This window comes from Halomonas borealis (assembly GCF_004798905.1).
In the GTDB taxonomy this organism is placed as follows: Bacteria; Pseudomonadota; Gammaproteobacteria; order Pseudomonadales; family Halomonadaceae; genus Halomonas; species Halomonas borealis.
In genome coordinates this window covers 1-56682 of record NZ_SDMO01000016.1, presented here as the reverse complement: position 1 = coordinate 56682, position 56682 = coordinate 1, and the positions used below count along the sequence as shown (strand labels likewise).

General features: G+C 66.9%; 53 protein-coding genes, 2 tRNA genes and 1 other RNA gene (1 of these 56 only partly in view). 24 read left to right on the top strand and 32 right to left on the bottom strand.

Annotated elements, in window-relative coordinates; genetic code table 11:
• Together metX and metW are read left to right on the top strand one after the other, a co-directional pair.
• On the top strand, positions 1-1122 hold the 3' portion of the coding sequence (gene metX / locus ETC07_RS13840; RefSeq protein WP_136249108.1) for a homoserine O-succinyltransferase MetX. The gene continues 36 nt to the left of window position 1, outside the view; the window shows 1122 of its 1158 coding nt (coding positions 37-1158); its start codon lies off the left edge, out of view; the stop codon is at positions 1120-1122.
• Entirely contained in the window at positions 1122-1715 is a 594-nt protein-coding gene (metW, locus tag ETC07_RS13835; protein ID WP_136249120.1) for a methionine biosynthesis protein MetW, read from the top strand. Before metX ends, metW begins: the two co-directional genes overlap by 1 nt.
• A 29-nt stretch (positions 1716-1744) precedes the next feature.
• Here metW and sfsA read toward each other — a convergent pair whose 3' ends face one another.
• The gene (sfsA, locus tag ETC07_RS13830) at positions 1745-2473 is read right to left on the bottom strand and encodes a DNA/RNA nuclease SfsA (RefSeq protein WP_136249107.1); all 729 of its coding nucleotides are present in this window, start codon (positions 2471-2473) and stop codon (positions 1745-1747) included.
• Between the two features lie 85 nt (positions 2474-2558).
• Entirely contained in the window at positions 2559-3728 is a 1170-nt protein-coding gene (locus ETC07_RS13825; RefSeq protein WP_136249106.1) for an aminotransferase class I/II-fold pyridoxal phosphate-dependent enzyme, read from the bottom strand.
• A gap of 219 nt (positions 3729-3947) precedes the next feature.
• Here ETC07_RS13825 and dksA point away from each other — a divergent pair, with 219 nt between their 5' ends.
• The 11 genes from dksA to ETC07_RS13770 all read left to right on the top strand — a co-directional run bounded on the left by dksA (position 3948) and on the right by ETC07_RS13770 (position 16077).
• On the top strand, positions 3948-4385 hold the full coding sequence (gene dksA, locus ETC07_RS13820; protein ID WP_136249105.1) for an RNA polymerase-binding protein DksA: 438 nt from the start codon (positions 3948-3950) through the stop codon (positions 4383-4385).
• A gap of 76 nt (positions 4386-4461) precedes the next feature.
• Entirely contained in the window at positions 4462-5355 is an 894-nt protein-coding gene (gluQRS, locus tag ETC07_RS13815) for a tRNA glutamyl-Q(34) synthetase GluQRS (protein ID WP_136249104.1), read from the top strand.
• A 9-nt stretch (positions 5356-5364) separates the two neighbouring features.
• Positions 5365-5559 (top strand): hypothetical protein, encoded by a 195-nt coding sequence (locus ETC07_RS13810; protein WP_136249103.1) that lies wholly within the window; start codon positions 5365-5367, stop codon positions 5557-5559.
• The gene (locus ETC07_RS13805) at positions 5556-8507 is read left to right on the top strand and encodes an ATP-binding protein (RefSeq protein WP_136249102.1); all 2952 of its coding nucleotides are present in this window, start codon (positions 5556-5558) and stop codon (positions 8505-8507) included. The genes ETC07_RS13810 and ETC07_RS13805 overlap by 4 nt, the downstream gene beginning before the upstream one ends.
• Complete coding sequence (locus ETC07_RS13800; protein WP_136249101.1) at positions 8485-9888, top strand: sigma-54-dependent transcriptional regulator; 1404 nt, start codon at positions 8485-8487, stop codon at positions 9886-9888. Before ETC07_RS13805 ends, ETC07_RS13800 begins: the two co-directional genes overlap by 23 nt.
• 828 nt (positions 9889-10716) lie before the next feature.
• Complete coding sequence (pcnB, locus tag ETC07_RS13795; protein ID WP_136249100.1) at positions 10717-12117, top strand: polynucleotide adenylyltransferase PcnB; 1401 nt, start codon at positions 10717-10719, stop codon at positions 12115-12117.
• Positions 12114-12617, top strand: coding sequence for a 2-amino-4-hydroxy-6-hydroxymethyldihydropteridine diphosphokinase (folK, locus tag ETC07_RS13790; RefSeq protein WP_136249099.1), 504 nt, complete (start codon positions 12114-12116; stop codon positions 12615-12617). The genes pcnB and folK overlap by 4 nt, the downstream gene beginning before the upstream one ends.
• A 108-nt stretch (positions 12618-12725) precedes the next feature.
• Positions 12726-13517: a 3-methyl-2-oxobutanoate hydroxymethyltransferase gene (panB, locus tag ETC07_RS13785; protein ID WP_136249098.1), complete on the top strand. Its 792-nt coding sequence runs from the start codon at positions 12726-12728 to the stop codon at positions 13515-13517.
• Positions 13517-14365 (top strand): pantoate--beta-alanine ligase, encoded by an 849-nt coding sequence (gene panC / locus ETC07_RS13780; protein ID WP_136249097.1) that lies wholly within the window; start codon positions 13517-13519, stop codon positions 14363-14365. Before panB ends, panC begins: the two co-directional genes overlap by 1 nt.
• A 36-nt stretch (positions 14366-14401) precedes the next feature.
• Positions 14402-14782, top strand: coding sequence for an aspartate 1-decarboxylase (gene panD / locus ETC07_RS13775; RefSeq protein WP_136249096.1), 381 nt, complete (start codon positions 14402-14404; stop codon positions 14780-14782).
• A gap of 119 nt (positions 14783-14901) precedes the next feature.
• Positions 14902-16077, top strand: a complete 1176-nt coding sequence (locus ETC07_RS13770; RefSeq protein WP_136249095.1) for an acetyl-CoA C-acetyltransferase — start codon at positions 14902-14904, stop codon at positions 16075-16077.
• Between the two features lie 109 nt (positions 16078-16186).
• On the opposite strand, the gene ETC07_RS13765 is transcribed toward ETC07_RS13770, so the two are convergent.
• The 16 genes from ETC07_RS13765 to rlmE all read right to left on the bottom strand — a co-directional run bounded on the left by ETC07_RS13765 (position 16187) and on the right by rlmE (position 33092).
• Positions 16187-17395, bottom strand: a complete 1209-nt coding sequence (locus ETC07_RS13765) for an MFS transporter (RefSeq protein WP_136249094.1) — start codon at positions 17393-17395, stop codon at positions 16187-16189.
• 92 nt (positions 17396-17487) lie between these two features.
• Positions 17488-19629 carry a polyribonucleotide nucleotidyltransferase gene (pnp, locus tag ETC07_RS13760; protein WP_205742556.1) on the bottom strand — a complete coding sequence of 714 codons (2142 nt, stop codon included), beginning with the start codon at positions 19627-19629 and terminating at the stop codon, positions 17488-17490.
• Between the two features lie 350 nt (positions 19630-19979).
• Positions 19980-20249 carry a 30S ribosomal protein S15 gene (gene rpsO, locus ETC07_RS13755; protein WP_136249092.1) on the bottom strand — a complete coding sequence of 90 codons (270 nt, stop codon included), beginning with the start codon at positions 20247-20249 and terminating at the stop codon, positions 19980-19982.
• 90 nt (positions 20250-20339) lie between these two features.
• Positions 20340-21266 carry a tRNA pseudouridine(55) synthase TruB gene (truB, locus tag ETC07_RS13750; protein WP_136249091.1) on the bottom strand — a complete coding sequence of 309 codons (927 nt, stop codon included), beginning with the start codon at positions 21264-21266 and terminating at the stop codon, positions 20340-20342.
• On the bottom strand, positions 21266-21685 hold the full coding sequence (gene rbfA / locus ETC07_RS13745) for a 30S ribosome-binding factor RbfA (protein ID WP_136249090.1): 420 nt from the start codon (positions 21683-21685) through the stop codon (positions 21266-21268). Before rbfA ends, truB begins: the two co-directional genes overlap by 1 nt.
• A gap of 16 nt (positions 21686-21701) precedes the next feature.
• Positions 21702-24218 (bottom strand): translation initiation factor IF-2, encoded by a 2517-nt coding sequence (gene infB / locus ETC07_RS13740; RefSeq protein WP_136249089.1) that lies wholly within the window; start codon positions 24216-24218, stop codon positions 21702-21704.
• A 27-nt stretch (positions 24219-24245) separates the two neighbouring features.
• On the bottom strand, positions 24246-25739 hold the full coding sequence (nusA, locus tag ETC07_RS13735; RefSeq protein ID WP_136249088.1) for a transcription termination factor NusA: 1494 nt from the start codon (positions 25737-25739) through the stop codon (positions 24246-24248).
• Positions 25740-25779: 40 nt separating this feature from the next.
• Positions 25780-26241 carry a ribosome maturation factor RimP gene (rimP, locus tag ETC07_RS13730; RefSeq protein WP_136249087.1) on the bottom strand — a complete coding sequence of 154 codons (462 nt, stop codon included), beginning with the start codon at positions 26239-26241 and terminating at the stop codon, positions 25780-25782.
• 222 nt (positions 26242-26463) lie between these two features.
• A tRNA-Met gene (locus ETC07_RS13725) sits at positions 26464-26540 on the bottom strand.
• 124 nt (positions 26541-26664) lie between these two features.
• Positions 26665-26751: transfer RNA gene (locus ETC07_RS13720), tRNA-Leu, on the bottom strand.
• A 24-nt stretch (positions 26752-26775) separates the two neighbouring features.
• On the bottom strand, positions 26776-27144 hold the full coding sequence (gene secG / locus ETC07_RS13715; RefSeq protein WP_136249086.1) for a preprotein translocase subunit SecG: 369 nt from the start codon (positions 27142-27144) through the stop codon (positions 26776-26778).
• A gap of 4 nt (positions 27145-27148) precedes the next feature.
• On the bottom strand, positions 27149-27898 hold the full coding sequence (gene tpiA / locus ETC07_RS13710; protein WP_136249085.1) for a triose-phosphate isomerase: 750 nt from the start codon (positions 27896-27898) through the stop codon (positions 27149-27151).
• A 68-nt stretch (positions 27899-27966) separates the two neighbouring features.
• Positions 27967-29316: a phosphoglucosamine mutase gene (gene glmM, locus ETC07_RS13705; RefSeq protein WP_136249084.1), complete on the bottom strand. Its 1350-nt coding sequence runs from the start codon at positions 29314-29316 to the stop codon at positions 27967-27969.
• Positions 29309-30172 carry a dihydropteroate synthase gene (gene folP, locus ETC07_RS13700; RefSeq protein WP_136249083.1) on the bottom strand — a complete coding sequence of 288 codons (864 nt, stop codon included), beginning with the start codon at positions 30170-30172 and terminating at the stop codon, positions 29309-29311. Before folP ends, glmM begins: the two co-directional genes overlap by 8 nt.
• A gap of 97 nt (positions 30173-30269) precedes the next feature.
• Positions 30270-32243 carry an ATP-dependent zinc metalloprotease FtsH gene (ftsH, locus tag ETC07_RS13695; protein ID WP_136249082.1) on the bottom strand — a complete coding sequence of 658 codons (1974 nt, stop codon included), beginning with the start codon at positions 32241-32243 and terminating at the stop codon, positions 30270-30272.
• Positions 32244-32429: 186 nt separating this feature from the next.
• Positions 32430-33092 (bottom strand): 23S rRNA (uridine(2552)-2'-O)-methyltransferase RlmE, encoded by a 663-nt coding sequence (gene rlmE / locus ETC07_RS13690; protein WP_136249081.1) that lies wholly within the window; start codon positions 33090-33092, stop codon positions 32430-32432.
• A 177-nt stretch (positions 33093-33269) separates the two neighbouring features.
• Here rlmE and yhbY point away from each other — a divergent pair, with 177 nt between their 5' ends.
• Complete coding sequence (yhbY, locus tag ETC07_RS13685; RefSeq protein WP_136249080.1) at positions 33270-33596, top strand: ribosome assembly RNA-binding protein YhbY; 327 nt, start codon at positions 33270-33272, stop codon at positions 33594-33596.
• A 170-nt stretch (positions 33597-33766) separates the two neighbouring features.
• Here yhbY and greA read toward each other — a convergent pair whose 3' ends face one another.
• The 9 genes from greA to grpE form a co-directional block, all read right to left on the bottom strand.
• Positions 33767-34243 carry a transcription elongation factor GreA gene (gene greA / locus ETC07_RS13680; protein WP_136249079.1) on the bottom strand — a complete coding sequence of 159 codons (477 nt, stop codon included), beginning with the start codon at positions 34241-34243 and terminating at the stop codon, positions 33767-33769.
• Positions 34240-37470: a carbamoyl-phosphate synthase large subunit gene (gene carB, locus ETC07_RS13675; protein ID WP_136249078.1), complete on the bottom strand. Its 3231-nt coding sequence runs from the start codon at positions 37468-37470 to the stop codon at positions 34240-34242. Before carB ends, greA begins: the two co-directional genes overlap by 4 nt.
• A 59-nt stretch (positions 37471-37529) precedes the next feature.
• Positions 37530-38687 carry a glutamine-hydrolyzing carbamoyl-phosphate synthase small subunit gene (gene carA / locus ETC07_RS13670; RefSeq protein ID WP_136249077.1) on the bottom strand — a complete coding sequence of 386 codons (1158 nt, stop codon included), beginning with the start codon at positions 38685-38687 and terminating at the stop codon, positions 37530-37532.
• A gap of 258 nt (positions 38688-38945) precedes the next feature.
• Entirely contained in the window at positions 38946-39752 is an 807-nt protein-coding gene (dapB, locus tag ETC07_RS13665; protein ID WP_136249076.1) for a 4-hydroxy-tetrahydrodipicolinate reductase, read from the bottom strand.
• Between the two features lie 71 nt (positions 39753-39823).
• On the bottom strand, positions 39824-40735 hold the full coding sequence (locus ETC07_RS13660) for a DMT family transporter (protein ID WP_240724669.1): 912 nt from the start codon (positions 40733-40735) through the stop codon (positions 39824-39826).
• Complete coding sequence (locus ETC07_RS13655; protein ID WP_136249075.1) at positions 40735-41016, bottom strand: DUF2218 domain-containing protein; 282 nt, start codon at positions 41014-41016, stop codon at positions 40735-40737. The genes ETC07_RS13660 and ETC07_RS13655 overlap by 1 nt, the downstream gene beginning before the upstream one ends.
• A 193-nt stretch (positions 41017-41209) precedes the next feature.
• Positions 41210-42355 carry a molecular chaperone DnaJ gene (gene dnaJ / locus ETC07_RS13650; RefSeq protein ID WP_136249074.1) on the bottom strand — a complete coding sequence of 382 codons (1146 nt, stop codon included), beginning with the start codon at positions 42353-42355 and terminating at the stop codon, positions 41210-41212.
• Between the two features lie 91 nt (positions 42356-42446).
• Positions 42447-44375 (bottom strand): molecular chaperone DnaK, encoded by a 1929-nt coding sequence (gene dnaK, locus ETC07_RS13645; RefSeq protein ID WP_136249073.1) that lies wholly within the window; start codon positions 44373-44375, stop codon positions 42447-42449.
• Positions 44376-44498: 123 nt separating this feature from the next.
• Positions 44499-45122, bottom strand: a complete 624-nt coding sequence (grpE, locus tag ETC07_RS13640) for a nucleotide exchange factor GrpE (protein ID WP_136249072.1) — start codon at positions 45120-45122, stop codon at positions 44499-44501.
• Positions 45123-45354: 232 nt separating this feature from the next.
• On the opposite strand from grpE, the gene recN reads away from it, so the two are divergent.
• On the top strand, positions 45355-47028 hold the full coding sequence (gene recN, locus ETC07_RS13635; protein WP_136249071.1) for a DNA repair protein RecN: 1674 nt from the start codon (positions 45355-45357) through the stop codon (positions 47026-47028).
• A 90-nt stretch (positions 47029-47118) separates the two neighbouring features.
• On the opposite strand, the gene fur is transcribed toward recN, so the two are convergent.
• A complete protein-coding gene (gene fur, locus ETC07_RS13630) occupies positions 47119-47565 on the bottom strand; it encodes a ferric iron uptake transcriptional regulator (protein WP_136249070.1) in 447 nt (148 codons plus the stop codon).
• 72 nt (positions 47566-47637) lie between these two features.
• Between fur and ETC07_RS13625 the strand changes: the two genes are divergently transcribed.
• On the top strand, positions 47638-48060 hold the full coding sequence (locus tag ETC07_RS13625; protein WP_136249069.1) for an outer membrane protein assembly factor BamE: 423 nt from the start codon (positions 47638-47640) through the stop codon (positions 48058-48060).
• A 12-nt stretch (positions 48061-48072) separates the two neighbouring features.
• On the opposite strand, the gene ETC07_RS13620 is transcribed toward ETC07_RS13625, so the two are convergent.
• Positions 48073-48372 carry an RnfH family protein gene (locus ETC07_RS13620; protein ID WP_240724667.1) on the bottom strand — a complete coding sequence of 100 codons (300 nt, stop codon included), beginning with the start codon at positions 48370-48372 and terminating at the stop codon, positions 48073-48075.
• A gap of 1 nt (position 48373) precedes the next feature.
• On the bottom strand, positions 48374-48817 hold the full coding sequence (locus ETC07_RS13615) for a type II toxin-antitoxin system RatA family toxin (protein ID WP_136249067.1): 444 nt from the start codon (positions 48815-48817) through the stop codon (positions 48374-48376).
• Positions 48818-48946: 129 nt separating this feature from the next.
• Between ETC07_RS13615 and smpB the strand changes: the two genes are divergently transcribed.
• Both smpB and ssrA read left to right on the top strand, forming a co-directional pair.
• Positions 48947-49438 (top strand): SsrA-binding protein SmpB, encoded by a 492-nt coding sequence (gene smpB / locus ETC07_RS13610; RefSeq protein WP_136249066.1) that lies wholly within the window; start codon positions 48947-48949, stop codon positions 49436-49438.
• Positions 49439-49480: 42 nt separating this feature from the next.
• Positions 49481-49859, top strand: a transfer-messenger RNA (tmRNA) gene (gene ssrA, locus ETC07_RS13605).
• Between the two features lie 40 nt (positions 49860-49899).
• On the opposite strand, the gene ETC07_RS13600 is transcribed toward ssrA, so the two are convergent.
• Positions 49900-50253: a DUF952 domain-containing protein gene (locus ETC07_RS13600; protein ID WP_136249065.1), complete on the bottom strand. Its 354-nt coding sequence runs from the start codon at positions 50251-50253 to the stop codon at positions 49900-49902.
• Between the two features lie 29 nt (positions 50254-50282).
• Here ETC07_RS13600 and ETC07_RS13595 point away from each other — a divergent pair, with 29 nt between their 5' ends.
• From ETC07_RS13595 to ETC07_RS13575, 5 genes are all read left to right on the top strand, one after another.
• Positions 50283-51269, top strand: a complete 987-nt coding sequence (locus ETC07_RS13595; RefSeq protein ID WP_240724665.1) for a LysR family transcriptional regulator — start codon at positions 50283-50285, stop codon at positions 51267-51269.
• A 110-nt stretch (positions 51270-51379) separates the two neighbouring features.
• A complete protein-coding gene (dctP, locus tag ETC07_RS13590; protein WP_136249064.1) occupies positions 51380-52423 on the top strand; it encodes a TRAP transporter substrate-binding protein DctP in 1044 nt (347 codons plus the stop codon).
• A 54-nt stretch (positions 52424-52477) separates the two neighbouring features.
• Positions 52478-52969 (top strand): TRAP transporter small permease, encoded by a 492-nt coding sequence (locus tag ETC07_RS13585; protein WP_136249063.1) that lies wholly within the window; start codon positions 52478-52480, stop codon positions 52967-52969.
• Entirely contained in the window at positions 52969-54246 is a 1278-nt protein-coding gene (locus tag ETC07_RS13580; RefSeq protein WP_136249117.1) for a TRAP transporter large permease, read from the top strand. Before ETC07_RS13585 ends, ETC07_RS13580 begins: the two co-directional genes overlap by 1 nt.
• Positions 54247-54250: 4 nt before the next feature.
• Complete coding sequence (locus ETC07_RS13575; RefSeq protein WP_205742555.1) at positions 54251-55015, top strand: M15 family metallopeptidase; 765 nt, start codon at positions 54251-54253, stop codon at positions 55013-55015.
• A 168-nt stretch (positions 55016-55183) separates the two neighbouring features.
• Here ETC07_RS13575 and gap read toward each other — a convergent pair whose 3' ends face one another.
• A complete protein-coding gene (gap, locus tag ETC07_RS13570) occupies positions 55184-56197 on the bottom strand; it encodes a type I glyceraldehyde-3-phosphate dehydrogenase (protein WP_136249062.1) in 1014 nt (337 codons plus the stop codon).
• Positions 56198-56556: 359 nt separating this feature from the next.
• On the opposite strand from gap, the gene ETC07_RS13565 reads away from it, so the two are divergent.
• Positions 56557-56682, top strand: a 126-nt coding sequence (locus tag ETC07_RS13565; RefSeq protein WP_136249061.1) for a pyruvate kinase, incomplete at its 3' end; no start/stop codon positions are given.

Sequence of the window (56682 nt, the reverse complement as noted above, 5' to 3'; positions counted from 1 at the left end):
ACGCCGCAGACGGCGCACTTCGACGACCCCCTGGACCTGGCCTGCGGCAGAGCGCTGCCGGTCTATGACCTCGTCTACGAGACCTACGGCACGCTCAACGCCGAGGGCACCAACGCCGTGCTGGTCTGCCATGCCCTCTCCGGGCATCACCACGCCGCCGGCTATCACTCGCCGGACGATCGCAAGCCGGGCTGGTGGGACGCCCACATCGGGCCCGGCAAGTCGATCGATACCGAGCGCTTCTTCGTCGTCTCGCTGAACAACCTCGGGGGCTGTCACGGCAGCACCGGGCCGATCAGCGAGAACCCCGCGACCGGTACCGCCTGGGGGCCCGACTTCCCGATGCTCACGGTGGTCGACTGGGTGCATAGCCAGGCCCGGCTGGCCGACCGGCTGGGCATCGAGTGCTTCGCCGCGGTGGTCGGCGGCAGCCTCGGAGGCATGCAGGTGCTGCAGTGGACGCTGACCTATCCCGAGCGCATCGCCCATGCCGCGGTGATCGCCGCCACGCCCAAGCTGTCGGCGCAGAACATCGGCTTCAACGAGGTGGCCCGCCAGGCGATCCGCTCCGACACCGAGTTCTTCGACGGCCACTACGCCGAGCGAGATGCCCTGCCCCGACGTGGGCTGAAGCTCGCCCGCATGGTGGGGCACATCACCTACCTGTCGGAAGACGCCATGGGCAGCAAGTTCGGCCGCGACCTGCGCAGCGACGACTTCAACTTCGGCTATGGCGTGGAGTTCCAGGTCGAGTCCTACCTGCGCCACCAGGGCGACACCTTCTCGACCTCCTTCGATGCCAACACCTACCTGCTGATGACCAAGGCGCTGGACTACTTCGACCCGGCGGCCGCCCACGACGGCGACCTGGCGGCGGCCCTGGCCCCGGCCGACTGCCCCTTCCTGGTGGTCAGCTTCTCCAGCGACTGGCGTTTCCCGCCCACGCGTTCCAGGGAGCTGGCCAATGCCCTGCTGCGCGCCGGCAAGGCGGTCAGCTACGTCAACATCGACTCGCCCCATGGCCACGATGCCTTCCTGCTGCCCGAGCCCCGCTATCGGGCGGTGTTCGCCGCCTTCATGGAGCGCGTGGCCCGCGACCAGCGACTGGAGGAACGCTCATGATGCGCGCCGACCTGCAACGGATCCACGACTGGGTCCCCGAGGACGCACGGGTGCTCGACCTGGGCTGCGGCGACGGCGCCCTGCTGGCCGCCCTGGCCGAGAGCAAGAACGTCACCGGCTACGGCCTGGAGATCGACCCCGAGGGCATCACCGCCTGCCTGGCGCGTGGCGTCAACGTGCTCGAACAGAACCTCGATGCGGGGCTCGCCAACTTCGAGGACGACGCCTGCGACCTGGTGGTGATGACCCAGGCCCTCCAGGCACTGCGCCGCCCGGACCGCATGCTCGACGAGATGCTGCGGGTGGCCGGCGAGTGCATCATCACCTTCCCCAACTTCGCCTACTGGCGCCACCGGGCCTACCTCGGCCTGCGCGGCTACATGCCGGTCTCCAAGTCGCTTCCCCACGCCTGGTACGACACCCCCAACATCCACCTGTCGACCTTCAACGACTTCGAGCGACTGTGCCGCGACAAGGGGCTGATCATCGTCGACCGCGCGGTGGGCGTCGGCAGCCGAGGGGGCAACTGGGCCTCTCGGCGCTGGCCCAACCTGTTCGGCGAGATCGCGATCTTCCGCGTCACCCGGCGCTAGGCTTTGCCCGACAAGTCGGCGGGGCGCCGCTAGAGCACCACCGGCAGCGCCTCGCCCAGCCCCACGGCGACCGGCCGGCCCGCCTCCCGCCGGAAGCGACAGGCACGGGCCAGTATCTCCACGCCCTCGCCGGCCACTCGACGCAGCGCCTCGGCATAGCCCGGGTCCAGGTGGCCGGCCGGCGCCACCGAGCGGATGCCCTCGTGGGCCACGCAGAACAGCAGCACCGCGCGATGCCCTTCGGCGGCGAGCGCCGCCAGGGTCTCGAGATGTCGGCGCCCCCGTTCGCTGACCGCATCCGGGAAGTAGCCGTGGCCGTCATCCTCGCGCAGCGTCACCTGCTTGACCTCCACATACGTGCTCGCACCGGCCGCGCCGTCCAGCCGGAAGTCCAGGCGCGCGCGCTCCACCTTGGCCTCGCGCTTCAGCGCGCCGGCCCCGGCCAGCTCCTCGACGCCATCGGCCCGCAGCGCCTCCTCGACGATGCGGTTGGCACGCCCGGTATGCACCGACGCCAGGGCGACGCCGCCCTCCGCCTGGGGCAGCTCGATCAATTCCCAAGTCCAGGCCAGCTTGCGCCGGGGATCGTCGCTTGCCGACAGCCAGACCCGGCTGCCCGGCACGTTGACCGCACGCATCGAGCCGGTGTTGGGGCAGTGGGCGACGACCTCGCGGCCATCCTCGAGGCGCACATCGGCCAGAAAGCGCTTGTAGCGACGCAGCAGGGTGCCGGGCACCAGCGGTTCGGGATAGTCCATCAGGCGTCCTCTTGCCGGGCCAGAACTCGAGAGTACCCACGCCACAGCCGCCGGTTCAGGCCGTACTTTGGCTCGGCATGCTCCATCAGGCGCCCTCCTGCCGGGCCAGGAAGCGTTCCAGCCGCACGACGGCCTCCTCGAGCCGTGCGACGCCGGTGGTGAAGGCGATGCGCACGTGATGCTCGCCGCCGGTGAGGGCGAAGTCGGTGCCCGGGGTGATGGCGACGTTCTCCTCCTCGAGCAGGCGGCGGCAGAAGGCCTCGCTGTCGCGGGTATAGCGAGACACATCCAGCCACAGGTAGAAGGCCCCCTGGGGCGGCAGGTCGGGCGCCAGCCCCAGCCGTTCGAGGCCCGCCAGAAGCGCCTCGCGGCGCCGCGCCAGCTCGCGACGGCGGTCCTCGAGGAGCTCGCGACACTCGGGCTCGAAGGCCGCCAGGGCGGCGTGCTGGGCCAGGGTCGGCGCCGACAGGAAGACGTTCTGGGCCAGCCGGGTCAGCGGCTCCACCGCCGCCGGCGGGGCCACCAGCCAGCCCAGTCGCCAGCCGGTCATGCCGAAGTACTTGGAGAAGCTGTTGACCACGAAAGCCTCCGGCGCCAGCGCCGCGGCGGAAAGCGGAGCGATGTCATAGCACAGCCCCTGGTAGATCTCGTCGACCAGCAGCCGGCCGCCACGCCCGGCGACCGTCTCGGCCACCGCCGAGAGCCCCGCGGCATCGAGCATGTGCCCGGAAGGGTTGGAGGGCGTGGCCAGCATCGCCAGCCGGGTATCGTCGCGCCAGTGCTCGGCGATGGTCTCGGCATCGAGCTGCCAGCCGCTGGCCGGCCCCACCGGCACCGCATCGACCTCGGCGCCAGCCAGCGCCATGAAGTGGCGATTGCAGGGATAGGTGGGATCGGCCATCAGCACCCGGTCGCCGCCCTCGACCAGCAGCTGGCTGGCCAGCAGCAATGCGCCGGAGGCCCCGGGGGTGACGATGATCCGCGCGGGGTCGACGTCGGCCCCGAAGTGGCGCGCATAATGGCCGGCGATCGCCTCGCGCAGGACCGGCAGGCCCGCCGCCGGCGTATAGCGGGTCAGCCCCTCGGCCAGGGCCCGCTGCCCGGCGGCGACGATCGGCTCGGGCGTGGGGAAGTCGGGCTCGCCCACCTCCAGGTGGATGACATCGTGGCCCTCGGCCTCACGGGCCTGGGCGATCTCCAGCAGGCGCATCACACGGAAGGGCGCGACGGCGTCGAGTCGCGAGCTCCAGTTCATGGCTATCTCCTCTGCACAACACCCCATGGCAGGCCGCCTCGCGAGCCGCCAGGGTCACCGCTCACATGTTACGACTTTTGGGGTATCGACGCAGTCCGAGGCACCGGGGGATTGCAAAGGCGGCGTTTTTTCGCTAAACAAGCATCCCTTTGGCGTGAGATACCTTAGAGCAGCTCACCGGGTATTGATCAGCAGTCACACAAGACACGAGGTAGCCCCATGCCCGTAGCAGAACAGAAGATGGAAGCGCCCAAGAAATTCACCCCGTACGAGCCGGCCGCGGGTGAAGAGTACATGAACGAGAAGCAGCTCGAGCACTTCCGACAGATCCTGCTGGGCTGGAAGCAGGAGCTCATGGAAGAAGTCGATCGCACGGTACGCCATCTGCAGGAGGAGGCGAACAACTACGCCGACCCCGCGGATCGCGCCACCCAGGAGGAAGGCTTCAGCCTCGAGCTGCGCACCCGCGATCGCGAGCGCAAGCTGCTCAAGAAGATCAACGAGACCATCGAGAAGATCGACGAGGACGACTACGGCTTCTGCGACACCTGCGGCGTCGAGATCGGCATCCGTCGCCTCGAGGCGCGTCCCACCGCGACCCTGTGCGTCGACTGCAAGACCCTCGCCGAGCTCAAGGAGAAGCAGCTGGGCGGTTGATGCCCGGCCGCCATCGCTCCCGCGACGGGCACCGCCGGTGCCCGTCCTCTGCTCCTCGTTCCTTCCGGAGCCGCCCATGAGCCTCTATCGTGGCCGCTTCGCCCCGACCCCCTCGGGTCCGCTGCATCTCGGCTCGCTGGTGGCCGCGCTGGCCAGCTTCCTCGACGCTCGCCATGCTCGGGGCCACTGGGGGCTGCGCATCGAGGACGTCGACCCGCCGCGCTGCCCGCCCGGCGCCGCCGACACCATCCGCCGCCAGCTCGACGCCTTCGGCCTGCACTGGGACGGCCCCGTCATCCGGCAAAGCGACCACCACGACGCCTATGCCGCCGCCCTGGAGCGCCTCGCGACGCGCGGCCTGGCCTACCCGTGCAGCTGTTCACGCAAGCAATGGCGCGATCACGCCGTCTACCCTGGCTGGTGTCGCGACGGCGTCGTCGAGCCGCACAAGCCCCAGGCCTGGCGGTTGCGCAGCGACCTGGGGCTGCGCCCGGTCGCCTGGGAGGACCGCCAGCTCGGCCACCAGGCCTTCGACCCGGCGACGCTCGGCGATGTGGTGCTCAAGCGCAAGGACGGCCTCTGGGCCTATCAGCTCGCCGTGGTCGTCGACGATGCCGACCAGGGCATCAACCAGGTGGTACGCGGCGCCGACTTGCTCGACAACACCCCCTGGCAGCGCCAGCTGCAGCACGCCCTGGGGTTGGCCGAGCCGCGCTACCTGCATCTGCCGCTGGTGCTCGGTGACGATGGCCAGAAGCTCTCCAAGCAGAACCGGGCCCCGGCGCTGCCGGACACCGAGCCCGCGGCCCGTCCGCTGCTGCACCAGGCCCTGACGCTGCTCGACCAGGCGCCGCCGGCCGAGCTGGCCCAGGCCCCGGTGGAGGAGCAATTGGCCCGAGCCATCGCGTGCTGGACCCCGGGCCGGCTGCGCGCCGCCCCCGGGCGCCGCCTGACAGGCGCCACCGACTGAGGAGACACCGTGTACGTCTATCGCATCGTGCTGTTCCTGGTGTTCGGCGGTTACCTGTTCTCGCCGCTGCTGATGAGCGGCTGGGGCAGCCCCGGGGCCGCCTGGTACCGCCCCTTCCTGATCTGGGGCGTGTTGATCGCCCTGACCGTCTGGCTGGAACGCAAGCGCCGCCTCGATGAACAACACCGGGGGGGCGGCGAATGAGCCCCCTCGTCTTGCTGACCCTGGGCGTCGGCTACCTGTTGGTCCTCGCGCTGTGCGCCCTGGCGGTGGAGCGCGGCGGGCTGCCGACCCGCCTCGCCCGCCACCCGGCGACCCATACCCTGGCGCTGGGCGTCTACGCCAGCGCCTGGGCCATCCACGGCACCCTCGAGCAGGCCGAGCGCAGCGGCTATGGCTACCTGGCCTACTTCCTGGGGGCCGCCGGCGCCTTCCTGCTGGCGCCGATGCTGCTGGTGCCCATCCAGCGCATGGCTCATACCTACCAACTGGCCTCGCTGGCCGACCTGTTCGCCTTCCGTTTCCGCTCGCGCTGGGTGGGCACCCTGGTCACCCTGGTCAGCCTGCTGGCGGTGCTGCCGTTACTGGCGCTGCAGGTGCAGACCCTGGGCAACGCCCTCCGGCTGCTGTCCGGCAGTGGCGCAGCGGAGTGGCTGGCGCTGGTCTTCAGCGCCCTGATCGCGCTGTTCGCGATCCTGTTCGGCGCGCGCCATACCCATCTCCACGCTCGCCAGGATGGGTTGATGGCGGCGATCGCCCTGGAGTCGGTGGTCAAGCTCGGGGCCATGCTGGCGCTGGGGGCCTTCGCCCTGTTCGGCATCTTCGACGGCCCCGGCGACCTGCAGGCCTGGCTCGACGGCCCGGGCCACCTCGCCCAGGCCGAGACGCACCCGCTGGCCCCGGCCCAGTGGCGGACCCTGCTGATGCTGTTCTTCGCCGCGGTCTTCTTGATGCCGCACATGTTCCACATCACCTTCGCCGAACCCCTCGGCCGCCGCACCCTCTTGCGCGCCGGCTGGGTCATGCCGCTGTTCCTGCTGCTGATGGCACTGCCGGTGCCGCTGATCCTGTGGGGCGCCCAGCGGCTGGGCGTCGACGCCTCGCTCACCGGCGGCGCCTACCTGGCCTTCGGCCTGTCGTCCTCATGGTGGGTCGGCGCCCTGGCCTTCATCGCCGGCCTGACCGCGGCCAGCGGCACCATGATCGTCATCGCCCTGGCCCTGTCGGGGATGATCCTCAATCACCTGGTGCTGGTGGCGCATCCGCCCATCGCCCAGCCCGACCTCTACCGCTGGCTACGCTGGCTGCGCCAGGGACTGATCGCCGCGGTGATCGGCGGCGGCTGGCTGTTCTACCGCACCGTGGGCGTGCACCACGACCTCACGACCCTGGCGATGGCCTCCTTCGTCGGCATGGCCCAGTGCCTGCCAGGCATGCTGGCGCTGCTCTACTGGCCCGGCGCCAATCGCCGCGGCATGGTCACCGGCCTCGCGGTGGGCGTGGCGATCTGGCTGGCCGGGCTGTGGCCGTCGCTGCTCGGCGGCACCCCGGTGCTGCCGGCCCTGCCGGGGCTGGAGGCCCTGGCCGGCGAGCCCGACTGGTACCGGGTGACCCTGGTCTCGCTGGCCGCCAACGTGCTCAGCTTCATCCTGGTGTCGCTGGCCACCCGCACCTCGGCCGGCGAGCGGGCCGCCGCCGAGGCCTGTTCGGTGGATGCCGTGGTGCGCCCCATGCGCCTGCCCCTGGTGGCCGGCAACGGCCGGGAGATCCAGCACCATCTGGCCCGGGCACTGGGCGAGGAGGTCGCCGAGCGGGAGGTCGAACGCGCCCTGGTCGCCCTGCAGATGTCGCCGCTCGATGGTCGCCCCTACGCCCTGCGCCGGCTGCGCGATCGCATCCAGGCCAATCTCTCCGGGCTGATGGGGCCCTCGGTGGCCCAGGACATCGTCGACCGCTTCCTGCCCTACCGGCAGGACGGCCCCGGCGCCAACGAGGACATCCACTTCGTCGAGAACCGCCTGGAGGACTATCGTCCGCGGCTCAACGGCCTGGCCCGCGAGATCGACGGCCTGCGTCGCTACCATCGCCGCACCCTGATCCGCCTGCCGGTCGGGCTGTGCGCCTTCGGCGAAGACGGCGAACTGCTGATGTGGAACGATGCCCTGGCCGAGCTCTCCGGCATCCCCGGCGACACCGTCATCGGCGCCCACCGCGACACCCTGCCGGCGCCCTGGAACGAGCTGCTGGGCCGCATCCTCGCCGAGCCGGGCAGCCAGCTCTACAAGCAACCGGTGACGCTCAACGACGGCCAGCGCTTCCTGAGCCTGCACAAGGCCGAGCGCCACGGCGAACACGAGACGCATGGCGGCAACGTCATCCTGGTAGAGGACCACAGCGAGATGAAGTGGCTGGAGGACGAACTGGTGCACGCCGCCCGCCTGGCCTCCATCGGCCAGTTGGCGGCCGGTGTGGCCCACGAGATCGGCAACCCGATCACCGGTATCTCCTCGCTGGCCCAGAACCTGCGCTACGACAACGACGACCCCGAGCTGCAGGAGGCCGCCGAGCAGATCCAGCAGCTCACCGACCGGGTCTCGCGGATCGTCGGCTCGCTGGTCGGCTTCGCCCACGGCGGTCGCCACGTCACCGGCACGGCGTTCCAGCCGATCTCGATGGCCGAGGTCACCGACGAGGCCCTGAACTTGATCCATCTCGCCCGCTCGGGGGAGGATGTTCGTTTCGAGAACCGTTGCTCGCCGACGCTGCGGGTCGTCGGCGATGCCCAACGCCTGCAGCAGGTAATGATCAACCTGCTCGGCAACGCCCGGGACGCCAGCCACCCCGGCGGACGGGTCGTCGCCGCCACCGAGGCCGACGGCGAGCGGCTACGGGTCACGGTCACCGACGAGGGGAACGGCATCGACGAGCGCGTACGCGACCATCTCTTCGAACCCTTCACCACCACCAAGCCCCCCGGCGAGGGCACGGGACTCGGCATGGCGCTGGTCTACAGCATCGTCGCCGAGCACGATGGCCAGATCGACATCGAGTCCCCGCCCACCGGGCAGCCCCATGGCACGCGCATCCTGCTGTGGCTGCCCCTCCATCGAGAGGATGCTGAGAGTACCGATGAGCCGGATCCTGATCGTTGAAGACGAAGCCATCATCCGCAGCGCCCTGAAGCGCCTGCTGGAGCGGCATGACCACCGAGTCAGCGAGGCCGGCTCGGTGGACGCGGCGCTGGCCCTCGACCCCCAGGGCTTCGACCTGGTGATCAGCGACCTGCGCCTGCCCGGCGACCCCGGCACCGAGCTGATCGCCCGGGCCGCGCCGGTACCGGTGCTGATCATGACCAGCTACGCCAGCATGCGCTCGGCGGTCGAGGCGTTGAAGCTCGGCGCCGTGGACTACGTGGCCAAGCCCTTCGATCACGACGAGCTGCTCGAGACGGTGTCCCGAGTCCTCCACCAACGCGCACTACAACAAGGCGAGCCCCCCGACATCACCGCCCCCGGCGGCGAGCGCCAGCCGATGATCGGCAGCTGCCCCGCCATGCAGGCGGTCTATACCCGCATCCGCAAGACCGCACCGGCCGACGTCACCGTGCTGATCCAGGGCGAATCCGGCACCGGCAAGGAACTGGTGGCCCGGGCCCTGCACCAGCAGAGCCAACGCGCCACCGCCCCGCTGGTGTGCGTGAACTGCGCGGCCATCCCCGAGACACTGATCGAGTCCGAACTGTTCGGCCACGAGAAGGGGGCCTTCACCGGCGCCAGCGCCGCCCGCACCGGCCTGGTCGAGGCCGCCGACGGTGGCACCCTGTTCCTCGACGAGATCGGCGAGCTGCCGATGGATGCCCAGGCGCGCCTGCTGCGGGTCCTCCAGGAAGGCGAGATTCGCAAGATCGGCTCGGTGGAGACCCGCCACGTCGACGTGCGGCTGATCGCCGCCACCCATCGCGACCTGCACGCCCTGTCGCGGACCGGCGGCTTCCGCCTCGACCTCTACTACCGGCTCAACGTCATGCAGATCGACCTGCCGCCGCTGCGCGACCGGGAGGACGACATCCTGGAGATCGCCGATGTGCTGCTGGAGAAGGCCTGCCGGCGCCACAAACGCGCAGGGCTCAAGCTGTCGCGGGCCGCGCTGCGGGTGATCCGCGACTGCCCTTGGCCCGGTAACGTCCGCGAGCTGGAGAACGCCCTGGAGCGCGGCGTGATCCTCGCCGAGGGACACCTCATCCACCCTGACGACCTGGGGCTCGGCCTCGCCCCGCAAGCCGACCCGCCGCACACCGCGCCCCCCGAGCCCGACGGCGAGGCTCCCTCGGCCGACGACGCCGGACGCTCGGACGACGAGGAAGAGGATCTGTCCCTGGAAGACTACTTCCAACATTTCGTGCTCGAACATCAGGACCAGATGAGCGAGACGGAACTCGCCCAGAAGCTCGGTATCAGCCGCAAATGCTTATGGGAGCGTCGCCAACGCCTCGGCATCCCGCGCAAGAAGGGCCCTCGCCGCAGCGTCGGCTGAGGCGCCCCGCCCTACGACCAAAGCACTAGCGCCCGCGGCCGACACCGCGGGCGTCGTTTTTGGGGTGTCGGCCGGCGTGTGCGCACCATTTGTTACCTTCCCACACAGCCTCTGCCCCATCAGCGGGCAAGCCGGGTAACACTCCGCCGCTTACGATCGGGCGGCCTGACTAGAAAATATCTCAATATATTGTTTTTTATCATTTTTTATTCAACTGGCACGCAGGCTGCTACATACAAATCAAGAAAAACAATGCCGGATGCCACCCGCGGCCCCTAACAACAACAAGGCACGCGAGCGGTGACAGGCCCGACCCGACAACAACAACACACTCCGGGCCACAGACAGGCGAGCGCCATTGCCGACAACAAGCACAACAACGGCAGCCGGCGCGAGCGCTTCGAGACCACAACAACAAGACACTCGGAATCCGGACCAGGACGCGACGCACCCTAACGGCCACCCACAACAACAAGGGCCGACAGAGGTGCACCCCCGTCAACAACAACAAGACGTCGGGGGGAGGCAATCATTTGCCGTCGTGGTTGGATTATTGTTTTGAATACGAGACGGTCACTTTCGGGAACGTCCATAACGACAACAACACTGCTTGCCTGAGCTCCTTGATGACCGTGGTGCGTATTCAAGGCGATGTGCCATCACGAAGAAAAATCAGCAGCAGGGATGCTGCATCCTAGTTTCCGGGGAGGCTCACGAGCCTCCCCTTCTTCATGCTGGGCCGATGGATCAACGAGTCCCACGCTTTGCAAGGTGTCGGGTGTTCGCTACACTCAACGCTTTCGTATCCTCGCGAGTCGACAACGCCGCATGATCAAAGGTTTTACCCGCTTTCTGCAGAGCCCGGGCGAGCGCCTCCGGTCGCTGTTCGGCCCTCAGCAGGCGTCGGCCGGCCGCCCCACGCTGCGCATCCTCCCCCGCGACGAGCACCCGGTGTCGCGCCAGCACTTCAGCGACGCCGCCCTCAAGGTGCTGTACCGGCTGCACAACGCCGGCCATGAGGCCTTCCTGGTGGGAGGCTGCATCCGCGATTCCCTGCTCGGCCGCATGCCCAAGGACTTCGACGTGGCCACCGACGCCACGCCGGAGCAGGTGCGCGACCTGTTTCGCAATTCGCGCCTCATCGGCCGCCGCTTCCGCATCGTCCACGTGCGCTTCGGCCGCGAGGTGATCGAGGTCACCACCTTCCGCGGCAAGCCCAGCGACGACCACGCCGACCACATCGCCCAGCAGTCCGACGACGGCATGCTGCTGCGCGACAATGTCTGGGGCAACATCGAGGAGGACGCCATCCGGCGCGACTTCACGATCAACGCCCTCTACTACAACATCGCCGACTTCTCGATCCATGACTTCGCCGGTGGTGTCCAGGACATCGAGGATCGCACGATACGGCTGATCGGCGACCCGGCGACCCGCTATCGCGAGGACCCGGTGCGCATGCTGCGTGCGGTGCGCTTCGCCGCCAAGCTCGATTTCGACATCGAGCCGGCCACCGAGGCACCGATCCCCGAGCTCGCCGAGCTGCTGCTCCAGGTGCCCCCGGCGCGCCTGTTCGACGAGGTCCTCAAGCTGTTCATGAGCGGCCACGGCGTCGAGACCTTCCATCTGCTGCGCGACTACGGCCTATTCGCCATGCTGTTCCCCGAGGCCGACGAGGCCATGGAAGCGCTTCCCTGGGCGGAGGCCGTCATCGAACGCGCCTTGACCAGCACCGACCGACGCGTCCGCGACGAGCGTCCGGTGACCCCGGCCTTCCTGTTCGCCGCCCTGCTGTGGGCCCCCGCGCAACAGCGTCAACAGGCCCTGGAGGCCGATGGCATGCCGCCCATCCCGGCGCAGCAGGCCGCCTCCCAGCAGGTCATCTCGCGCCAGCTGCAGCATGTCGCCATCCCCAAGCGTTTCAGCCTGCCGATGCGCGATATCTGGGATCTCCAGCAGCGCTTGCCACTGCGCCGCGGCAAGCGGGCCTTCCAGACCCGCGAGCATCCGCGCTTCCGCGCCGCCTACGATTTTCTGCTGGTCCGCGAGGCGGCCGGCGAGATCGACCCCGGGCTCGGCGACTGGTGGACCGCCTTCCAGGACGCCGACGAGCACGAACAGCGCCGCCTGCTCGGCGGGGTCGACGCCGACCCCGCCGGCACCCCGGCGCCACGCAACAAGCGCCGCCGGCGGCGCCGTCGTCGCAAGCCGTCCAACAACGACTCATGAATCGCCCACATCGCGCCTGGATCGGGCTCGGCAGCAACCTCGACGATCCCCATGGGCACATCGAGCGCGCCCTGGCCGAGCTCGACGGCCTGCCGCTGACCCGGCGGCTCAGGGCCTCGCCGCGCTACGCCAGCCGACCGGTGGGCCCCGCCGACCAGCCCGATTTCGTCAACGCCGTGGCCGAGCTGGCCACTCGACTGTCGCCACTGGCCCTGCTCGATCAGCTGCAGGCCCTGGAACAGCGTCACGGCCGTGTCCGCGGCCGCCGCTGGGGGCCACGCACCCTGGACCTCGACCTGCTACTGTTCGACACTCATGACATCGAGATCCCACGCCTGACGCTGCCGCATGCGGAGATGACCCGCCGCGCCTTCGTGCTGGTGCCGCTGGCCGATCTCGAGCCGCGCCTCCGCCTGCCGGACGGCCGCGAAGTGGCGAGCCTGGCGGCCACCCTGGCCCCGGACGGGCTGCGCCAGGTGTTACCCGAGGCGCCCCAGTAACACCCTACTTGTTACCTATCGACACCCTTGTGCGGTTCGGGTAACAATGCGCGGCGATACTCGAGCGCGGCCATCGCCGAGCACCGGATAACGATACGAGAGCACGCCATGAAAACCGTCACTCTGAGCACGCTGCAGGCCGTCAAGCGCGCCGGTGAGACCTTCAGCTGCCTGACCGCCTACGACGCCACCTTCGCCCATGCCGCCGGCGAGGCCGGCATCGAGGTGCTACTGGTCGGCGATTCCTTGGGCATGGTCCTGCAAGGCCATAGCAGCACCCTGCCGGTGACCCTCGATGACGTCTGTTACCACACCCGCTGCGTGGCCCGCGGCAAGGGTGCCAGCCTGTTGATGGTCGACCTGCCCTTCATGAGCAACGCCACCACCGCGCGCCTGCTCGAGGATGCCGGGGCGCTGATGCGCGCCGGCGCGGAGATGGTCAAGGTGGAAGGCGAGGCCTGGATGGCCGACGGCATCCGCGAACTGTCGCGCCGCGGCGTGCCGGTGTGCGCTCACCTGGGGCTGACCCCGCAGGCCGTCCACCGGCTCGGCGGCTACAAGGTACAGGGCCGCGATGCCGAGCAGGCCGGACGCATCCTCGAAGACGCCCGCGCCCTGGTCGAGGCCGGCGCCTCGATGATCCTGCTCGAATGCGTGCCGGCGAGCCTCGGCCGCGCCGTGACGGAGGCCCTCGAGGTCCCGGTGATCGGCATCGGCGCCGGGGCCGATACCGACGGGCAGATACTGGTGATGCACGACGTGCTCGGCATCACCGCCGGGCACACGCCGCGCTTCGTGAAGAACTTCATGGCCGAGGCCGACGACATCCAGGGCGCCTTCCGCCGCTACCACGAGGACGTCAAGGCACGGCGCTTCCCCGCCGCGGAGCACGCCTTCTGATGCAGACCCTGAACGAGATCGCCGCGCTGCGCGAGACGCTGACCCGGCATCGCCGGGCCGGCCGCAGCATCGGCCTGGTGCCAACCATGGGCAACCTGCATGCCGGCCACCTGGCGCTGGTCGCCGAGGCCCGACGTCGCGTCGACGTGGTGGTGGCGAGCATCTTCGTCAACCCGATGCAGTTCGGGCCCAACGAGGATCTCGACGCCTACCCGCGCACCCTGGACGACGACCGGGCCCGCCTGGAAGACGCCGGCTGCGACCTGCTGTTCGCTCCCGAGGCCGGCACCCTCTACCCACGCGGCCTGGACGCCCAGACCCGGGTCAGCGTGCCCGAAGTCTCCGCAGGCCTGTGCGGCGGTGACCGGCCCGGACACTTCGATGGCGTGGCGACCGTGGTCACCCTGCTGTTCCACCTGGTGCAGCCCGACCTGGCCTGCTTCGGCGAGAAGGACTACCAGCAACTAGCGGTGATCCGCCGCCTGGTCGCCGACCTGCACCTGCCGATCGAGATCGTCGGCGTGCCCATCGAGCGGGCCGAGGATGGCCTCGCGCTGTCATCGCGCAACGGCTACCTCGACGCGGCCCAGCGGGCCGCCGCCCCCGAGCTTCAGCGCACCCTGCGTGCCCTGAGCGAGGCGCTGGAGGCCGGCGAGCCGGCCGAGCCGACCCTGGCGCGCGGCCTCGCTCGGCTGCACGCGGCGGGCTTCGCCCCCGACTACCTGGAACTGCGCGCCGCCGACCTGGGGCCGGTCGGCGCGACCACCCGCGATGCCGTGCTGCTCGCCGCGGCGCGCCTGGGCCCGACCCGTCTGATCGATAACCTGTCGCTGACCCTGCCCCGCTAAGGGGACGGCCGGCACCACGAGAGGAGAACTCCCTCCATGCTGACCATCATGCTCAAGGCCAAGCTGCACATGGCCCGCGTCACCCACTCCGTGCTGAACTACGAAGGCTCCTGCGCCATCGACGGTGAACTGCTCGACATGTCCGGCATCCGCGACAACGAGCAGATCCAGATCTACAACGTCGAGAACGGCCAGCGCTTCACCACCTACGCCATCCGTGCCGAGGAAGGCTCACGGATGATCTCGGTCAACGGCGCCGCCGCTCACCTCGCCAGCGAAGGTCAGCGGGTGATCATCTGCAGCTACGCCCAGTATGAGCAGGCCGAACTCGACAGCCACCAGCCCTCGCTGGTCTATCTGCAGGAAGGCAACGTCGTCAGCCATACCAGCAACGCCATCCCCATCCAGCTCGCCTGAATCCGGTGCCGGGGCGCCCGCCCCGGCCGCTCGCCGCGCCCTCGGCGGGGATTGCCGCGGCGCACCACCGTCCCTATGCTGAACGGCATGCTGGTCTGCGTAACTTCAGGAGAACTCCCATGCAAGAAGTGGTCATCGTCGCCGCCCGCCGTACCGCCGTCGGCGCCTTCGGCGGCTCCCTCGCCGGCATCCCCGCCAGCGATCTGGGCGCCCATGTCATCAAGGACATCCTCTCCGGCACCGGCGTCGCCGCCGAGCAGGTCGACGAGGTGCTGCTCGGCCAGGTGCTGACCGCCGGTACCGGCCAGAACCCCGCTCGCCAGGCCGCCATCAAGGGTGGCCTGCCCGACGCGGTACCGGCCATGACCATCAACAAGGTCTGCGGCTCCGGGCTCAAGGCTCTGCACCTGGCCACTCAGGCGATCCGCTGCGGCGACGCCGAGCTGATCCTGGCCGGCGGCCAGGAGAATATGTCGCTGTCCCCGCACGTGCTGCCCCACTCGCGCACCGGCCAGCGCATGGGCGACTGGAAGGCCATCGACACCATGGTTCACGACGGCCTGTGGGACGCCTTCAACGACATCCACATGGGCATCACCGCCGAGAACCTGGCCGAGCGCTACGACATCAGCCGCGAGGCCATGGACGCCTTCGCCGCCGCCTCCCAGCAGAAGGCCGCCGCCGCCATCCGCGAAGGCAAGTTCAAGGGCCAGATCGCCCCGCTGGAGATCCCCCAACGCAAGGGCGACCCGCTGGTGTTCGACACCGACGAGAACCCCCGCGAGGTCAGCGCGGAGAAGCTCGGCGGCATGCGCCCGGCATTCAAGAAGGACGGTGCCGTCACCGCCGGCAATGCCTCCGCGCTCAACGACGGCGCCGCGGTGGTCATGCTGTGCTCCGCCGAGAAGGCCGAGGCCCTGGGCCTCACGCCACTGGCCCGCATCAAGGCGTACGCCAATGCCGGCGTCGATCCGGCGGTCATGGGCATCGGCCCGGCTCCGGCCACCCGTCGCTGCCTGAAGAAGGCCGGTTGGAGCCTCGACGATCTGGACCTGGTCGAGGCCAACGAGGCCTTCGCCGCCCAGGCCATCTCGGTCAACCAGGAGCTCGGCTGGGACACCTCGATGATCAACGTCAACGGCGGCGCCATCGCCCTGGGCCACCCGATCGGCGCCTCCGGCTGCCGCATCCTGGTGACCCTGGTGCACGAGATGATCGCCCGCGACGCCCACAAGGGCCTGGCGACGCTGTGCATCGGTGGTGGGCAGGGCGTGGCACTCGCCATCGAACGCTAAGCGTGGAAGCGGCGACGTCGCATGAAGGTCGCCAACCGCTCAATGCAAAAGCCCCCGCTCAAATGAGCGGGGGCTTTGCGTTCCTGGCCCGCGATTTCCGCCCGAGGAATCAGTCCTTGGGCGCGGCCACCACTCGTGAGGGCGTGCACGCCACCAGCGCCGCGGCCAGCACGAACAGGGCCCCGGCGCCGAGCAGCACGCCGTCAAGCCCCACGGCATCGACCACCCGGCCGCCGCCCATGGCGCCGATGCCGATCGACAGGTTGAAGACGAAGGCCATCAGCGCGGTGGCGGCCTCGGTATTGCGGGCACTCTTGATGATCCAGGTCTGCAGGCTGACCGAGATGCTGCCGAACATCGCTCCCCACAGCATCAACAGCGCGACCGCGCCGCCCGGCCCGCCTCCCAGCCAGGGGAAGCTCAGGGTCGCGACGGCGAGTAGCAGCGGGATCACCAGCACGGTGGCATAGGGCCGGCGCCCGGCCGCGGTGCCGGCGAGGAAGTTACCCATGAGGCCCGCCGCACCGAAGCACAGCAGCAGGGTGCTGACGCTTTGCAACGGGATATCGGCGACCTGCTGCAGGATCGGGCTGATGAAGGTGTAGGCGGCGAAGTGGCCCATCACGATCAGCGCGGTGGCGGCCACGCCGACGCGCACCCCACGGCTGGCGAACTGGCTGGTCAGGCTGGTCAGCCGCACCGGCTGTTGCGCCGGCAGGCGAGGCAGTAGCCGCCACAAGGCGATGGTCACCAGCAGGCTCAGCCCCGCCAGCGCGCCGAAGGCGACGCGCCAGTCGCTATGCTCGCCGAGCCAGGTACCCGCCGGCACCCCGAGCACCGAGGCCCCGGCCACCCCGCTGAAGATCAGCGACATGGCGCGCGGCACCTGCTCCAGGGCCACCAGCCGCGAGGCCAGGCCGCCGGCGATGGCCCAGAAGCCGCCGATGCATACGCCCACCAGCACGCGGGTCGCCAGCAGCATGGTGAAGCCTTCGGCCAGCGCACCGGCGAGGCTGGCCAGGGTCATCAACAGCATCAGCCCGGTCAGCAACCAGCGGCGGTCGAGGCGCCCCACCGCCACCGGCAGCAGCGGCGCGGCGAAGGCGGCGACCACCCCGGGCACGGTGATCAACAGCCCGGCGGTGCCGGGGGTGATGGACAGTGAGCCGGCCACCTGGGAGAGCAGCCCGATGGGCAGCTGCTCGGCGGTGACCAGCAGGAAGATGCCGATCATCACCGCGCCTACGCCCAGCCAGTCACGGCGCTGGGTGACGGTCTTGGCGGCGGGTGGCGGCGGATCGTTGGTGTGGCGTGTCATGGGTCGTCCCTGATCGGTGGCGGGGCTGGGCCCCGAAACGAGAACGCCCCCGCGGCGTGAGCCACGGGGGCGTTCGGCTCATGACCGCTCGGTTAGAGTTCGGCCTCGGCTTCCTTGGCCTCTTCGGCCTCGAAGGCGGCCTTCTCTTCCGGGGTGATCTCCTTGATGGTCAGCTTCACCCGGTTGCGGTTGTCGATGTCGAGCACCTTGACCACCGCCTCGTCTCCCTCGTTGAGGAAGTCGCGGACGTCGTTGACGCGCTCGGGCACGATCTGGGAGATGTGCACCAGGCCGTCGGTACCCGGCATGATGTTGACGAAGGCGCCGAAGTCGGCGATGCGCGCTACCTTGCCGCGATACAGCTTGCCGATCTCGGGCTCGGCGGTGATCGCCAGCACGGTGTCGATGGCCGCCTTGGCCGCGGTCTTGTCCTCGGCGTAGATGCGCACGGTGCCGTCGTCATCCAGGTCGATGGAGGCGCCGGTGTCCTCGCAGATCTTGCGGATGGTGGCGCCGCCCTTGCCGATGACGTCGCGGATCTTCTCCGGATCGATCTTCAAGGTGGCCATGGAGGGCGCGTTGTCGGAGACCTCGGTGCGGCTCTGGGCGATCACCGTGTTCATCTGCTCGAGGATGTTCAGGCGGGCCTCGTTGGCCTGCTGCAGCGCCTGCTCCATGATCTCCTCGTTGATGCCCTCGATCTTGATGTCCATCTGCAGGGCGGTGACACCCGCGGCGGAGCCGGCCACCTTGAAGTCCATGTCGCCGAGGTGATCCTCGTCGCCGAGGATATCGGTCAGCACGGCGAAGCCGTCGTCATCCTTGACCAGCCCCATGGCGATGCCCGCCACCGGCGCCTTCATCGGCACACCGGCATCCATCAGCGCCAGCGAGGAGCCACACACGGAAGCCATCGAGCTCGAGCCATTGGACTCGGTGATCTCGGAGACCACGCGGATGGTATAGGGGAAGTCGTCCTCGGCGGGCAGCATGGCCTGGACACCGCGGCGCGCCAGGCGGCCGTGACCGATCTCGCGACGCTTCGGGCCACCCATGAAGCCGGCCTCGCCCACGCTGTAGGGCGGGAAGTTGTAGTGCATCAGGAAGCGATCCTTGCGCTCGCCTTCCAGCGACTCGATGAGCTGGGAGTCGCGCAGGGTGCCCAGGGTCGCCACCACGATGGCCTGGGTCTCGCCGCGGGTGAAGGTCGCCGAACCGTGCGTCTTGGGCAGGCCACCGACCTCGATGTCGAGCGGACGCACGGTCTTGTGATCGCGGCCGTCGATGCGCGGCTCGCCCTTCACCACGCGCGAGCGCACCACGCGCTTCTCGAGCCCGGCGAAGGCGCCCTTGATCTCGTCGGCGTCGAACTGGCCTTCCTCGTCACCGGCCAGCTGCTCGACGGCCTCGGCCTTGAGCGCGGACAGCGCGTCCTGGCGCTGCATCTTGTCGGTGATCCGGTAGGCCTCGCCGACCTTGGCATCGAAGCCCTGGGCCAGGGCCTGCTTGAGGACGGTGTTCTCGGCGGCCGGCTGCCAGTCCCAACGCGGCTTGCCGGCCTCGGCGACCAGCTCGTTGATGGCGCCGATCACGCTCTGCATTGCCTGGTGGCCATAGAGCACGGCGCCGAGCATCTCGTCCTCGAGCAGCTCACTGGCCTCGGACTCGACCATCAGCACGGCCTTCTCGGTACCGGCGACGACCATGTTCAGGTCGGAGCCGGTGAGCTCTTCCACGCTGGGGTTGAGGAAGTAGCCCTTGTCCTCGGTGAAGCCGACGCGGGCGGCGCCGATCGGGCCGCTGAAGGGCACGCCGGAGATGGCCAGCGCCGCGGAGGTGCCGATCATCGCGGCGATGTCCGGGTCGTGGTTACGGTCGGTGGAGAGCACCGTACAGATGACCTGGACCTCGTTCATGAAACCGTTGGGGAACAGCGGGCGGATGGGACGATCGATCAGCCGCGAGGTGAGGGTCTCCTTCTCGGTGGGGCGCCCCTCGCGCTTGAAGAAGCCACCGGGGATCTTGCCGACGGCGTAGGTCTTCTCCTGATAGTGGACAGACAGCGGGAAGAAAGGCTGACCAGGCTTGGGGTCCTTCTTCGCCACCACGGTGCATAGCACCACGGTGTCGTCCATGGTGACCATCACGGCACCGGAAGCCTGGCGGGCGATACGCCCGGTTTCCAGGGTGACGGTGCTGCGACCGTACTCAAACGTTTTCTTGACCGGATTCACGGCGACTTCCTTTAACGTTACTTTTCTGTGTTTGGGTCGTTTTGACTCGCCGACCATTTTAGGGCGTGACGCTCTCCGGGACCACCAGGCGGCGACATTTCCGAGACACCGCCTCCTTCATCGCTCGAGCCTGGGCTGGGGGCAAGCCTGCGAGGAGGCGCTGTGACTACAGCCCTGTACGCTACCGACGCCATACCCTGGCTGGCGTAGGACCTCCTCTCCGGCTTGCCCCAGCGCCCCCTTGCTTGTTTCTTTCCATCGACGCAAAACGGGCAGCCCCGAGGGGCTGCCCGTTTCACGTCTACGTCAGCAAAGAAGACATTCGCGTCACGAGCGAATGACCCTTTCCCTTAGCGACGCAGGCCGAGACGCTGGATCAGCGACTGATAGCGCTCGAAGTCCTTGCGCTTCAGGTAGTCCAGCAGCTTGCGGCGCTGATTGACCATGCGGATCAGGCCACGACGGGAGTGGTGATCCTGCTTGTTGGTCTTGAAGTGATCCTGCAGGCCGTCGATGTTGGCGGTCAGCAGGGCCACCTGGACCTCGGGGGAACCGGTGTCGCTCTCGCCACGGCCGTATTCGTTGACGATTCCAGCCTTCTGCTCAGCGGTAAGTGCCATCTGTCTCTCCAGTCAGCAATATGCCTGAATGATATGAATGTCGGAGACCACGCATATTTGCAGTCTCCACGCCGACCCCGGAGGGTCGGATCATGCCGAGTCCGCCTCGGCGGTACTCAGCAGGCGGCGCGGAGAAACTTCCCTCGCCGCTCTCACCACGCCGAGCCCCAGGAAGGCCTCGTCGCGATAGAGTCTGGCCAGGCTATCGACCGGCAGATCGCCGGTATCGAGCCTGGCACTCTGGCCATGCAACAGGCGGCTCGCCGCCTGCTCGTCCAGTGTCAGCCGGGGCAGGTCGGCCACCAGCACGTCCATCGGCAACAGCACGCCCTCGCGGGCGGCCTGATCCGGCAGCGCCTCGAGGGCCTCCGGCGTCAGCATGCCATCGCCATCGAAGGGGCCGGTCGCCAGCCGTCGCAGGGCGCTGATATGGGCGCCACAACCGAGTGCCTCGCCGATATCCTCGGCCAGGGTACGGATGTAGGTCCCCTTGCTCACCCGGACCTCCAGTTCGAAGGCGTTGCCCTCGAACGACAGAAGGCGCGCATCATACACCGTCACGCGGCGCGCTGCACGCTCGACGGTCTTGCCCTCGCGGGCCAGTTCGTAGAGCTTGCGACCCTGGTGCTTGAGCGCCGAATACATCGGCGGCACCTGCTCGATCTCGCCGCGGAAGCGCTCGAGCACGCCGCGCAGGTCGGCCTCCTCGAGCGGCGGCACCTCACGGCGCTCGACCACCTCGCCCTCGGCGTCGCCGGAGTCGGTGATCGTCCCGAGCTCGACCCGGGTGCGATACGTCTTGTCGGCATCCAGCAGGAAGGCCGAGAACTTGGTGGCCTCGCCGAAGCACACCGGCAACAAGCCGGTGGCCATCGGATCGAGGGTCCCGGTGTGGCCGGCCTTCTGCGCCTGGAACAGGCGCCGGACCCGCTGCAGGACATGGTTGCTGGACGCACCCTGAGGCTTGTCCAGCAACAACACGCCGTTGACCGGCAGTCCGCGACGGCGACGCGCCATCAGTCACGCTCTCCCTGACCCGGCTCGCCGTCATCCCCAGCGTCGGCATCGTCGAGGCGTTCGCGATCGCTCGCCACCGCCTCGTCGATCAACGCGGAAAGATGCTGGCCGCGCACCACGCTCTCATCGAAATGGAAACGCAGTTCCGGCACATGACGCAGCTTGATGCGCCGCGCGATCTGGCTGCGCAGGAAACCGGCGGCGCGCTTGAGCACCGCCAGGTTTTCCTTGATGCGCTCGGCATCCTGCTCGCCGAGCAACGTCACGTGGATGTCGGCATAGCCGAGGTCACGGCTGACCGTGACCCCGCTGATGGTGACCATGCCCAGGCGCGGATCCTTGATCTCGCGCTGGATGAGTACCGCCAGCTCCTTCTGGAGCTGGTCGGCTACCCGGTCGGTACGCTTGAACTCGCGCATGATCGGCTCCTCGCGGTCAGAGCGTCCGCTCGACCTTGACCTGATCGAAGACCTCGATCTTGTCGCCGACCTGGACGTCGTTGTAGTTCTTCACGCCGATACCGCATTCGATACCGTTGCGAACGTCGTTCACGTCGTCCTTGTAGCGGCGCAGGGATTCGAGCTCGCCCTCGTAGATCACCACGTTCTCGCGCAGCACGCGGATCTTCTTGTGGCGGTAGACGGTGCCCTCGACCACCATGCAGCCGGCCACGGCGCCGATCTTCGGAGCCTTGAAGACATCGCGAACCTCGGCCACGCCGACGATCTCTTCCTTCCACTCCGGCGCGAGCATGCCGCTCATCGCCTGCTTGACCTCATCGATCAGCTGGTAGATGACGCTGTAGTAGCGCAGGTCGAGGCCTTCACGCTCGATGATCTCGCGAGCGGCGGCATCGGCACGCACGTTGAAGCCGACCACGATGGCATCACTGGCCAGCGCCAGGTTGGCGTCGGTACCGGTGATACCGCCCACGCCGGAGGACACCACGGCGACCTCGACTTCGCTGGTCGACAGCTCTTCCAGTGCGCCCTTGATGGCCTCCAGGGAACCCTGGACGTCGGCCTTGAGGACGATGTTGAGCTTGGCGATCTCTTCCTGGCCCATCTGGGAGAACATGTTCTCCAGCTTGGCCTTCTGCTGGCGAGCCAGGCGCACCTCGCGGTACTTGCCCTGACGGAAGTTGGCGACCTCGCGTGCCTTCTTGTCGTCGTCCAGCACCATGAAGTCGTCACCCGCTTCCGGGGTGCCGTCCAGGCCCTGGATCTCCACCGGCATGGCGGGACCGACTTCGTCGACCTGCTTGCCGAGCTCGTTGGTCAGGGCGCGCACGCGGCCATAGTGCAAGCCGGCGAGCACGATATCGCCCTTCTTCAGGGTGCCATTCTGGACCAGTACGGTGGCCACCGGGCCGCGGCCCTTGTCCAGGCGGGACTCGACGACCACACCCTTGCCGGGCGCCTCGGGCACGGCCTTGAGCTCGAGCACCTCGGAGACCAGCTGGATCGACTCGAGCAGGCCCTCGATGCCTTCGCCGGACTTGGCGGAGACGTGCACGAACTGGGTGTCGCCACCCCATTCCTCGGAGATCACGCCGCGCTGGGACAGCTCGTTCTTGACCCGGTCCGCGTCGGCACCTTGTTTATCGATCTTGTTGACCGCGACCACCATCGGCACGCCAGCGGCCTGAGAGTGCTCGATGGCCTCGATGGTCTGGGGCATGACGCCGTCATCGGCGGCCACCACCAGCACCACCACGTCGGTGGCCTTGGCACCGCGCGCACGCATGGCGGTGAACGCCGCGTGGCCCGGGGTATCGAGGAAGGTCACGCCGCCGTGATCGTCCTCGACGTGATAGGCGCCGATGTGCTGGGTGATACCGCCGGCCTCACCGGTGGCGACCTTGGCACGACGGATATAGTCGAGCAGCGAGGTCTTGCCGTGGTCGACGTGGCCCATGACGGTCACGACCGGCGAACGAGTGATCTCCTCGCCTTCGTAGGAGATGTTCTCGAGGACCTCGGTCTCCAGCGCATCATCCTTGACCAGCTTGGCCTTGTGGCCCATCTCCTCGACCACGATGGACGCGGTGTCCTGATCGATGGTCTGGTTGATGGTCACCGCGGCGCCCATGGTGAACATGGTCTTGATGACCTCGTTCGCCTTGATGGACATCTTGTCGGCCAGGTCGGCGACGCTGATAGACTCGGGGATCGAGACCTCGCGGACGATCGGCTGCGTCGGCTTCTGGAAGCCGTGCTTGCCGCCACCCTGGCTGCCACCGCGGCGGCCGCCACGACGCTCGGCGCGCTTGGCCTTCTTGCCGCCACGACGACGCTCCTCGCGATCGCCACGGTCGTCTTCACGCTCGTGACGGCCTTTCTTGCCGGCCTTCTTGCCGGCGGGGGCGGCGCGGCGGTCGGTGCGGCCTTCCTTCGGCGGCGCCGGCGGCTGATCGGACGGCGCCGAGGTGTCGAGCTCCGGCACCGGAATCTCCGGCTCGGCCTTGGCGGCGGCATCGGCGTCGGCCTTGGCCTTCTCGGCCTGGGCCTTTTCCTCGGCGGCGCGCGCGGCCTGTTCGGCGGCGCGCTTCTCTTCCTCCGCCTGGCGCTTGGCCTCGGCCTGAGCCATGTCACCGACCAGCTGACGCGGCCCGTGATCCTGGGCCTTGGGCTCCTCGGCGGGCTGCTCTTCCTCACGCTTGACGTAGGTGCGCTTCTTGCGGACCTGGACCTCGATGCTCTTGCCGCGGTCGCCGCTCTTGATGCGGCTGCGCGTCTTGCGGGTCAGGGTGACACGATCCTTGGGGGCGGCCTTCTCGGCATCCCCGCCGTGGCTCTTGGTCAGGTAGTCCAGCAACTGGCGCTTGTCCTCTTCGGACACGGCGTCGCTATCGGACTTGTGCTTAAGCCCGGCTTCTTTCATCTGTTCCAGCAGACGAGGCACTTCGCGCCCCACCTTCGCTGCAAAATCCTTAACGGTCATTTCTGACATTACGACCCTCCTCAGCCCGTGACCCGTTTACTGTTCGCTCTCGAACCAAGGCGCACGGGCAGTCATGATCAGTGCCGCGGCGCGCTCCTCGTCCAGTTCCTCGATATCCGTCAAATCGTCGACGGATTGTTCGGCGAGGTCCTCCATGGTCTTGATGTCCCGGCTGGCCAGAATATAGGCCAGGTGACGTTCCATGCCGTCCATCCCCAGCAGATCTTCGGCCGGCTCGGCGCCGTCGAGTTCCTCCTCGGAGGCGATGGCCAGGTTCAGCAGCTCGTCCTTGGCACGAGCACGCAGCTCCTCGACGAGATTCTCGTCAAACTCTTCAATCTCCAGCATTTCCTCTACCGGGACATAGGCGACCTCTTCCAGGGAGGTGAAGCCTTCCTCGACGAGCAGGCGTGCCACATCGTCGTCGAGGTCCAGATGCTGGATGAAATGCTCGACCAGGCTATCGACCTCCTGGTCGCGCTTGGCCTCGGCATCGGCCTCGGTCATGACGTTGAGACGCCAGCCGGTGAGCTCGGAGGCCAAGCGCACGTTCTGCCCGCTACGGCCGATGGCCTGGGCCAGGTTATCCTCGCCAACCGCCACGTCCATGGCGCTGGATTCCTCGTCGACGAGGATCGAGGCGACGTCCGCCGGCGCCATGGCGTTGATCACCAGCTGGGCGGGGTTGTCATCCCACAGCACGATGTCCACACGCTCGTTCTGCAGCTCGGTGGATACCGCCTGAACCCGCGAACCGCGCATGCCTACGCAGGCGCCGACCGGATCGATGCGGCGATCATTGGTCTTGACCGCGATCTTGGCCCGCGAGCCCGGATCGCGGGCCGCGCCCTTGATCTCGATGAGCTGCTCGGCGATCTCCGGCACCTCGATGCTGAACAGTTCGATGATCAGCTCCGGGCAGGTGCGCGACAGGATCAGCTGGGCACCGCGGGCCTCTGGATCGACCTGGGTCAGCAGCGCGCGCACGCGCTCGTTCATGCGGTAGCGCTCGCCGGGAATCATCTCGCTGCGCGGCAGGAAGGCCTCGGCGTTCTCGCCCAGATCGATGATCAAACCGTCGCGGGTCGTCTTCTTGACGATGCCGGCGACCAGCTCGCCTTCGCGGTCGGCGTAGAGGCGCACCACCTCGGCGCGCTCCGCTTCGCGCACCTTCTGCACGATGACCTGCTTGGCGGTCTGGGCCGCGATGCGACCGAAGGCGGCGTTCTCGATCTGCTCCTCGACCACGTCGCCCAGGCCCAGCGGCGGATCGCGACGCTCGGCGAAGGTCAGCTTGATCTCGGCGTCCGGCCCCTCGAAGTCGTCGTCCTCGACGACGACCCAGCGACGGAACGTCTCGTAGTCACCGCTGATGCGGTCGATATGGACCCGCACGCTGGCTTCTTCGTCTTCGAAACGCTTGCGTGACGCGCTGGCCAGCGCCGCCTCGACAGCCTCGAAGATCACCTCGCGGGGAACCCCTCTCTCGTTGGAGATCGCATCGACGACCGCCAGAATCTCTTTACTCATGCCTTAGCCTCGCCAGAAAACCCGTCCTTGCGCATCGACCTCAGTCTTCGAACTGTGGCACGACCCGCGCCTGATCGATGCTCTCGATGGGAAAGCAGTATTCCTCGTCGTCGAGCCGCACCAGCACCTCGTCGCTCTCGACCCCGGCCAACAGGCCCTGGAACTTGCGCCGTCCGTCGAACGGCACGCGCAGCTTCAAGGCCACCTTGTGGCCGGCATAGCGCGCGAATTGCTCGAGCGTGAACAGGGGACGATCCATCCCCGGAGAGGACACCTCGAGACGATATTCGCCGTTGATGGGGTCCTCGACGTCGAACACCGCACTGACCTGGCGGCTGACGTCGGCGCAGTCGTCCACACTCACGCCATCGGCGTGATCGATGTAGACCACCAGACGAGAGTGTTTGCCTTGGGACAGATAATCGATGCCCCACAGCTCGAACCCCATGGCCGAGACCACCGGCTCGATCAGCGCATGCAGCGCAGCATCCTTGGTTGCCACGGAAGAAAGCTCCTACAGCCGTTGCATCAGGCACCTGGCCGGGAGTGAACAGGAAAGTCAGGTGGCTGATTGGCGTTGCCCGGAACAGCGCCACCGGTGTCTGCCGGCGAGCTGGCCGCTAACAAAAAGCCCCTTCGCAGGAAGGGGCTTTTCAAGAAACCTGTATACCACTTCTCGACGCCTGGCATGCCCCTAAGAGGTCCTGCATGCCCGACAGGAAGATGGTAGCGGGGACCGGATTTGAACCGATGACCTTCGGGTTATGAGCCCGACGAGCTACCAGACTGCTCCACCCCGCATCAATCTAGGTCGGTGATTCTATGCTGACTCGGCACGTTCGTCAAGCCGCATCACACCGTTTTCGCCAATCCTGCTTTGAAGATCCGAGACTTAGCGATGAGATCGCCAGACCGGCTTCAGGAATGGTGCCGAAGGCGGGACTTGAACCCGCACGACCGTAAGGTCACTACCCCCTCAAGATAGCGTGTCTACCAATTCCACCACTTCGGCATCAGGGGAGGCCGGATTCGCGACTCAGTTGCCGTCGCTGCTCTCCAGCACTGGCGCAGCATTATCCATGTCGGACGAGCCTTCGTCAAGGGTCGGCCCGGCATTCTGTTGCTGCTCGATCAATTCGGCATCGGGAATGCCCGCGTCTTCCGGCGCCTGACCGGCCCGAGAGGCGAAATACGCCAGGGTCAGAGAGGTCACGAAGAAGGCCGCGGCCAGCAGGCCGGTGGCGCGCGACAGGAAATTGCCGCTGCCGCTGGCGCCGAACACGGTCTGGGAGGCACCACCACCGAAGGAGGCGCCGGCATCGGCGCCCTTACCCTGCTGCAGCAGGATCAGGACAACCAGGGCGATGGCGATCGCCACATGAATCATGAGAATGGCAACTTGCATGGGTTCAACCTGCTGACTGGCAAATGGCTAGGAATTCGTCGATTTTCAGGGAAGCACCGCCCACCAGGCCGCCGTCGATATCGGGCTGGACGAGCAGTTCGGCGGCATTGTCGGCCTTCATGCTGCCACCGTAGAGCACCTGCATGGCCGCGGCCAAGCCGGCATCATAACGCGCTAGACACGTCCGGATGGCGCCGTGCACCGCCTGCGCCTGCTCGGGTGTCGCGGTACGGCCGGTACCGATGGCCCAGACCGGCTCGTAGGCCAGCACCAGTTGGCCACGCTGCGCGGCATCCAGGCCATCGAAGACGGCCTCGAGCTGACCGAGCACCACCGCTTCGGTACGCCCGGCATCGCGTTCTTCGAGGGTCTCGCCCAAGCACAGCACCGGCGTGAGGCCGGCGTCGAGCGCCGCCTGGACGCGGGCCAGCACGGCCGCATCGTCCTCGCCGAACAGGCTGCGCCGTTCGGAATGGCCGACCAGCACCATCCGAGCACCGCATTCGCGCAGCATCTCGCCGCTGACTTCCCCGGTGAAGGCTCCGCTCGGGTGCTGGCTCAGGGTCTGCGCGCCGAGCGCCAGCGGGCCGCCCTCGAAGGCCCGGCCGGCGGCCTCCAGGCAGGGAAAGGGCACCATCAGCGCTACCGCCACGCCCTCCGGCAGGGAGGCATCGCGAAAGGCACGACCGAATTCCTCGGCCAGTGCGCGGGACCCATTCATCTTCCAGTTGCCGGCGATCAGCGGCGTAGGCATGCAGCTTCCCTCTTTCAAGGTGGAGCGAAATGGTATAGGAGCGGCCCTGTCAAGACAACCGACCCCGCTCAGGACAGCAGTCCCTCGACGTCGGCCGCCAGACGCCGGGCCAGGCCATCCACATCCAGGTGCGGGCGCCCTTCGACCATCACCCTGATCAACGGCTCGGTCCCGGAGGGGCGCAACAGCACCCGCCCTGCGCCTTGCAGCTCCGCCTCAACCTCGGCCACGGCAGACTGCAGGGCGGGCTCATCCATCAGCGAGCGGGCATCGGTGCCCGGCGTAAGGCGCACATTGACCAGCGCCTGCGGCGCCTTCTCGAGGCCATCGAGCAGGCGCTTCAGTGGCTTGCCTTCGCGCACCATGATCGCCAGCACCTGCAGGGCGGAGACGATGCCATCACCGGTGGTCTGCACGTGGCCACAGACGATGTGCCCGGAGGACTCACCGCCGAGCTGCCAGTCGTTGGCGGCCAGGCGCTCCATGACATAGCGGTCGCCGACCTTGGCCCGCTCGAAGGGGACCTCCATCGACTCGAGCGCGGCGGCCAGGCCGAAGTTGCTCATCAGGGTGCCGACCACGCCCCCACCCAACTCGCCGCGGGCATGGCGGTCGCGGGCGATCATGTAGAGGATGTCGTCGCCATCGATCTCGCGACCGTCGGCATCGACCATCAACACCCGATCGCCGTCACCATCGAAGGCCACGCCCAGGTCGGCGCCGCTACGGATCACCGCCGCACGCAGCGCGGCGGGGTGCGTCGAGCCGACATCGCGGTTGATGTTGAGGCCGTCCGGCTCGGCGCCGATGACCTCCACCTGGGCATCCAGTTCGCGAAACACGCTGGGGGCGATGTGATAGGTGGCGCCGTGGGCGCAGTCGATCACCATCTTCAGGCCATGCAGGTCGACCCGGTCGGGAATGGTCGACTTGCAGTACTCGATGTAGCGCCCGGCGGCATCGTCCGCGCGGCGCACCTTACCCAGTGCGTCGGGCGCCACGGTGGTCAGCGGCTCGTCGAGCATCGCCTCGATACGCTCCTCGACGGCATCGCCAAGCTTGGTGCCGGCGGCGGAGAAGAACTTGATGCCGTTGTCGGCGAAGGGGTTGTGCGAGGCCGAGATGACGATGCCCGCGTTGGCGCGGAAGGCCCGCGTCAGGTAGGCGATACCCGGCGTCGGCATCGGGCCGAGCAGGATGACATCGACGCCGGCGGCTGACAGCCCGGCCTCCAGGGCCGACTCGAACATGTAACCGGAGATCCGCGTGTCCTTGCCGATGACCACCCGCGCCCGACCGACCTTGTCGGCCAGCACCCGGCCGGTGGCCCAACCCAGCTTGAGCATGAAGTCGGCGGTGATGGGGGGCTCGCCCACGGTGCCGCGGATGCCGTCGGTACCGAAATAGCGTCTAGTCATTGTCACAACCCTCTCTGAGAACGGCCCAGGCCATATTGACGGCATCCACGTGGGGCGCCACATCGTGAACACGCAAGATCCTCGCGCCGCGCTCGACGGCCAGCGCCGACAGCGCCAGCCCGCCGGGGAGGCGCTCCTCCACCGGGCGATCCAACACCTTGCCGATCATGCTCTTGCGCGACATCCCCACCAGCAGCGGCAACCCAAGATCCTCCAGGCGCCCCATCCGGTTGAGCAGGCGCAGATTATGCTCGACGCTCTTGGCGAAGCCGAAGCCGGGATCGAGCAGCAGTCGCTCGCGACGCAGCCCGGCGGCCTCGCATTCCGCTACGCGTCGTTCGAGGAAGTCGACCACCGCCTCTTCGACCGGCACGTCGTAGCGGGGGGCATCCTGCATGTCACCGGGCTCCCCGAGCATATGCATCACGCAGGTCGGCAGGCCACTGGCCGCGGCGGCACGCAAGGCGCCCTCGCGGCGCAGGTTGCGCACGTCGTTGAGCATGCCGGCGCCGGCCTCCGCGGCTGCGGTCATCACCTCAGGAGCGCTGGTATCCACCGAGACCAACGCGTCGAACTCGCGCACCAGCGCCTCGACCACCGGCACCACACGGTCGAGCTCTTGCTGCATCGGCACCGTCACGGCACCGGGCCGCGTGGACTCGCCACCGACGTCGATGATCGCCGCGCCTTCGGCCAGCATGCGCTCGGCGCGCCGCAGGGCATCATCGAGGGTATTATGCCGGCCGCCATCGGAGAAGGAATCGGGGGTGACATTGAGGATCCCCATCACGCGGGGGAAGGAGAGATCGAGCCGGTGTCGGCCACACTGGAGGGCAGTCGGAGCGCTGTTGTGCATCGTTGTCCTGAACGTGTTCGGGTCTCGGGGAGCGGCGCACCCCGCCACGGCAAGGGCGCCCCGCAGGGCGCCCGAAGATCCATCAGCTTGCGGTGATTCAGCTGCCGGCCGGCCCACCGAGGGGATCGGAGGGGCGCCGCCCCGGGGATGCTTCCTCGTCGCCGTCCTCGTCGTCGGCGGGCGGGGCATCCCCCTGCGGGGACTCGCCGATCGGCGCGCCGGGACCGGGGCCATCATCGTCCCACCCCTTGGGCGGACGCGGCGTGCGGTCGTTCATGATGTCCTTGAGCTGTGCGGCATCGATGGTCTCGTACTGCACCAACGCCTCGGCCATGGCATCCAGCTTGTCGCGGTTGTCCTCGAGGATCTGCTTAGCCTGGGCATAGCAGTCATCGATGATGCGCCGCACTTCCTTGTCGAGCCGAGTCGTGGTCTCGCCGGATTTCAGCATGCCGCTCTGGCCACCGCCGCCGAGGAACTGGTGTGACTCGTCCTCGTCGTACATGATCGGTCCCATCTCCTCGGACAGGCCCCACTTGGCGACCATGCTGTGGGCCAGCTCGGTGGCACGCTTGATGTCGTTGGAAGCACCGGTGGTCACGCCGTTCGGGCCCAGCGTCATCTCCTCGGCGATACGGCCACCGAACAGCGAGCAGATCTGGCTGATGATCTGCTGGCGCGACAGGCTGTAGCGATCCTCCTCGGGGAGGAACATGGTCACGCCCAGGGCTCGGCCACGCGGAATGATGGTCACCTTGTAGACGGGGTCATGCTCCGGCATCACCAGGCCGATGATGGCATGGCCCGATTCGTGATAGGCGGTGTTGAGCTTGTCCTTCTCGGTCATGACCATGGAGCGGCGCTCGGACCCCATCAGGATCTTGTCCTTGGCCATCTCCAGCTCTGCCATGCCGACCAGGCGCTGATTGCGACGCGCGGAGAACAGCGCCGCCTCGTTGACCAGATTGGCCAGGTCGGCGCCTGAGAAACCAGGCGTGCCACGCGCGATCAGCGACGGCTTGACGTCATCACCCAGCGGCACCTTGCGCAGGTGCACATTGAGGATGTGCTCGCGGCCACGGATATCGGGCAGCGGCACGGTGACCTGACGGTCGAAGCGGCCCGGGCGCAGCAGCGCCGGGTCGAGCACGTCGGGACGGTTGGTGGCGGCGATGACGATGACACCCTCGTTGGCCTCGAAGCCATCCATCTCGACCAGCAGCTGGTTCAGGGTCTGTTCGCGCTCGTCGTTTCCGCCGCCCATGCCGGCACCGCGCGAACGGCCCACGGCATCGATCTCGTCGATGAAGATGATGCACGGCGCCTGCTTCTTGGCCTGCTCGAACATGTCGCGAACACGCGAGGCGCCCACGCCGACGAACATCTCGACGAAATCGGAACCGGAGATCGAGAAGAACGGCACCTTGGCCTCGCCGGCGATCGACTTGGCGAGTAGCGTCTTACCGGTACCGGGCGGGCCGACCATCAGCACGCCGCGGGGAATGGTGCCGCCCAGGCGCTGGAACTTGGTCGGATCACGCAGGAAGTCGACCAGCTCTTCGACCTCCTCCTTGGCCTCGTCGCAACCGGCCACATCGGAGAAGGTGGTCTTGATCTGATCCTGGGACAGCAGCTTGGCCTTGGACTTGCCGAAGCTCATCGGCCCGCCCTTGCTGCCACCACCGCCGCCCTGCATCTGGCGCATGAAGAACATGAAGATGCCGAGGATCAGCAGGATCGGGAAGCTGGCGATCAGCAGCCGCATCCATAGGCTCTGCTGCTCGGGCTCCTGCCCCACCACGGTGACGTCGTGAGCCAGCAGGTCATCCATCAGCTTGGGGTCTTCCGCCGCCGGCCGGATGGTCTGGAACTGGGAGCCGTCATTACGCTCGCCATTGACGGTATAACCGTCGATGGTCACGCTCTGAATCCGCTCGTTCTGCACCTGCTCGACGAACTGGGAATAGTTCATCGTCTGCGGTGTGTTGTCGACGCTGAAATTGTTGAACACCGTCAGCAACACCGCCGCGATGACCAACCACAGAATCAGGTTCTTCGCCATATCGTTCAAGGGACTACCCTCAATTGCAAGAATCTGTCGGCCGTAACTGCTTGGCCTTTCGACACTACCCTACCACGCCTGTTCAGCCAGCAGGCCAGGCACGGCGCCTGCCCTCACTGTGACACAGACATACGATGATGTCCGGCCATGGCAGCGTTAGCCTGAAACTATCGCGAGCCGCCCCGCCGGGCCGGCTCAACCACGAAACCCTTCCGCCAGCAGGTAGACCTCGCGGGAGCGCGCCCGGGATGCCTCCGGCTTGCGAGTCACCACCCGCTTGAAGCCGCCGCGCAGCTCCTTGAGGTAGGCATCGAAGCCTTCGCCCTGGAAGACCTTGGCCAGGAAGGTCCCGCCGGGCGACAGGGTCTGGCGCGCCAGGTCAAGGGCCAGTTCCACCAGATACATCCCCTGGGGCTGATCGATGGCGGCCATACCACTCATATTGGGGGCCATGTCCGACATCACAAGGTCTACGGGACGATCGCCAAGGCGGGCGAGGATCTCGTCCAGCACATGATCCTCGGTGAAGTCGCCCTGCACGAAGTCGACGCCGGCCAGGGCATCCATCTCGAGGATATCGGAGGCGATGACCACCCCCTTGTCGCCGACCTTCTCGGCGGCGATCTGACTCCACCCTCCGGGCGCGGCGCCCAGGTCGATGATCGTCATGCCCGGACGCAGCAGGCGGTCCTTCTCGTCCAGCGCCAACAGCTTATAGCTGGCCCGCGAACGATAGCCGTCCTGCCAGCTCTGCTGGACATAGCGATCGTCGAAGTGTTCCTTCAGCCAGCCGGCGCTGCTCTTGCTCGCGCCATGCCGCTTGGAGCCCTTATTCCGGGCGTCATGGGAAGATGCCACGGCATCACCTGCGAAAAGTCTGGATGACAGAGGGGTCGAGCGGATTCCGGAATGCGGGGATGGGGATGCTGACCTGCGGTCCGATCGAGGAAGCGGTGAAAGCCGGCCGCGCTTTCGCCGCGAGGCGATTCACCGTACCATGTGCGCTGAGCGCCAACCGGGAAGAAGCAAGATACCATGAGCTTGTCACAGGCACAAAAGAAAGCATTTCGCAGCATCGGCCACCATCTTGACCCCATCGTCATGGTGTCCGAGAACGGCCTCTCCGAGGGCGTGCTCGCCGAGCTCGACCGGGCCCTGCGCGACCACGAGCTGGTCAAGGTCAAGCTGGCCCTGCCCGAGCGCGAGGACCGCGCCGCCATGCTTGAGGCTCTGGAGGCCGAAAGCCACGCCGAGCTGGTGCAGAAGATCGGCAAGGTCGCCCTCTTCTACCGCCACAACCCCCAGGCCAACCCGAAGCTCTCCAACATCAAGCGCTTCGAGAACCATCACGGCCGGCGCTGAGCCGCGAGCGGCCAAGCGGCCAAGCGGCCAAGCGGCCAAGCGGCCGAAGATAGAGCACGATGACAACGAGAAACCCCGCCGACTCTCCAGTCCGCGGGGTTTCTTCTTGCCTGCTGCCTTGGCGCCCGCCGCCCGTTACCGAGCGGCTGGGCGCCTACGGCCGGGCGCTATCACAGGTGCTCGACGCTTGAGATCTCGTACTCGACGTCGCCACCCGGCGTGCGCACCAGCACCACCTCGCCCTCTTCCTTGCCGATCAGGGCGCGAGCGATGGGCGAGGTCACGGAGATCTTGCCGGACTTGATGTCGGCCTCGTCCTCGCCAACGATGCGGTAGGTAACCTCTTCGTCGGCTTCGAGGTTCACCAGCGCCACGGTCACGCCGAAGATCACCTTGCCGGTCTGGGGCAACTTGGTGACATCGATGACCTGCGCGCTGCCGAGCTTGCCCTCGATCTCCTGGATCCGCCCCTCGATGAAGCCCTGCTGCTCGCGGGCCGCATGGTACTCGGCGTTCTCCTTGAGGTCGCCATGCTCGCGAGCCTCGGCGATGGCAGCGATCACCTCCGGACGCGACTCGCTCTTGAGATGTTCGAGCTCGTCGCGCAGACGCTGCTCACCGACGACGGTCATCGGGACCTTGTTCATGGACTGACTCCTGCATGCTGTTCCTGTAGCCGCCGCACGGTGATGGCATCACCGTACTCGAGCGCCAGGCAAACGGCCTTGGCCCCTGCCAGGGTCGTGGCATAGGGAACCTTGCGGGCGAGAGCGGTGCGGCGGATCACCGAGGAGTCATTGATGGCCTGACGCCCCTCGGTGGTGTTGACGATGTAGGCGATCTCGTCGTTCTTGAGGAGATCGACTATGTGTGGACGACCCTCGTAAACCTTGTTAACGACCTCGACCGGCAGATCGGCCGCCTGAAGGGCTGCCGCCGTGCCGCGAGTTGCGCAGAGGGTAAAGCCCAATGTTAACAGAGAACGGGCCACCTCGATAACACCCGCCTTGTCCGGCTCGCGCACGGACAGGAACGCCTTGCGCTCACCGGTCAGCGCCGGGATCGCCTCGCCGGCCCCTAGCTGGGCCTTGTAGAAGGCCTCGGCGAAGGTCTCGCCCGACCCCATCACCTCGCCGGTCGACTTCATCTCCGGCGACAGGATGGGGTCGACCCCCGGGAACTTGTTGAACGGGAAGACCGCCTCCTTGACGCTATAGGTCGTCGGCACGATCTCCGCCTCGAAGCCCTGATCGGCCAGGCTGATGCCGGCCATGCAGCGCGCGGCCACCTGGGCAAGCGAGGTGCCCGTGCACTTGGAGACGAAGGGCACGGTCCGCGAGGCCCGCGGATTGACCTCGATGACGTAGATCTCGCCATCCTGCCAGGCCAGCTGCACGTTCATCAGGCCGTTGACGCCGAGCTCCACCGCCATGCGCTTGACCTGCTCGCGCATCTCGTCCTGCACGTCGGCGGGCAGCGAATAGGGCGGCAGCGCACAGGCCGAGTCGCCGGAGTGCACCCCGGCCTGCTCGATGTGCTGCATGATGCCGCCGATCACCACCTGCTTGCCGTCGGACACCGCATCGATGTCGACCTCGACGGCGGCCTTGAGGAAGTGATCCAGCAGCACCGGCGAATCGTTCGACACCTTGACCGCATGCGTCATGTAGCTCTCGAGCTCGGAGGCGTCGTAGACGATCTCCATGGCCCGGCCGCCGAGCACGTAGCTGGGGCGCACCACCAGCGGATAGCCGATCGCCTCGGCCTTGGCGAAGGCATCGTCGAAGCTGCGAGCGGTGGCGTTGGGCGGCTGCTTGAGGCCCAGCTTGTCGATCATCCTCTGGAAACGCTCGCGGTCCTCGGCGCGATCGATGGCATCCGGCGTGGTGCCGATGATCGGCACCCCGGCGGCCTCGAGCTCGCGAGCCAGCTTGAGCGGCGTCTGGCCGCCGAACTGCACGATGACGCCGGCCGGCCGCTCCTTGTCGGCGATCTCCAGCACATCCTCCAGGGTCACCGGCTCGAAGTAGAGGCGGTCGGAGGTATCATAGTCGGTGGAGACGGTCTCGGGGTTGCAGTTGACCATGATGGTCTCAAAGCCGTCATCGCGCATGGCCAGCGCGGCGTGCACGCAGCAGTAGTCGAACTCGATGCCCTGGCCGATGCGGTTCGGACCACCGCCGAGCACCATGATCTTCTGGCGATCGGAGGTCTCGGCCTCGCACTCCTCCTCGTAGGTGGAGTACATGTAGGCGGTGTCGGAGGCGAACTCCGCCGCGCAGGTGTCGACCCGCTTGTAGACCGGGCGGATGCCGGCCTTCTGCCGCGTCTTGCGGAACTCCTTCTCGGCCACGCCGAGCAGCGTCGCCAGCCGGGCATCGGAGAAGCCCTTGCGCTTGAGGCGGAACAGCTCCCGGGCATCCAGCTCGGAGAGCGAGCGCCGGGCCAGCGCCTGCTCGGCCAGGATCAGGTCCTCGAGCTGGACCAGGAACCAGCGGTCGATGTTGGTCAGGGCGAACACGTCCTCGACGCTCATGCCGGCGCGCATGGCATCGGCGACGTAGAAGATACGCTCGGCGCCGGCGGCTTGCAGCTCGCCCTTGATGTGCGCCATGGCCTCGCCGGTGAAGCGGGTCACCTTCGGGTCGAGGCCATCGTTGCCGGTCTCCAGGCCACGCAGCGCCTTCTGCAGCGACTCCTGGAAGGTCCGGCCGATGGCCATCACCTCGCCCACCGACTTCATCTGGGTGGTCAGGCGGTCGTTGGCCTGGGGGAACTTCTCGAAGGTGAAACGCGGAATCTTGGTGACCACATAGTCGATGGCCGGCTCGAAGGACGCCGGGGTACGGCCGCCGGTGATGTCATTCGACAGCTCGTCCAGGGTGTAGCCCACGGCCAGCTTGGCGGCGATCTTGGCGATCGGGAAGCCGGTGGCCTTGGAGGCCAGCGCCGAGGAGCGCGACACCCGCGGGTTCATCTCGATGACCACCACGCGGCCGGTCTGCGGGTCGACGCCGAACTGCACGTTGGAGCCACCGGTCTCGACGCCGATCTCGCGCAACACCGCCAGCGAGGCGTCGCGCATGATCTGGTATTCCTTGTCGGTCAGCGTCTGGGCCGGCGCCACGGTGATGGAGTCGCCGGTGTGCACGCCCATGGGGTCGAAGTTCTCGATGGCGCAGACGATGATGCAGTTGTCGCTCTTGTCACGAACGACCTCCATCTCGTATTCCTTCCAGCCCAGCAGCGACTCGTCGATCAGCAGCTCGTGGTTGTTGGAGAGCTCGAAGCCGCGGCTGCAGATCTCCTCGAACTCCTCCTTGTTATAGGCCACGCCACCGCCGGAGCCGCCCATGGTGTAGGAGGGGCGAATGATCACCGGGAAGCCCAGCTCGCCCTGGATCTCCCAGGCCTCGTCCATGCGATGGGCGACCTTGGCCTTGGGGCATTCCAGGCCGATGCGCTTCATGGCCTGGTCGAAGAGGTCGCGGTCCTCGGCCATGTTGATGGCGTCGGCATTGGCGCCGATCATCTCCACGCCGTGCTTGTCGAGCACCCCATGCTTGTCGAGCTCGAGGGCGCAATTCAGCGCGGTCTGCCCGCCCATGGTGGGCAACACGGCATCGGGCTTCTCGGCCTCGATGATCTTCTCCACCGCCTGCCAGGTGATCGGCTCGATGTAGGTGGCGTCGGCCATCACCGGGTCGGTCATGATGGTGGCCGGGTTGGAGTTGACCAGGATGACCCGATAGCCCTCCTCGCGCAGGGCCTTGCAGGCCTGGGCACCGGAGTAGTCGAACTCGCAGGCCTGGCCGATGACGATGGGGCCGGCGCCGATGATCAGGATGCTCTGGATGTCGGTACGTTTTGGCATGACGATTCCCGCGGCTAATCGGTGTAAAGAAGGACTCGAGGGTGACTGAGGATCAACGCTTAGCGGCGTTCCTTCATCATGGAGATAAAGCGGTCGAACAACGGCGCGACGTCACGGGGCCCCGGGCTCGCCTCCGGGTGGCCCTGGAAGCTGAAGGCCGGACGATCGGTGCGCTCGATGCCCTGCAGGGTACCGTCGAACAGCGAACGATGGGTCGCGCGCAGGGTGTCGGGCAGCGTCGACTCCTCGGCCGCGAAGCCATGGTTCTGGCTGGTGATCATCACCTGGCCGGAATCGAGCTCCTGGACCGGGTGGTTGGCGCCATGGTGGCCGAACTTCATCTTCATCGAATCGGCCCCGCTGGCCAGCGCCAACAGCTGGTGGCCGAGGCAGATACCGAAGATCGGCACCCCGGTCTCGAGCAGTTCGCGGATGGCCGTGATGGCATAGTCACAGGGTTCCGGATCGCCGGGGCCGTTAGAAAGGAAGATGCCGTCCGGCTTCAGGGCCATGACCTCGTCGGCCGGCGTCTGGGCCGGCACCACGGTCAGGCGGCAGCCGCGCGACGCCAGCATGCGCAGGATGTTGCGCTTGACCCCGTAGTCGTAGGCGACCACGTGATAGGGGCGTTCGGCCTTTCCATCAGGGCCGGCGGCGTCGGCATAGCCCTCGCCCAGGGTCCACTCGCCCTCGCTCCACTCGTAGGGTGACGGGCAGGAGACGACCTTGGCCAGGTCCATGCCCTTGAGGCCGGGGAAGGCTTTGGCCGCGGCCAGGGCGCGCGCCTCGGCATCCTCACCCTCGGCGTCCGTGCCGGCCAGGATGGCACCGTTCTGGGCACCCTTGTCGCGCAGTATGCGGGTCAGGCGACGGGTATCGATGTCGGCGATGCCCAGCACGTTGTGGCTCGCCAGGTAGTCGGAGAGCGACTGCTCGGAACGGAAGTTGCTGGCCAGCAGGGGCAGGTCGCGAATCACCAGCCCGGCGGCGGCGATGGCGCCGGATTCGACATCTTCTGCGTTGATGCCGGTGTTGCCGATATGCGGATAGGTCAGGGTGACGATCTGTCGGGTATAGGAGGGGTCGGTGAGGATTTCCTGGTAGCCGGTCATGGCCGTATTGAACACTACCTCACCACTGGTTTGCCCATCGGCGCCAATGGCAGCGCCATGAAACACACTGCCATCTTCCAAGGCCAGTATCGCGGGTTTGTTCAATGCAACGTCCTCCCAAGTGTTAACAGACAGCTCGTCCAGGCATGCGGCGCGGCCAGCACCCGACGAGAGATTCGACCCGCCGCCCTTCGGCCCGTAAAAAAGCGGGACGAAACCCGACAGTAAAGACCGGTTTCATCCCGCTTGTTGTCATTCTCTCGGAATGCTGGACCGACGCAACAAGCGCTTGCGCGGCGATGGGCCGTCGCCCGGCCAAAATTTGGTGGATTTTAAAGCATCGAAGGCCTTTCGACTACCCCTTCAGGACAGCCCGATGACATCCTGCATGTCATAGCGCCCCGCCGGTCGCTCGGCCAGCCAACGTGCCGCGCGCACCGCACCCTTGGCGAAGGTCATGCGGCTACTGGCCTTGTGGGTGATCTCGATACGCTCGCCCTCGGTGGCGAACATCACGGTATGCTCGCCGACGATGTCGCCGGCCCGCACGGTGGCGAAGCCGATCTCGTCGTCGCTGCGCGGGCCGCACTGGCCGACGCGCTCGAACACGCCGTATTCCTTGAGCGGACGCTCCAAGGCATCGGCCATCACCTCGCCCATCTTCAGGGCGGTGCCCGAGGGCGCATCGACCTTATGCCGGTGATGAGACTCGATCACCTCGATGTCGTAGCCCTCATCGCCCAGCGCCTTGGCGGCGGTCTCGAGCAGCTTGAGGGTGAGGTTCACGCCGACGCTCATGTTGGGGGCGAAGACCAGCGGCACCCGATCGCGGTAGGCATCCAGCTCGGCCTGTTCGTCGTCGGACAGCCCGGTGGTGCCGATGACGATGCGCTTGCCATGCTCGGCGCAGAACGCCAGGTTGTTAAGCGTCACCCGCGGCGCGGTGAAATCGATCAGCACGTCGAAGTCATCGACGATAGTGGCCAGGGAGTCGCTGGCCATCACGCCCTGCTTGCCGACGCCGGCCAACTCACCCAGATCGGCCCCCGCCAGCGAGCTGCCCTGCTCGACGATGCCTCCGGCCAGAGTGGCGTCGGCGTCCTGCTGCACGGCATTGACCAGGGTGCGACCCATGCGGCCGGCGACACCGACGATGGCGATACGAGTCATGCGGAAACTCCTGACGTTGGCGGATCGAAAGATGCTCGGAGTATACCAGAGGGCCGAGGGCGCCGGCGCCGTCAGCCCTCCGCACCCGCATCGCCCCGTGCCAGCAACAGGCCGATGGCCAGCACCACCAAGGCACCGCCCGGCAGCCACACCCAACCGAGACGCGACGGCGTCTCGAGGAACAGCCACAGCATGGAGACGAAGGGCACCAGGTAACCATACGCAGTGATGCTGGCCGGCCCGAGCACCGCGGTGGCACGCTGCATCAGCCAGAACGTCAGGGCGCTGGAGCCGAGCCCCAGATAGACGATCAACAGGGCATCGCGCGCACTCATGGTCGCAAGCCTCGCCACCGGCTCCACGGCGAGCCCCAGCGCCCCGACCAGCACCCCGCCCAGCGCCAGGCTCCAGAAGGTCCGCACCGCCGCCGAGGTGGGTAGGCGCCCGGATACCAGGCCACGGCGTGACAACACCGGATACAGCGCCGAACAGAGGCAGCCGACAAAGAACACCGCCTCGCCCGCGCCGAAGCGCCACTGACCGCCACGCTGCCAGGCCTCCGCCGCCGCCAGCCCCAGGGCGCCCAGTGCCCCCAGGGCAAGAATCGCCGGCAGCCGCCAGGCCAGGCGCTCCACGCCGACCGCCAGCCCCAGGCCGTAGGCCAACAGCGGCACGCTGACGTAGAGGGTCGACATGGACAGCGCAGTGGCATGCTGAGCGGCCCAAAACATGGCGGCGAAGAACCCCGCCAGGCAGGCCCCCATGGCGGCGAACCAGGGCAGGGCCCGGCGGCCGGGCCACGCCTGCGGGGCACGGCGCACCAGCCACCACAGCCCCAGGCAGGCGATGGCGAAGCGCAGGGCGGTGAGCGAGAGTGGCGGCAGCTCGCCGAGCCGCCCCACGACGGGAAACGACACGCCCACCAGCAGCGCCCAGACCAGCATGCCGAGGTGGGCGCGGCGCGCCGGCGAGGCGGCGGCCATCAATTCTCCCAGATGATATCCAGCGGCTCCTGGCCGGCCATGCGCTCGAGGTGATTCGCCACCACGCCCTCGAGCCGATCCAGCTCCGCCTCGTCCAGCGCCTCGACGGCCACGGTCAGCCGGCCCGGCTCGGCCGTCATCAGGCAGCTGCCCGTATCGAAGACCACCCGCCCCTCGCCTTCGGCCTGTTCCACCTCCAGCTTGTGAGCCCAATGCTTGCACAGTCGGTTGATCAGCTTGTCGCCCGATTCGGTGACGATCTCGGCTCGTGAAATTGGCATCTCGGCTCTCCGCGCTCCAGGAAGGTGAACCCCCAGCCTATGACGACGCTACCCACGAGCGCCAGCCCCAACCCGGCAACCTCGCGTTCGACGCCGCGGATCTCGGCGGGCCGTCGGTGCCATGGCCAGACACGACGAGGCCCCGCCTCCTTGCGGAGCGCGGGGCCTCGAATCTACCGGCGAGGAAGATGCCCTAGGGCTTCATGTCCTCGAAGAACTTCTTCACGCCGTCGAAGAAGTTGCTCTTCTTCGGCGAGTGATGGCTGTTGCTGCCTTCCAGGCTGTCCTGGAAACGACGCAGCAGGTCCTTCTGGTCCTCGCTGAGCTTGACCGGCGTCTCGACGACCACCCGGCACAGCAGGTCACCGGCGGGGCCACCGCGGACCGGCTTGACGCCCTTGCCCTTGAGCCGGAACAGCTTACCGGTCTGGGTCTCGGGCGGGATCTTCAGCTTGACCCGACCATCGAGCGTCGGCACCTCGAGCTCGCCGCCGAGGGAAGCGTCGACGAAGTTGATCGGCACCTCGCACTGCAGGTGACGGCCGTCGCGCTCGAAGATCGGGTGCGACTTGATGGCCACCTGCACATAGAGGTCGCCGGGCGGCCCGCCGTTGACCCCGGCCTCGCCCTCGGCATTGAGCCGAATGCGATCGCCGGTATCGACGCCGGCCGGGATCTTCACCGACAGGGTGCGGGTCTCGCGCACCCGGCCCTCGCCGTTACAGCCATGGCACGGCACCTTGATGTGCTGGCCGCCGCCATGGCAGGTCGGGCAGGTCTGCTGAACGGCGAAGAAGCCCTGCTGCATGCGCACCTGGCCCATGCCGGCACAGGTCGGGCAGGTCTCCTTGCTGGAGCCCGGCTCGGCGCCATCGCCATCGCAGCGCTCGCATTCCACGTGACGCGGCACGCGAATGTCGACGCTGGTGCCGGACACCGCGTCCTCGAGATCGAGCTCGAGGTTGTAGCGCAGATCGCTGCCGCGCTGCGGGGCATTGGGATGACGGCGTCCGCCGCCGCCCCCGCCGAAGATGTCGCCGAAGACATCGCCGAAGATATCGCTGAAGCCGCCGGCCCCGGCACCACCGAAGCCGCCGCCACCGCCGGCCTGGCCGTCGACGCCGGCATGGCCGAACTGATCGTAGGCCGCGCGCTTCTCGCCGTCGGTCAGGACCTCGTAGGCCTCGGACACCTCACGGAACTTCTCCGCCGCGGTGTCATCATCCGGATTGCGGTCCGGATGAAATTTCTGGGCCAGGCGTCGATAGGCCTTCTTGATCTCTTTCTGATCGGCCCCACGCTCGACGCCCAGTACCTCGTAGTAATCACGCTTGGACATGGGTCTGTCCGCCTCCGTCGCGACGCTGCGGAAACACCAACGCGGGAGTCGAGCCCCCGCGCTGGCATCACCTAGGTTTCAGGCGTCGTGGTTACTGCTTTTTCTGGTCGTCGTTGACTTCTTCGTACTCGGCGTCGACCACGTCGTCTTCCTGCTTGGTGTTAGCCTCGCTTGCGGCCTCGGCACCTTCGGCGGCCTCACCCTGCTCGGCATACATCTTCTGCGCCAGGTTGCCGGACGCCTCGGTCAGCTTGTCGAGCTTGGCCTGGATGTCTTCCTGGTCGTCGCCCTTGGACGCTTCCTCGAGATCGCTGGCGGCGCTCTCGATGGTTTCCTTCTCTTCCTCGGTGGCCTTGTCGCCGGCTTCCTCGAGGGTCTTGCGAGCGGCGTGGACCATGCCGTCGGCCTGGTTACGCAGCTGGACCAGTTCCTCGAACTTCTTGTCCTCGTCGGCGTGCGCCTCGGCATCCTCGACCATCTGGTCGATCTCTTCGTCGGACAGGCCGCTGGAGGCCTTGATGACGATCGACTGTTCCTTGCCGGTGGCCTTGTCCTTGGCGGACACGTTGAGGATGCCGTTGGCGTCCAGGTCGAAGGCGACCTCGATCTGCGGCACGCCGCGCGGCGCCGGCGGAATGTCAGCCAGGTCGAAGCGACCGAGCGACTTGTTGCCGCTGGACTGCTTGCGCTCGCCCTGCTGCACGTGAATGGTCACGGCGGTCTGGTTGTCATCCGCGGTCGAGAAGGTCTGGGTCTTCTTGGTCGGGATGGTGGTGTTCTTCTCGATCAGCGGGGTCATCACGCCGCCGAGGGTCTCGATGCCGAGCGTCAGCGGGGTGACGTCGAGCAGCAGCACATCCTTGACGTCGCCGCCCAGCACGCCGCCCTGGATCGCGGCACCCACGGCCACGGCTTCGTCCGGGTTGACGTCCTTGCGGGCGTCCTTGCCGAAGAACTCGGCGACCTTCGCCTGGACCATCGGCATGCGAGTCTGGCCACCGACCAGGATGACGTCGTCGATCTCGGAGGCGGACAGCCCGGCGTCGGACAGCGCGGTCTTGCAGGGCTTCAGCGAGCGGGTCACCAGCTCTTCGACCAGCGACTCCAGCTTGGCCCGGGTCACCTTGACGTTGAGGTGCTTGGGACCGGTGTTGTCGGCGGTGACGTAGGGCAGGTTGACGTCGGTCTGCTGGGCGCTGGACAGCTCGATCTTGGCCTTCTCGGCGGCTTCCTTGAGGCGCTGCATGGCCAGGTTGTCGCCGGACAGGTCGATGCCGCTGTCGGCCTTGAACTGCTCGACCAGGTAGTTGATCAGCGACAGATCGAAGTCTTCGCCACCCAGGAAGGTGTCGCCATTGGTGGCCAGCACCTCGAACTGAGTCTCGCCGTCGACGTCGGCCACCTCGATGATGGAGATATCGAAGGTGCCGCCACCCAGGTCATAGACCGCGAGGGTCTTGTCGCCACGCGACTTGTCCATGCCATAGGCCAGCGCCGCCGCGGTGGGCTCGTTGATGATGCGCTTGACCTCGAGACCGGCGATGCGACCGGCGTCCTTGGTCGCCTGACGCTGGCTGTCGTTGAAGTAGGCCGGCACGGTGATGACCGCTTCGCTCACTTCCTCGCCGAGATAGTCTTCGGCGGTCTTCTTCATCTTCTTCAGCACTTCGGCACTGACCTGGGGCGGCGCCAGCTTGTTGCCCTTGACCTCGACCCAGGCATCGCCGTTGTCGGCCTCGGTGATGGTGTAGGGCACCATCTTGATGTCCTTCTGGACGACATCGTCCTTGAAGCGACGGCCGATCAGGCGCTTGATGGCATACAGGGTGTTCTCGGGGTTGGTGACCGCCTGGCGCTTGGCCGCCTGGCCCACCAGCGTCTCACCGTCGTCGGTGTAGGCGATGATGGACGGCGTCGTGCGTGCGCCTTCGGCGTTTTCGATTACCTTGGGGCTGTCGCCGTCGAGCACGGCCAGGCAAGAGTTGGTGGTCCCCAGGTCAATACCGATGATGCGTCCCATAGGAAATCCTCGTAAATATAAGGTGTGACGTGATTCGTTTGTTCGCGGCGTTCACCGCGGGATGACGTTTATCTGGGGGCCCTCGCCCCTATTTCAAGGGGGCGGGGCCGAAATCGCCGCGCCTCAGTCGGCGGCCTGGCTCACCACCACCATCGCCGGGCGCACCAGGCGGCCATTGAGCAGGTAGCCCTTCTGCATCACTTCCATCACGCTGTTGGGCTCCATCTCGGGGTTCGGCACCATGGCCACGGCCTCGTGGTATTGCGGATCGAAGGGCTCGCCCTGGGGATCCACCGCCTCGACGCCGAACTTGCCCAGCACATCCTGCTGCATCTTGAGCGTCATCGAAACGCCTTCGCGGTGCGCCTCGGTGGCGTCATCGCCCATCGCCTCGAGCGCCTTCTCCAGGCTATCGATGACCGGCAGCAGCTCCTTGACGAACTTCTCCAGCGCGAACTTGCGCGCCTTCTCGGTTTCCTGCTCGGCACGACGGCGCACGTTCTGAGCCTCGGCGGCGGTGCGCATCGACTGGTCCTTGGTCTCTTCCAGGGCCTGCTCGAGCTCTTCGACCTTGGCGGCCAACATCTCGGCTTCCGGGTTATCGGCCTTGGCCTCGGCGCCCTCCTCGGTCGTCTCGGCGGCGCCTTCCAGCTCGCCCTCGACGGGCTCCGGCTCGACATGGGTGTCGGCGTCGCCCTGTTGGCGGGCCAGCTCGTCGTCCAACGGGGTCTGTGGATCTTTGGCCATGCGTCTCTCCTGAATGCCGGCCGGCGGCAGAGCCGCCAGCGAGACTGATCGATGATGAAACAATGTCGTTGACAGCTATATGGGGCTGGCCGTGTCGATCTCAAGGGAAGAGCATCGCGGGAAATGGGGCGTGCGTTGTGAGACCCGCTGAACTACTGTATAAACACACAAAATAGTGGATAAATAACCAGTCGTTCCGCCGTCATTTCGATACCGGCCACCGGGAGGCACCATGCTGACAGAGCTCGCCATTCGTGACTTCGCCATCGTTGACCACCTGGAGCTCGAGCTCGGCGGCGGCATGACCGCCATCACCGGCGAGACGGGGGCCGGCAAGTCCATCCTGCTCGGCGCCCTGGGGCTGTGCCTGGGCGAGCGCGCCGACGCCGGCAGCGTTCGCCACGGCTGCGAACGCGCCGATCTCAGCGCGCGCTTCGACATCCAAGCCCTGCCCGACGCCCGGGCCTGGCTCGCCGGCCGCGAACTCGCCGAAGACGACTGCCTGCTACGCCGCGTGGTGACCCGCGGCGGACGCTCCAAGGCCTGGATCAACGGCCAGCCCGCCACCGTCGCCGACCTCAAGGCGCTCGGCGGCCACCTCATCGAGATCCACGGCCAGCATGCCCATCAGGCACTGCTCGGCGAGGACACCCACCTGCGCCTGCTCGACGATTTCGCCGGCCATGCCACGGCGGTGAACGAGCTCGGCGCGACCTTCGCGACCTGGCGCGAGACGCGCCGGCGCCTCAAGCGCCTGGCCGAGGACGGCGACGAACTTCGCGCCCGCCGCCAGTTGTTACGCTACCAGGTAGAGGAGCTCGAGACGCTGGCACTGGCCGATGACGAGTTGTCCAGCCTGGAAGCCGAGCAGGAGGAACTGGCGCATGCCGAGGAGCGGCTGCGTGAGGCCCAGTTCGCCGCCAGCTGCTGCGATGGCGAAGAGGGCGGCGCCCTGCCGCTGCTGCACCAGGCGGTCAACCACCTCTCCGCGTTGCCCGGCAGCGAGCGGGGGTCGCTGCATGAGGCGCTGACGATGCTCAATGATGCCTGCATCCAGGTCGAGGAGGCCGGACGCGAACTCAACCACTTCGCCAGCGGCGTGGAGCTCGACCCCGAGCGGCTGGCTTGGGTCGAGGAGCGGCTCGGCGAGGTGCATCGCATCGCCCGCAAGCACCATGTCTCCCCCGAGGAATTGACCGACCTTCACCAGCGTCTCGCCGCCGAGCTCGCCGAACTGGAGGGCGGCGGCGACGACCTCGAGGCGCTCGCCACCGAGGTCGAGGCCATGGAGGCGCGCTGGCGCGAGCAGGCCGAGGCCGTGAACGCCACCCGACGCGCGGCCGCCGCGCGTTTCGGCAACGCCGTGCAGGACCAGCTGGCCTTCCTGGCCATGGGCAAGGCGCGCTTCGAGGTCGAGATCAGCGAACGCGAGACCCCGGCCCCGGACGGATTCGACCGGGTGCGCTTCTTGATCAGCGCCAACCCCGGCCAGCCGGCACGCCCACTCGCCAAGGTCGCCTCCGGCGGCGAGCTGTCCCGCGTCAGCCTCGCCATCCAGGTGGTGGCGGCCCAGCATTCGACCATCCCCAGCCTGGTGTTCGATGAGGTAGACGTCGGCGTCTCCGGCGCCACCGCCGAGATCGTCGGCCAGCTGCTGCGCCGCCTGGGCGGGAACGGACAGGTCATGACCGTGACCCACCTGCCTCAGGTGGCGGCCCAGGCTCATCAGCACCTGCACATCGCCAAGCAGGCCGAAGACGACACCACCCAGACGCACATGGCACTGCTCGACGAGGCCGGCCGCGTCGGCGAGCTGGCCCGCATGCTCGGCGGCATGACGCTGACCGACCAGACCCTGGCTCACGCCCGGGAGATGCTCGACGCCAGCCAGCACGCGCGTCACTGACCCCCTCCCTGCCCCACAAACGACAACGGCCCCGATCCAGTGGATCGGGGCCGTTCGCTGTTCGGCGACGATGCGCCGGAAGCGGGGCGCCTACTTCTTGAAGTTCATTTCCTGACGCGTCGCCTTGGAGCCCTTGGGGCGCACGTAGAGCACCAGCGCATGGTCGACGAGTTCAAAGCCATGCTCCTCGGCGATCTCCTGCTGGCGGCGCTCGATGGTCTCATCGAAGAACTCGACGATCTGGCCGCTGTCCAGGCACACCATGTGATCGTGATGCTCTTCCTGGGTGAGCTCGAAGACCGCATGGCCGCCATCGAAGTTATGGCGCGTCACCAGGCCGGCTGACTCGAACTGAGTCAGCACCCGATAGACGGTGGCGAGTCCCACGTCTTCCCCCGAATCCAGCAGGGTCTTGTAGACATCCTCTGCACTCAGGTGGTGTTGATTGGTGGCATTCTCGAGGATATGCAGGATCTTGACGCGCGGCAGGGTCACTTTGAGACCGGCCTTGCGCAGTTCATGGTTCTGGTCGGCCATGGTTGCTCTTCGCAGTATCGGGTAGGGTCGGTTATGATCGACCGAAACCACGATAGTGAAGAACGGTCGCAAATGCAAAAGCTGAGCAAAATTGTCACTCTTTCCCTCGCCCTGACGCTGATCAGCGGCTGCAGCTACTTCGGCGTCTACAAGCGCGATCTGGCCCAGGGCAACCTGGTGACCCCGACGATGACCGAGCAGCTGCACGCCGGCATGACTCGCCAGCAGGTGATCGACCTCATGGGCAGCCCGCTGCTCGAGGCGCCCTTCGAGGCCGACCAGTGGGACTACGTCTACCACCTGGACGAGGCCTATGGCGACATCGAGCAACGCCGCCTGACGCTGACCTTCGAGGGCAATCGCCTGGCCTCCATCGAGCCTCAAGGCGACTTCTCTCACCCGCCGGCGTTGATCTCCAAGCAGGGCATCGGCCCTGCCGGCGAGTCCGATGACGCGCGCGGCAACCTGCTCAATGTGATGCCACTCGACGAATAACCGCGCCTCGTCTCAGGAACGCTGCGACGCACGGGCGGCCCTGGCCGCCCGTGCCGCCTTGGGGTCGATCTCGAGGGGTCGATAGACCTCCACGCGGTCGCCCTCCCGCAGTGCGTAGGCCTCGGGATCGCGTAGCGCCTTGCCGAAGATGCCCAGGGCGGCCTCATCGAAGGTCGTCGCCGGCACCTCGGGGAACAGCGCCTCCAGCCCCGCCTGCGCCACCGCCTGGCGGGGCGTGGTGCCCTCGGGCACGGTCAGCGCGACGATACGCTGGCGCTGCGGCAGGGCGAAGACCACCTCGACGCGCAACACCTCAGGACCGCCCCTGGCCGTAGAGCGCATCGGCACGGCGGGTGAAGGAGTCGACCAGCTGACCGGTGACCTGCTGGAAGAGCTTGCCGAAGGCCATGCCGAGCAGGCGGTTGGCGAACTCGAACTCCATTTCCAGGCTGACCTTGCAGGCGCCGTCCCCCATGGGCAGGAACTGCCAGCGCCCGCGCAGCCGCTTGAAGGGCCCGTCGACTAACGACAGTTCGATGCGCTCGGGCTCATGCAGGTCATTGCGCGTGGTGAAGCTCTGTTCGATGCCGGCACGCCCCAGGGTCATCTCGCCGACCAGGTGCGCCTCGTCTCGCTCGACCAACCGGGCGCGCCGACACCCCGGCAAGAACTCCGGGTAGCGTTCGAAATCGTTGACCAGATCGAACATCTCCTGGGGGGTGTGCCGCACCAGGGCGGACCGATTGACCGTTGGCATTGACCTCTCCGCTGACTTCAAGGGGCCCAGGGCGTATCATGAGCGGTTATTTCGGCCTTGAATGGTATCATGCTTCCCCCCATATCGGAGGGGCAGGCCACCACCGGCAAGCTACAGACACGAGGTTCCATGGCCAGCAAGAAAGGTAAAGGCAAGGGTCCCGGCAGCAACGCCATCGCGCTGAACAAGAAGGCGCGGTTCGAGTACCACATCAACGAGACCTTCGAGGCAGGCCTGTCACTGGCCGGCTGGGAGGTGAAGAGCCTGCGCGCCGGCAAGGCGCAGCTCACCGACACCTACATCCTGATCAAGAACGGCGAAGCCTGGCTGCTGGGCAGCCACGTGACGCCGCTCAACACGGCCAGCACCCACGAGGTGGCCGACCCGACGCGCACGCGCAAGCTGCTGCTGCATAGGAAGGAAATCGCCAAGATCTTCTCGCGCACCCAGGACAAGGGACACACCTGCGTACCGCTCAAGCTGTACTGGAAGGGCAGTAAGGTGAAGTGCGAGTTAGCGCTGGTCTCCGGCAAGAAGCAGCATGACAAGCGCGCCACCGAGAAGGACCGCGACTGGCAGCGCCAGAAGGGGCGCGTCATGCGCGAACAAAACCGTAGCTGAGGTGTCATAAGCCTTACCAGCCTGATAGGATGGTGACGTTTTGGGGGCGACATGGCTTCGACGCTGATGACAACCCCTGAGGTGCATGCCGAGAGCGTGATGTATCTCGTAAATCCAACATCACGATTAAATAGTCGCAAACGACGACAACTACGCTCAGGGCGCGCTGGCAGCCTAAAGACTGCTAGCTTCTAGTCCGACCTGGAGGTGATGTGCCCATTCATCACCGAAGGGCATGAGCTCCGATTGATGGGACCGCGGTTGGCTTTGTCTTCGCGTCAACCGTTAAATCTTAGAGGAATCGCGTTTCTGGATCCTGCCCGTCGGAGCCAGCGATGCTAAAACAAATGACGGAACTAAGCATGTAGAGCCGATGGGCGAGTGTCGGCGGACGCGGGTTCGATTCCCGCCGCCTCCACCAATATCCGAGAAAAGCCACCCCGACGGGTGGCTTTTCTCGTTTATGACACTCCGCCGCCTAATGACGCCCCCGCGAGCTCCGCCTCGCTCACCGCACGCACCGAGATCACCGCCGAGACTGGCAGCTCCGGTATCCTGGCCAGCGGCCGCGCCCAGGGCTCCTCGGGCAGCGGCGCCCGCCACTCGATATGCTCGGCCAAGCCCGCGGAATCCACTTCCAGCACCACGGGCCGCTCCTCGCGCACGAAATAGCGATGGACCGTATAAGGCACGGCCTCGGCGAGGTTCAGATTCACGCCGTCGGCGCGATGGTCATTGCCACAGCGCGGCACCACGCCGGACCGGCAAGCCGCGTCCCACGCCGCCTGCGGTAACACACGATATAATGACGCCATTCCCGCCTCCCTGTTTCATGGTGAACGCCATGAGCCTAGCCGATGGCGGAGCCATCCACCCCTGCCCTGGAGGCTTGATGCTCAACCAGCGCGCCCTGGCCTATCTCAGCGAAGTGCTCCGCCGCGGCTCCTTGCGCGGCGCGGCGACCCATCTTCACGTGGATGTCTCGGCCATCAGCCGGCAGATCAAGCTGCTCGAAGAGAGGCTCGACGTCGCGCTGCTGGAACGCCACCCCGGCGGCGTCAAGCCCACCGAGGCGGGGCGCCTGCTGGTCGATCATCATCACGCCCAGCGCTGCGCCGAAGATGCCATGGTCTCTCGCCTCCGCGCCCTGCAGCAGCTGGCCAGCGGCCAGGTTCGCATCGCGGTGGGCGAGGGCTTCATCGCCGACCTGATCGATGCCCCGCTGCAGACCTTCATGACCGCCTACCCCGGCATCGATATCGCCGTCGAGATGGCCGGCGTCAACGAGGCCATGGCCCTGATCAAGGCCCGCGAAGCCGATCTCGCCCTGCTCTACGCACCGCCCATCGATCCCCAGCTGTATTGCCATGTGGAGACTCGCCAGCCGCTGGACCTGATCGTGCCGGCCGGCCACCCGCTGTCCGAACGAACCACACCGGTCTCTCTGCACGAGTTCGCCGATTGGCCACTGGCCCTGATGGACAATCCCTTCGGCATGCGCCAGATGGTCAATGCCGTGGCCCACCAGGAGCGCCTGCATCTGCATGCACGCCTGAACACCAATTCCGTGGCGGTGCTGAAGAACTTCGTGCGCTCGGGCATCGGCGTGACCTTCATGCCTGAGCTGAGCGTGGCCGAAGAGGTCCGACAGGGCCACATCGCCGTGCTGCCGCTCGCGCACCGGGTCTTGAGCGGCGCCCGGGCACAGATCGTCAGTCGCACCGACCGAGAGCTGACCGTCGCCGGCCGCGCCTGCCTGGAGCACTTGAGACGCGGTATGCGCTTCTTTCGGGACGACGCCCCGAGGCTATCGAGCCAAGCGTTGCCGTAAAGACAACGCCCTGGGGTTTGAATAGTCAACGTGACAACGCCTAATCTCATTGCGTACCGGTCGCTCACCGGCATCAGATAACCCAATAACAACCCCGCAGGAGAAGCCCCATGGCCGCCTCTCGTCCCACTCTTTTCCGTCCCGCTTCGCTCATCACCGCCGGCCTGCTCGGGGCCGCCGCCCTGAGCGGCAGCGTGCAGGCCGCCACCACCGTCAACCTTGGCTACAATGGCGCCCCGGATCCCGAGAAGAATGCCGTCCATGCCTTTGCTACCGACCTCAAGACACTGGTCGAGGAAAAGACCGACGGCGACATCGAACTCAAGCTCTACCCGAACAGCATGCTCGGCGAGGAACAGGAGCGCATGGAGCAGGTCATGAGCTCCCCCGGACTCAACATCGCCTCCTTCGCCGGCATGTCACCGGTGGTGCCCGAGATCTACGCCAGCGCCATCCCCTTCCTGTTCGACGACTTCGACGCGGCCCGCCGATTCTTCGATGAGGGCGAATATTGGCAAGCGGTAGAGGGCGACCTGCGCGAACGCGCCGGCCTGGAACTGCTGGCGGTGGTCGAGGAAGGCGGATTCCTGGCCTTTACCAACGATGAGCACCCCATCGCCTCACCGGACGACTTCGAGGGCCTGCGCTTTCGCGCCATGGACCCGAGCCAGGTAGCGCTCTACGAGGCCTTCGGGGCATCCGGCACGCCGATCCCCTGGACCGAGGTCTACATGGCCCTGAAGACCGGCGTGGCCGACGGCCAGATGAACCCGCCGATGTACATCATCCTCGGCAGCCTCCATGAAGTGCAGGACTACCTGACGCTGGCCAACATCCAGTACTCGGACCAGTTCCTGGTCGGCAACGCCGCCATGATCGACGGCTGGGACGAGGCGATGCGCGACGCCTTCCAGGCAGCCGTGGCCGAAGCCAACCAGATGGCCCGGGAGCATAACGAAAGCCAGGTCGACGAGCGTATCGCCTTCCTCGAGGAGCAGGGCATGGAGGTCATTCGCCCCGACGAGGAGCAGCTGGCCGCCTTCCGCGAACAGGGCCAGCCGGCCTACCTCGACTGGCTCCAGCAGCAGGACATCGCACCGCGCTACATCGACATGGCGCTCGAAGATGCCGGCTTGTCCCCGCAAAGCGAATAACGCCTCATCCTGGCCCGGGCGCACATCGCCCGGGCCCACCGCACGGACCCATCTATGCTCCCCCATCTTTCCCGGCTGCCGGCCCTGACCCGGCGGCTCGCCCTGACGCTGGCCAGCACCCTGCTGTTCATCGATCTTCTGGCGATGCTGTATGGCGTCGTCATGCGCTACCTGGTCGGCGGTGCCCCTATATGGAGCGATGAACTCGCCCGTTACCTGATCATCGGCAGCGTCATGCTGGCGGCCGGCGCCGTCTGGACCGAGGGCGGCCACATGCGCGTGGCACTCATCGAGCGATTGCTGCCACGCCCGCTGTGCCGCCTGCTCAACGTCTACCAATGGCTGCTGACCATCGTGCTCGCCGTGGCCGGCGCCATCTTCAGCTATCGCTACGCGCAATCGGTGTCGATGTTCACCAGCCAGGGACTCGGCATCAGTCGCACCATCCCGGTGATGGCGCTACCGATCGGCTTCGTCCTGCTCGCCTGGCAGGCACTGTGGCATGGCCCGACGCCGTTGCCGACCGCGGAGGATCCGTCATCATGATGACGCTGACCATGTTCGCGGTCTTCCTGGCACATGTGCTGCTCGGCCTGCCCCTGTTCATCGCCCTGCTGGCCACCGCCGTGGTCGGCTTCCTGTTCGTCGACCCGTCGATGATCCCGCGCATGATGCCCCAGCAGTTCTTCGGTGGCATCAATGCCTTCTCGCTGATGGCCATCCCACTGTTCATCCTCGCCGGCAACCTGATGAACGCCAGCCGCCTCACCGATCGACTGCTGACGCTGGCCCGCCTGCTGGTCGGCTACCTGCGTGGTGGCATGGGGCATGTCAACGTGGTCTCGAGCGTGTTCTTCGCCGGCGTCAACGGCTCGGCGGTGGCCGACACCTCGGCGTTGGGCTCGCTGCTGGTGCCTCCCATGCGCAAGGAAGGCTATTCCACCGCCTTCGCCGCCGGCCTCACCGCAGGGAGCTCGCTGATTGGCCCGATCATCCCTCCCAGCATCTTCATGATCCTCTACGCCTCGCTGACCAACACCTCGGTCGGCGACCTCTTCCTGGCGGGGGTTATCCCTGGCCTGCTGCTGGGAGCCGCCTTCATGGCCATGAATGCCTGGTACGCCCGGCGTCGCGGACTCGAGCGGCGCGGCGGCTGGCCCAGCGGCACCGAGCTGGGCCGCGCTGCCCTAGGGGCACTGCCGGCCCTGATCGCGCCCTTCATCATCGTCGCCGGCATCGTCATGGGCTTGGTCACACCCACCGAATCCGGCGCACTCACCACCCTCTACGTGGCGTTCTACGGCCTGGCCATGGGCAGCCTCGGCCCACGTGGTTTCTGGCGCGCCATCGTCGACACCACGCGCCTGACCGCCGCCATATTCATCATCATGGCCGCCTCGGCCACGGTCAGCTGGCTGCTCTCCTACGCCCAGGTCCCTAACCAGTTCGTCGAACTGCTGACGCCTTATATCGAACACCCTGTGGTGATCCTGCTGCTGCTCAGCGCCATCACCTTCATCACCGGCATGTTCATGGAAGAGGTTTCGGCCCTGATGCTGCTCACTCCCATCTTCGCGCCGGTGGCGATGATGGCGGGCATCGACCCCGTGCATCTGGGTATCATCATCACCCTCAACATCACCATCGCCCTGATCACCCCTCCCATGGGCGCCTGCGTGTTCGTGGCGGCGGCCGTCAGCCGGCTGGAGATCACCGCCCTGTTTCGCACCATATGGCCCTTCGTGGTCATCGCCTTGCTGGTGCTGGCGGCCCTTATCCTGTTTCCGCCCCTGACCCTGTGGCTCCCGACGCTTCTTGGATGACTCGATGACTCGACCCGACCCCGGCGCCTCTCACGCCGACACGCCGATTCCCCACCGCGCCGAACCCGACTGGCCGGCGGTCGCTCGCCTGCCGATCGCCGGCCGCGATGAACCGCTGGTGCCGATGAGCCTGGCGCCGCCTCCGATCAAGGTCTTCCCGGCCTATGCGCGGCTGGGCATTCCCGGCGCCATCGATGAATGCTATGTGCGCGAGGGCGTCTACCGTCGTCTGCTGGCGGTGGCCCGCGCCCTGCCCGACGGCCTGAGCCTGTTGGTAATGGATGGCTGGCGCCCCTGGCGCGTCCAGCAGCATCTGTTCGAGACACTGCAGGGGACGATCCAGGCCCGCCATCCCGAGCTCGATGAGCCGGCACTCGTGGCCCGCACCCGCGAGTTCGTCGCCCAGCCCAGCACCGATCCGACGGCGCCGAGCCCCCACCTGACCGGCGGCGCCGTGGACGTCACCCTGTGCGACGCCGACGGCCTGCCGCTGGACATGGGCACTCTGTTCGACGAGGCCACCCCCGCATCCCATGCCGATGCGCTGGAGAGCGACCCGGGCCAGGACGATGCCCACCGCCAGGCCCGACACAACCGGCGCCTGCTCTATCACGCCATGCACGCCCAAGGCTTCACCAACCTGCCCAGCGAGTGGTGGCATTTCGACCTCGGCGACCAGCTCTGGGCCCATTACGGCGGTCACGCGAACGCCCTCTATGGCCCGGCGGAGCTGGATACCATCGAGAAGCGCTGGCGACGCCAGCTCTGACAACGGGAAGGAGCCATAGGCACGGACGCCCCGCAGAGCGGGAGACGAACCAGGCGAAGGGAGCGCCGCGGCGCCAAGCCGGCCCGATCAAGGCGGAGCAACCGCCACACACGACGACGCCGGAGCGATCATCGCTCCGGCGTCGGGCCGTTCGATGGCAGGCGTCGGTCAGGCGGCGCCCTGACTCGTCGCGTGCATGGCCAGGGCGGTATCGAGCATGCGGTTGGAGAAGCCCCACTCGTTGTCGTACCAGGCCATGACCTTGACCAGGCGACCATTCACCCGGGTGTGGTTGCCGTCGAAGGTGGAGGAGTTGGCGTCGTGGTTGAAGTCGATGGACACCAGCGGCTGCTCGTTGACCGCCAGTACCGGTGACGCCTGCGCCGCCTCGGCGACGATGGCATTGATCTCTTCCTCGCTGGTGTCGCGGCTAGCGGTGAAGGTCAGATCCACCAGCGAGACGTTGATCACCGGCACACGCACCGCCAGGCCATCGAGCTTGCCATCGAGCTCCGGCAGCACCAGCCCCACCGCCGCCGCGGCACCGGTCTTGGCCGGAATCATCGAATGGGTCGCGCTGCGCGCCCGGTAGGGATCCTTGTGGTAGACATCGGACAGGTTCTGATCGTTGGTGTAGGCATGCACCGTGGTCATCAGGCCGTTCTCGATGCCCACCGTCTCGTTGAGCACCTTGGCCACCGGGGCCAGGCAGTTGGTGGTGCAGGAGGCGTTCGATACCACCCGATGATCGGCGGTCAGCACGTCCTCGTTGACGCCAAAGACCACGGTGGCGTCGGCATCCGGGCTCGGCGCCGAGACCAGCACACGGCCGGCACCGGCCTCGAGGTGCTTGCTCGCATCCGCGCGCTTGGTGAACAAGCCGGTGCTCTCCATCACCAGATCCACACCCAGACGCTCCCAGGGTAGATCACCCGGGTCACGCTCGGAGAGGATCTCGATGCGGTCGCCATCGACCGTCAGGCTGTTCTCGTCGTGGGAGACCTCGAACGGGAAGTGACCGTGCACGGTATCGTGGCGCAGCAGGTGGGCGTTGAGGCCGGGGTCGCCCAGGTCATTGATAGCCACGACCCGCACCCGATCGCGATACCCACCCTCGTAGAGGGCCCGGAACACGTTGCGGCCGATGCGTCCGAAACCGTTGATGGCGATCTTGAGTGTCATGGCGTGATCCTCTCGAAACCAGTTGCCGACTTGTCGGGTGGGAGCCGGGCGACGCGGAAAGCGGCGGCGCGATGCCGACGCGCCATCACCACGGCGCCCCTAGGCTCATCTGCCCTTCAATGTGGATCAGGACAGCCTTCGAGACAAGATTTTTTTCGTAATTTTACAACAACACGGGTTTGGGAACCCCCTGAGCACCCCGTGCCCGTCTTATACGAAAGGAAATGACAGGGAAACATCGCCTAGAGCCGCGATATTCACGCCCGGTCGGCCGTGATTTTTCGTAATATCACCACCACTGCGTTATCTTGATCCTTCCATTAATCCGCCGCACCGACCGCGCCCACAGGAGAATCGGCATGCCTGATCGCCCCACCCCCCTCCGCCGTACCAAGATCGTCGCCACCTTGGGCCCCGCCAGCGACCGGGAGGGCGTGCTGGAGCGGATGATCGCCGCCGGCGTCGACGTGGTGCGCCTCAACTTC

Excerpts from the sequence above, each read along its gene's own strand:
- secG (WP_136249086.1), bottom strand. The coding sequence starts at position 27,144 with ATGCAAGTTGCCATTCTCATGATTCATGTGGCGATCGCCATCGCCCTG.
- dnaJ (WP_136249074.1), bottom strand. The coding sequence starts at position 42,355 with ATGTCCAAGCGTGATTACTACGAGGTACTGGGCGTCGAGCGTGGGGCC.
- ETC07_RS13600 (WP_136249065.1), bottom strand. The coding sequence starts at position 50,253 with ATGGCGTCATTATATCGTGTGTTACCGCAGGCGGCGTGGGACGCGGCT.
- panC (WP_136249097.1), top strand. The coding sequence starts at position 13,517 with ATGCAGACCCTGAACGAGATCGCCGCGCTGCGCGAGACGCTGACCCGG.
- ETC07_RS13770 (WP_136249095.1), top strand. The coding sequence starts at position 14,902 with ATGCAAGAAGTGGTCATCGTCGCCGCCCGCCGTACCGCCGTCGGCGCC.
- dapB (WP_136249076.1), bottom strand. The coding sequence starts at position 39,752 with ATGACTCGTATCGCCATCGTCGGTGTCGCCGGCCGCATGGGTCGCACC.
- dksA (WP_136249105.1), top strand. The coding sequence starts at position 3,948 with ATGCCCGTAGCAGAACAGAAGATGGAAGCGCCCAAGAAATTCACCCCG.
- recN (WP_136249071.1), top strand. The coding sequence starts at position 45,355 with ATGCTGACAGAGCTCGCCATTCGTGACTTCGCCATCGTTGACCACCTG.
- glmM (WP_136249084.1), bottom strand. The coding sequence starts at position 29,316 with ATGACTAGACGCTATTTCGGTACCGACGGCATCCGCGGCACCGTGGGC.
- ETC07_RS13585 (WP_136249063.1), top strand. The coding sequence starts at position 52,478 with ATGCTCCCCCATCTTTCCCGGCTGCCGGCCCTGACCCGGCGGCTCGCC.
- folK (WP_136249099.1), top strand. The coding sequence starts at position 12,114 with ATGAATCGCCCACATCGCGCCTGGATCGGGCTCGGCAGCAACCTCGAC.
- ETC07_RS13765 (WP_136249094.1), bottom strand. The coding sequence starts at position 17,395 with ATGACACGCCACACCAACGATCCGCCGCCACCCGCCGCCAAGACCGTC.
- ETC07_RS13595 (WP_240724665.1), top strand. The coding sequence starts at position 50,283 with ATGAGCCTAGCCGATGGCGGAGCCATCCACCCCTGCCCTGGAGGCTTG.
- folP (WP_136249083.1), bottom strand. The coding sequence starts at position 30,172 with ATGCACAACAGCGCTCCGACTGCCCTCCAGTGTGGCCGACACCGGCTC.
- dctP (WP_136249064.1), top strand. The coding sequence starts at position 51,380 with ATGGCCGCCTCTCGTCCCACTCTTTTCCGTCCCGCTTCGCTCATCACC.
- smpB (WP_136249066.1), top strand. The coding sequence starts at position 48,947 with ATGGCCAGCAAGAAAGGTAAAGGCAAGGGTCCCGGCAGCAACGCCATC.
- grpE (WP_136249072.1), bottom strand. The coding sequence starts at position 45,122 with ATGGCCAAAGATCCACAGACCCCGTTGGACGACGAGCTGGCCCGCCAA.
- fur (WP_136249070.1), bottom strand. The coding sequence starts at position 47,565 with ATGGCCGACCAGAACCATGAACTGCGCAAGGCCGGTCTCAAAGTGACC.
- dnaK (WP_136249073.1), bottom strand. The coding sequence starts at position 44,375 with ATGGGACGCATCATCGGTATTGACCTGGGGACCACCAACTCTTGCCTG.
- greA (WP_136249079.1), bottom strand. The coding sequence starts at position 34,243 with ATGAACAAGGTCCCGATGACCGTCGTCGGTGAGCAGCGTCTGCGCGAC.
- metW (WP_136249120.1), top strand. The coding sequence starts at position 1,122 with ATGCGCGCCGACCTGCAACGGATCCACGACTGGGTCCCCGAGGACGCA.
- ETC07_RS13575 (WP_205742555.1), top strand. The coding sequence starts at position 54,251 with ATGACTCGACCCGACCCCGGCGCCTCTCACGCCGACACGCCGATTCCC.
- yhbY (WP_136249080.1), top strand. The coding sequence starts at position 33,270 with ATGAGCTTGTCACAGGCACAAAAGAAAGCATTTCGCAGCATCGGCCAC.
- ETC07_RS13805 (WP_136249102.1), top strand. The coding sequence starts at position 5,556 with ATGAGCCCCCTCGTCTTGCTGACCCTGGGCGTCGGCTACCTGTTGGTC.
- pcnB (WP_136249100.1), top strand. The coding sequence starts at position 10,717 with ATGATCAAAGGTTTTACCCGCTTTCTGCAGAGCCCGGGCGAGCGCCTC.
- tpiA (WP_136249085.1), bottom strand. The coding sequence starts at position 27,898 with ATGCCTACGCCGCTGATCGCCGGCAACTGGAAGATGAATGGGTCCCGC.
- infB (WP_136249089.1), bottom strand. The coding sequence starts at position 24,218 with ATGTCAGAAATGACCGTTAAGGATTTTGCAGCGAAGGTGGGGCGCGAA.
- ETC07_RS13615 (WP_136249067.1), bottom strand. The coding sequence starts at position 48,817 with ATGCCAACGGTCAATCGGTCCGCCCTGGTGCGGCACACCCCCCAGGAG.
- carB (WP_136249078.1), bottom strand. The coding sequence starts at position 37,470 with ATGCCAAAACGTACCGACATCCAGAGCATCCTGATCATCGGCGCCGGC.
- ETC07_RS13580 (WP_136249117.1), top strand. The coding sequence starts at position 52,969 with ATGACGCTGACCATGTTCGCGGTCTTCCTGGCACATGTGCTGCTCGGC.
- ETC07_RS13800 (WP_136249101.1), top strand. The coding sequence starts at position 8,485 with ATGAGCCGGATCCTGATCGTTGAAGACGAAGCCATCATCCGCAGCGCC.
- gap (WP_136249062.1), bottom strand. The coding sequence starts at position 56,197 with ATGACACTCAAGATCGCCATCAACGGTTTCGGACGCATCGGCCGCAAC.
- panD (WP_136249096.1), top strand. The coding sequence starts at position 14,402 with ATGCTGACCATCATGCTCAAGGCCAAGCTGCACATGGCCCGCGTCACC.
- ETC07_RS13825 (WP_136249106.1), bottom strand. The coding sequence starts at position 3,728 with ATGAACTGGAGCTCGCGACTCGACGCCGTCGCGCCCTTCCGTGTGATG.
- truB (WP_136249091.1), bottom strand. The coding sequence starts at position 21,266 with ATGGCGCGTCGCCGTCGCGGACTGCCGGTCAACGGCGTGTTGTTGCTG.
- rpsO (WP_136249092.1), bottom strand. The coding sequence starts at position 20,249 with ATGGCACTTACCGCTGAGCAGAAGGCTGGAATCGTCAACGAATACGGC.
- ETC07_RS13660 (WP_240724669.1), bottom strand. The coding sequence starts at position 40,735 with ATGGCCGCCGCCTCGCCGGCGCGCCGCGCCCACCTCGGCATGCTGGTC.
- panB (WP_136249098.1), top strand. The coding sequence starts at position 12,726 with ATGAAAACCGTCACTCTGAGCACGCTGCAGGCCGTCAAGCGCGCCGGT.
- ETC07_RS13655 (WP_136249075.1), bottom strand. The coding sequence starts at position 41,016 with ATGCCAATTTCACGAGCCGAGATCGTCACCGAATCGGGCGACAAGCTG.
- sfsA (WP_136249107.1), bottom strand. The coding sequence starts at position 2,473 with ATGGACTATCCCGAACCGCTGGTGCCCGGCACCCTGCTGCGTCGCTAC.
- rbfA (WP_136249090.1), bottom strand. The coding sequence starts at position 21,685 with ATGCGCGAGTTCAAGCGTACCGACCGGGTAGCCGACCAGCTCCAGAAG.
- ETC07_RS13625 (WP_136249069.1), top strand. The coding sequence starts at position 47,638 with ATGCAAAAGCTGAGCAAAATTGTCACTCTTTCCCTCGCCCTGACGCTG.
- nusA (WP_136249088.1), bottom strand. The coding sequence starts at position 25,739 with ATGAGTAAAGAGATTCTGGCGGTCGTCGATGCGATCTCCAACGAGAGA.
- gluQRS (WP_136249104.1), top strand. The coding sequence starts at position 4,462 with ATGAGCCTCTATCGTGGCCGCTTCGCCCCGACCCCCTCGGGTCCGCTG.